Below are 54,795 nucleotides of genomic sequence, written 5' to 3' on the forward strand. Positions count from 1 at the left end.
GCGACCGCGATGCAGGAGAGCACCCTGCGCAACCTCGACTACGGCGACCGCGACTCGGTCGGCCTCTTCCAGCAGCGCCCGGTCTCCGGGTGGGGCCGCCGGCGGCGCACATGGTCTCCAGGCCGTAGCGGCCGCCGGTCTCCTGCAGACCGTGGAGAAGCGTGGTCGTGAGACGGGCGCCGGTGGAGCCGAAGGGGTGGCCGAGGGCGATCGCGCCGCCGTTGACGTTGACCCGCTCGGGGTCGAGGCCGATCTGGGCGATGCTGGGGAGGACCTGGGCGGCGAAGGCCTCGTTCATCTCCACCAGGTCGATGTCGTCGGCGGAGAGCCCGGCGCGGGCGAGCGCCTGGCGGGAGGCATCGACGGGCCCGAGACCCATGATCTCGGGCGAGAGCCCGGAGACTCCGGTCGAGAAGATCCGGGCCAGCGGCCTGATCCCGAGCGCCTCGGCGCGTACGTCGCTCATGATCACCAACGCGGCCGCACCGTCGTTCAGCGGGCAGCAGTTGCCGGCGGTGATGGTGCCGTTCTCGCGGAAGACCGGCTTGAGGCCGGCGACCTTCTCGAGAGTGACCCCGGCCCGCGGCCCGTCGTCGGTGGAGACGACCTCGCCGGACGGCAGCGTCACCGGTGTGATGTCCCGCTCCCAGAAGCCCCGGGCGGCAGCGGACTCGGCGCGGTTCTGGGAACGTACGCCCCACTCGTCCTGTGCCTCGCGCGTGATGCCGTACATCTCGGCGACGTTCTCGGCCGTCTCGCCCATCGCGAGGTGGTAGTCGGGCAGGTCGCTGGCCTCGCGAGGGTCGGTCCAGGCCTCGCCCGCGGCCACCCGGGCGGCACCGCGCTCGCCCGCCTTGAGGAACTCCTCGGCCTTGGTGTCCGGCATCCCGTCGGCCTTGCCGCGCTCGTAGCGGGACACACACTCCACCCCGGCGGAGACGAACGCGTCGCCCTCTCCTGCGCGGATCGCGTGGAAGGCCATCCGGGTGGTCTGCAGCGACGATGCGCAGTAGCGGTGGACCGTGGTGCCGGGCACGGCGTCCAGCCCCAGCCGTACGCCGACGACCCTCCCGATGTTGTAGCCCTGCTCCCCCGCGGGTTGGGCACAGCCCATCATCAGGTCGTCGATCCGCGTCGGGTCCAGCTCCGGAACCGACGCGAGGGCGCTGCGTACGATCTGCTCGGCCAGAACGTCGGGACGCAGGTCCTTCAGCGATCCCTTGAAGGCGCGGCCGATGGGCGAGCGGGCGGCCGAGACGATGACGGCTTCAGGCATAGGGGCTCCTCAGGAGTTGGGGGTGTGCTGGAGGAAGGCGGGCCACTCGCCGCCGCCGTCGACGGCGAGGACGGCGCCGGTGATGTGCGCGGCGAGCGGGGAGGCGAGCAGGAGGCAGGCGTCGCCGACCTCCTCGGGGGTCGCGAAGACGCCCCGCGGGATGGTCGCGGCCACCGCGGCCCGCTGCTCCGAGCTGCCGTAGTGGCCATCGGAACCCGGCGTGGCGACGAGCCCGCAGGAGATGGCGTTGACGCGTACGTCCGGAGCCCACTCGACCGCGATCGAACCGGTCAGGCTCTCGACGGCCGCCTTCGCGGCCCCGTAGACCGCGGTCCCGGGACTGGGCCGCCGTGCCGAGATCGAGCTGATGTTGACGATGGAGCCGCGCGAGGCCTTCAACGCCTCGTACGCCGCCTGGCTGACGTAGGCGGTGGCCAGGAAGTTGAGCGCTGAGATCTTCTCGTGGAAGCGCGGCGACGCGGTCGCGAAGTCGGCGTAGGGCGCGCCGCCGGCGTTGTTGACGACCACGTCGAGCCGTCCGAGCCGCGAGGTGATCGCGGCGATCCACGCCGCGACCTGCTCCGGATCCCGCACGTCCACCTGGGAGAACACGGGCTTGCGACCGTCCACGACGGGCAGCTCCTCGGGCGCCGAGCGGCCGCAGATCTCGACCTCCGCACCGGCCTCGAGGAACCGCGCGACGATCCCGGCGCCCACTCCGCGCGCGCCACCGGTCACCGCGACCACCTTGCCGCTGAAGTCGATCTCGACTGCCATGTGCGGCAGTCTAGAACGCCTACCAAGCAAATGCTAGGTTGATGATCGCGGTGACCGGATCAGAGGGTCAGACGCAGCGCCTCAGACGCAGTGCACGTCCACCCAGTAGGTGTGGTCTCCACTCATGTGCTTCTTGACCAGCACCGGGACGGTGACCGAGCCGTTCGCGTCGGGCAAGAAGGTCTGACCGGCGTAGTGCACGTCATCGATCTCGCAGCCGACCTGGTCGGTCACGGTGATCTTGTGCAGACCCGCCTCAGCGGCCTCGACATGCGCCTCGTGGAACGCGAGGACAGCCGGGTTGTACTCGGAGTACTTCACGTTGTGAGCACCCAGAGTGTCGGTCCACTCGGCAGCCAGACCATCGATGAACGGTCCACCGTGGCGTGAGAACCGGGTGTCGATCTCGACGATCGCCCGTGCCTTGACCTTGAAGTTGTCAGTCTTGCTGTCGGCCGGGACGAAGCCGTGCCGGCTGCCCGGAGCGGTCGGGTCGAGCGCGTCGTACGGCGTCAGCCACACCTTGTACTCGCCACCGTTGTTCGGGGTGTCGAGGTAGGGGAACAGCTGCACCGTGATGCCGCCGTCCTCCGCGTCGGTGCCGGTCGCGTGAGCGCAGGCACCGCTCGGCGCGACACTGACGAAGCGGCCGCTGTCGTCGACCTGGACCCGGCGGCATTCGACCGGATCGGTGGAGAGCAGCGTCTTGCCGGAGGGATCGGTCACCTGGAAGGCGTAGATCCCCGCAGGCAGGCCGGCCGCGTCATCGGGCGCGTTGATGCCGGGACCGCCGTTGAGATAGACGTCCTGCTTGGCGGCGTAGTGGTTGAGGTTGACGGGCGCGCCGGTTACGTCGGTGGTGAAGATCGCGCCGGAGAGCTGCAGCAATGGCGCAGACGAGGCCGGCATCGACCAGAGCGCCGCCGCGGCGACCCCCGCCGCGACCGCACAGACGAGCTTTCGGATCATGGGTTTCCCCCTCAGATAGATCGGACCTCGAGTCTTTGACTCGCCGTGGTAAAGACCGCTGTCCGACCCCCGGGTATCACCCGAACCGGGTAGGACCCCCGGACTGTGTGATCGGCCACCTTCGCACCGCCCCGGGGAATACCGGAGAGTCCCTCCGTCTTGCGTCAGGAGTGGATCGAGGCCACCGGCCTCGGCAGACCTGAGAGGAACTTCTTGTGACCACGACCGCCGTCGACACCTTCACGGACGTGATTCGCTCGCGCCGCTCCGCGCGAGCCTTCCTGCCCGACCCGGTGCCTGCCGACGACATCCGCGGTGTGCTCGAGGACGCCCAGCGCGCCCCGTCGCACAGCAACACCCAGCCGTGGGAGGTCCACGTCTTCTCCGGTGAGGCCCGCGAGCGCCTCAGCGAGGCGATGCTCAAGGCGTTCGAGGCCGGCCAGATGAGCCCCGACTTCACCACGACGTACGGTGACGACGACAGCGTCCACGTCCAGCGGTCCCAGCAGACCGGGGCGGTCCTCTACGGTGCCCTGGGCATCGCCCGCGAGGACGCCGAGGGGCGGACCAAGGCCGTCGCGGAGAACCTCCGCTTCTACGGTGCTCCCCACGTGGCCCTGCTCTTCGTGCCGGAGCTCGGTGATGTCGTACGCGCTGCCAACGACGTCGGCATGTACGCCCAGAACTTCCTGCTCTCCCTCACCGCCCGCGGCTACCACGGCGTACCCCAGGGCATGCACGGCCTCTTCGCCGACACCGTCCGCGCTCACCTCGGCCTGCCCGCCGACCTCAAGCTGCTCTACGGCATCTCGTTCGGCACCGCCGACCCCGACGCAGCGGTGAACCGCCTCGACGTCGGCCGCGCCCCGCTCGACGAGCACATCGTGCTGCACGACACCGCGCTCTGAGCCGCCGCGACGAGCTGTAACACGTCGTTCGTAGGACTGCTCGCCCTATTGCGGCGACCGGATAGTCCTACGAACGACGTGTTACTTGGGCGGCGACCCGGTCAGGCAGCAGCCGCTCCGCGGATCTCCGCCACAGACGTACGCTGCGCCCGACCCGCCGCGAAAAGGCTGACCGCCACCGCGAGCAGGAGCCAGAGGACCAGTCCCCCGACCGGCGCAGCGACCGCGGCACCGCTCTGCGCGACGGCGACCCCGCGGAGCGCCTCGGCGGCGAGCGGGACCGGCAGGATGCCCGCGAGCGCACCGAACGGCGCGGTGGCCGTGGCGACCGGCAGCAGCCCGCCGAGAGAGACAAGCTGCAGAGCGAGGAAGGCGAGCGAGATCAGCCAGCCACGGCGCTGGCCGGCGAGCGCGACGACGGCCTGGTGGACCGCGACGAACGCCGACGCGGCAAGCACCGCGACCCCGACCGTGGCGCCCGGTCGCGCGAGATCGGCGCCGAGAAGCGCAGCGGCGACCACGAGGAGCACCGCCTGCGCCAGCCCGACGAGAGCCGCCGGCCACAGGCCGGCGAAGGTGAGCCGCCGCGCCGTGAGCGCCTCCCGCAGCCGCCCGGCAGGGAAGGCCGGCCGGAGCAGGTAGATCGCGAGCGCACCGAGCCACAGCGCCAGCGCGATCACCGCCGGCGCCAGCCGGGTCGCCCCTGAGGTAGAGGGGCCGGAAGCGACCGAGACCTGCACCGGGTCGGCGACGACCTCGGCCTGCTTCTCACCAGGGACCGCGATCTGCGAGGCACCGTCGTCGAGACCCGAGGCCAGCGAGTCGGCGCCCTCGGTCAGCGAGGACGTACCGGAGGAGAGGTCGTCGGCCCCAGAGGCCAGAGAAGCCGAACCGCTCTCGAGCTGCTTGGTCCCGGAGGCGAGCTGATCGGCCCCGGAGGCAAGCGCGGTGGCGCCGTCGTTGGTCTTGCCGAGACCGGACTTGAGCTCCCGCGCGCCCTTAGCGAGGCGGGCGTTGGCGTCGGCGACCTGCGAGGCCCCGGAGGCGACCTTCCCGGCACCGTCCGCCGCCGACGAGATCCCTCCGCTCAGCTCAGGAGCCGCCTGCGACAGGGCCGAGGCCCCCGAGGCGACCTGCGCCGCGCCTGCGGCGAGCTGGTCGGCCTGCCCGCCACCGGAGCCGACCGCCGAGGCGGTGGCGCCGCACAGCTGCGGCTTGGAAGCCGCGAGCAACGGGTCGCTCGCGCACGCCTGCGCCCAGCCCTTCGCGAGCTGGGTGTAGCCGTCGACTCCCTCCGACACCTGCGAGGCGCCGGCCGCGAGCGACGAGGCCTGCGACGGGAGCCCCGCGGTCGACCTCTCGAGCTGGTCGAGCCCGCCGCTCAGCTCGTCCGCACCGGCGGCCAGCGAGGACGCGCCCTTGGACGCCTTGCCCGCTCCCCCGGCCAGCGATCCCGCACCCGACTGCAGCCGCGCGGTCCCGCCGGCGAGCGTGTCGAGCCCGCCCGCGACCTGCGAGGCGCCGTCGGCAGCTCCGGACGCGCCGGAGCTGAGCGACCGGGCGCCGTCGGCGACCTTCCCGGCCCCCGAGTCCGCGGCAGCGGTGCCGTCGGCGAGCTGGTCGGCACCGTCGGCGGCCGAGTCGAGGCTGGTCTTGAGCTTCCCGGTCTGATCCCGGACCCCGTCGAGGTAGGTCGTCGTGACCGTACGTCCCAGGGTCGAGGCCGACTGCCGCGCCACCTGCCGGGCGATCTCGGCGGTCACCTCGCTGGAGGCGTCGGATGCCTCCACGCTGACCCGACCGGCGCTCGGGTCGCTCCCCTGCACCCCCGACAGCGTCTTGGACAGGTCCTCGGGGATCGTGATCACGGCCGCGTACTTCCCGTCCGCATAACCCGAGCGCGCGTCCTCCTCGTCGGTGAGCTCCCAGCCCAGCGTCGGGCTGGACGAGCCGGAGCCCGAGGAGGAGACGAGGTCCGCGGCCAGCGCCCGGCCGGCGTAGACCGTCTGCTTGTCCTTCCCGCTCCCCGTCGTCACCGGCTCGTCGAGGTTGACCACCGCAGCGGGCACCTTGTCGAGGTTCTCGGTACGGTCGCTGAGCGCGACGAGCGCGAGCGCCGTCACGACGACCGGCAGCAGGATGGCGGCCGCCACCAGGCGGCGGCCCGACCACCATGATTTCGTACGTGTCATCGGACTTTCTCCAGGTCGGCGACCGAAGTCGCAGGGTCGGTGAGCTCGAGATCGGGTGAGGTGCGTGCGGGCGCGGCATGAGCGAGAGCGTCCGCGACCTGCGGTACCGCGGGCAACGACGGCATCCCGAGCAGCACCGTCGTGCCCCGCGAGGTCAGCGCGGACAGTGCCGCGAGCTGTCCGCTGTCGAGCGAGGTCGGACTGTCGATGGCGACCAGCGCCGGCACGCGCCGCGCACTCACGAGTCGGAGCGCCTCCGCGACGTCGCCGACGAGAGCGGCCCGGGCGCGTACCGCCCCCGCTTCCTCCGGCAGCAGCCGGTCGAGCACCACCAGCTGCCCGGCGAAGCCCAGCCGTCCGGTGAGCGCCGCGAGCGCAGCAGATCGCGCGACCGGGTCGGACCCGTGGACGATCCCGAGGCCTCCCGGCCGCAGGTGGAGATCGAGCGGCGCGAGCGCCCCCGACACCTCGACCTGCCGCGCGCGAACCGCGACCTCGCCGTTCGAGGCGACGTAGTCGGCGTGCTCGAGGTGGTGGATGAGCGCCTCACCCTCGATGTCGAGGACCGGCAGCCGCCGGTCCAGCCAGCCCGGCAGCCACCAGGCACCCCGCCCGAGCAGAGCGAGCACCGCCGGCACCAGCGTCATCCGCACGAGGAACGCATCCACGAGCACCCCCACGGTGAGGCCCAGCGCCATCGGCTTCACGATCGGGTCGCCGTTGGGAACGAAGGCCGCGAAGACGGCGACCATGATGATCGCCGCGGCGGTGACGACGCGGGCGCTGGCTGCGAAGCCGGTGTCCACGGAACGCCGGGCGTCGCCGGTGTGAACGAAGTCCTCGCGCATCCGGGAGACCAGGAACACCTCGTAGTCCATCGCGAGCCCGAAGAGCACGCCCATCAGGATGATCGGGAAGAACGCGATCACCGGGCCGACCTTGGCGACGTTGAACAGGTCGGCGCCCCAGCCCCACTCGAAGACCGCAGCGACCACCCCGAACGAGGCCGCCACCGACAGCACGTAGCCCAGCGTCGCCTTCAGCGGGACCGCGATCGAGCGGAACACGATCGTCAGCAGGATCAGCGACAGCCCGACGACGACGGCCCCGAACGGCAGGATCGCACCGGACAGACGCGCGCTGACGTCGATCGCGACCGCGGTCTGCCCGGTGACCATGACGTCCTCGATGCCGAACCGCTTCTCCAGGTCGGTCGAGTCCGCGCGGATCTCCTTCACCAGCGAGGCGGTCGCCGGGTCGCTCTTCTCGGTCGTCGGGTAGATCACCACGAGCCCGAGGTCGGCGGTCCGGTTCGGCGTGGCCAGCGCTACCTTCTGCACCCCGTCGTACGTCCCGAGCGCCTTGCCGAGATCGTCCATCACACCGATCGGATCGGTGGTGTCGATGATGTCCGCGGTCACGAACAGCGGCGCGTTGTAGCCCGGTCCGAAGTCGCGGCTGATCAGGTCGTACGTCTCCCGCTGGCTGGTTCCCGGCTCGGCGCTGCCGTTGTCGTTGAGCCCCAGCGCGAGGTCGCGCGCGGGGATCGCCAGGACAGCGATCACCAGCAGCGAGACCACGACGGTGAGGACCGGCATCTTGGTCACCAGCCGCACCCAGCGTGCCCCGAGAGTGGTGGCGTGAGGCCGCCCCTCCGCGACAGCCTCACGCCGGTGGGCCCGAGACCCAGGCTTGGGCCGAAGCCGCTCACCCGCGAGGGCGAGCAGCGCCGGCACAGCGGTGAGCGCGACCAGCACCGCGACCAGGACGGCCGAGGCTGCTGCGTACCCCATCACTGCCAGGAACGGGATGCCCGCGACCACGAGGCCGCACAGCGCGATGATGACCGTGACACCCGCGAAGATGACCGCGCTGCCGGCGGTGGCGACCGCCCGGGCGATCGACTCCTCCACCCCGAGACCGGTGGCGAGCTGGCTGCGGTGCCGGGCGATCACGAACAGCGCGTAGTCGATCCCGACCGCGAGCCCGATCATCAATGCGAGGGTCGGGGTGGTGGCCGAGATCGTGGTGACCGCGGCGACCGAGAAGATCCCCGCCATCGCGATCGCCACCCCGAGCAGCGCTGTCAGGATCGGCAGGCCGGCGGCCAGCAGCGACCCGAACGTGATCGCCAGGACCAGCAGGGCGATCAGGATCCCGATCCCCTCGGTCGCGCTGACGTGCACCCCGGTGACGGAGTACGCATCCCCACCGACATGGAGCTCCAGCGACGACCCCGACGGCAGCTCCGCAGCTTCTTCGAGATCCGAGGTGACGCCCTCGGGGAGCTCGTCGAGACCGAGGTCGAACTGCACCGTCGCCAGCGCGTCCCGGCCGTTGTCGCTGACCGTCCTGCTCTCCTTCGCGAGCGGGTCGGTGACCGTCGCGACATGGTCGACCTTCTCGACCGCGTCGAGCACCGCCCGGATCTCCTTGCCGTGGTCCTCGATCTTCTCCCCCTCGGGAGCGACGAAGACCAGCTGGGCCGAGGTCCCGGAGACCTCGGGGAAGCGCTGCGTGAGCGCGTCCAGACCCTGCTGGGACTCGGTGCCGGGGATCGTGAAGTCGTTCTGCAGCTTGCCGCCGAGCGAGACGGTCAGCGCACCCAGCAGCACCGCGAGCAGGAGCCAGAGCGCCAGCACGGTCTTGGCGTGACGCGCGACCTGTCGGCCGAGTCGGTAGAGGTAGGAGGACACGTTCAATACATTAACGCATTCAATACGAAAGTGTATCGTTGGCATATGTGAGGATTACTACATGACCGAGGTGAAGGCCCCCAGGCGACGTACGAACACCCGCGCCCGGCTGCTGTCCGCGGCCGTCGACGTCTTCGTCGAGCGCGGTGCGCGCCGGGTCACCGTCGACGACCTGGTCAGCGCGGCCGGTTACACGCGCGGAGCGTTCTACTCCAACTTCGGCAGCGTCGAAGAGGTGCTGCTCGAGGCCTTCAAGGAGGAGTCCGAGCGGCTGATCGAGGCCGTACGTACCGCCGTCGGCGAGCACACCGACGCCGACTCGAGCGGGTCACTGATCGGAGCGGCCTTCGACGCGATCCGCCCGCTGCAGGACCGCTGGTTCGTCCTGCAGAGCGAGGTGGTGCTGCAGAGCCTGCGCGACGCCGACGCGCGAGAGATCAGCTCGGCGACGTTCACGGCGCTCAGCGAGCAGCTCGTCGAGGTCGTCGCGCTCGCCCTGGACCGCCTCGACCGCACCTCCACGATGTCGACCGACCTCCTCGCCCAGACGATGATGGGCGTGTTCCTCCACAGCGTCACGATGCGTACGATCCGCCCCGAGGACCCCCGCGCCAACCGGCTTCTCGAAGACGCGCTCCCCCAGATCATCGATGGGCTGTCGATCCCCAGGACCTCCGCCTAGGCTGAGGCCGATCCCAGTCTCGGGTCGACTCTCAGGGGGTTTCTCACTATGGGCGCACCAACATGGGTGTGGCTGGTCACCGTCGTCGCGATCGTCGGCCTGCTCGGGTTCGACTACATCTTCCACGTACGCAAGGCCCACACGCCCACGCTGAAGGAGTCGGCCACGTGGTCGGCGATCTACGTCGCGATCGCGCTCCTGTTCGGCGTCGGCGTGCTGATCTTCGGCGGCGGAACGATGGGCGGGGAGTACTTCGCCGGCTACATCACCGAGAAGGCGCTCTCGGTCGACAACCTGTTCGTCTTCCTGATCATCATGACGAGCTTCCGGGTGCCCCGCGAGGACCAGCAGAAGGTGCTCCTCTTCGGGATCACGTTCTCGCTGATCGCCCGCACCGCGTTCATCTTCGTGGGCGCGGCGCTCATCAACACCTTCGCCTGGGTGTTCTACCTGTTCGGGCTGATCCTGCTGATGACGGCGGGCAACATGCTGAAGCCCGACAACGACTCCCACGGGGAGAACTTCGTTGTACGCCTGGCCCGGCGGCTGTTCCACGTCAGTGAGCACTACGACGGCGACAAGCTCTTCACGGTGGAGAACGGCAAGCGCATCCTGACCCCGATGCTGCTGGTCATGGTGGCCATCGGTGGCACCGACATCCTCTTCGCCCTCGACTCGATCCCGGCGATCTTCGGCCTCACCCAGAACGTCTACCTCGTCTTCACGGCGACCGCGTTCTCGCTGCTCGGTCTGCGCCAGCTCTACTTCCTGCTCGACGGCCTGCTCGACCGGCTCATCTTCCTGTCCTACGGGCTGGCCGCGATCCTCGCCTTCATCGGCGTGAAGCTCATCCTGCACGCGCTCCACGAGAACAACATCCCGTTCGTCAACGACGGCGATCCCGTGCACGTGGTCGAGATCAGCACCGGCCTCTCGCTGACCGTCATCCTCGGCGTACTCGTCGTCACCATCGTCGCCTCGCTCTTCAGCAAGCGCGGCCGTGCGAAGAACGCCATCGGCAACGCCCGCCGGCACGCCGCCGCCTACCTCGACTCCGAGTACACCGCCGACCCGGCCGAGCGCGAGCGCATCCACAACGCCCTCCTCGCCGAGCGCGACGTCATCGTCTCCCTCGGCCCGAAGTATCTGCAGATCGCCCGCGAAGAGACCCCGCTCATGGAGCTCCTCGAAAGCGCCCTCGCCAGCCACACCGCCGCCGTCGAACGCGGCGAGGCCACCCCAGTTGGCCCGCCCAAGATCCTTCGCGAGGAGTAGGGCGACCTACGCCGGGCTAGCAGCAGACGACCTGCTGCACCTTGAACAGCGTGTCTTCCTGGCGCTGCATGTTGACGTAGCCCTGATCCACCCAGACCACCCGGAAGAGCCCGTCCCCGAGGTCCTCGACCCGCCGCTCGCCGTCGGCGTCGAGGTCTTCGAGGATGTGGTAGTAGAAGCCGTCACCGCCGTTGGCGTCATCGGTGCAGTCCCATGCGGCCGGGTCGCCGAGGTCGGGGATGTAGAGGCCCGCGGCCTCGCAGTCACCTGCCTGGAGCGCGTCGACGAACCGGACGGCCGCGGTCTCCGCGCCGCTGACCGGCTGCCCCGCGGCGGTTTCCTCACCGCTGGCCGGCTTCTCGGCCGGACCGCGCGCCACGAACCAGGTCGCGGCGCCGCCCAGCACCAGGGCGGCCGCTACAGCGGCCGCGACGAGGACGGCGTTGCGCCGCCGGCGCTTGGGCGGCTGGGGCTGCGGCTGTGTTGGGGACGGCGAACGGAGCACGGTCTGCGCGTCCGAAGGAGGAGGTACGGCGACCGCCCGTCCCTCAGTCGCTGCGGTGAGTGCCGCAGCGAAGCTCCCCGCGTCCGGCCAGCGGTCCTCGGCCCGTGGCTCGAGGGCCCGCATGATCACTGCCGACACCGTTGCCGGCACCGGCGCGACCGTGCCGAGGTCCGGAACCCGGGACACGACCGTCAACGCCGGCGCGGGCGAGCGCCCCGCGAACATCGCCCACGCGACCGCGCCCAGGCTGCGTACGTCGGCACGGTGGTCGATCGGCAATGACTCGTCGAACTGCTCGGGGGCCATGTAGGCGGGCGTTCCGATCTGCCGGGTCACCTCCGTGTGCTGGTCGAGCGCACGCGCCACACCGAGGTCCGCGACCATCGCGCGCAGCCTGCCGTCGGACCCACCTGCGAGCAGGATGTTGGCTGGCTTCACGTCGCGGTGGATGACCGAGCGCACGTGCAGTGCGTCGAGTCCGGACGCGGCCTGTGCCACCAGGTCGGCCACCAGCTGCGGTGGCATGCCCTGAGGGTGCTGGGTGATCAGCTCCGCGACGCTTCCCGCGTCGGCGTACGCCATCACGAAGTAGGGCGCCCCCGTCGGGGTCTCGCCGATGTCGTGGACCGAGACGACGTGAGGCGAGTCGACCGACCGGAGGAAGCGCGCCTCCTGCAGGAACCGCTCCCGGATGTCAGCCGCCTGAGTCCACTGGGCACTGAGCACCTTCACAGCAACGGGCGAGTCGAGGTCCGGGTCGTGGTAGAGCCACACCTCGGCGAATCCGCCGGAACCGAGCGGCTTGACCTGGCGCAGGCGCCCGAGGGTCTGGGGAAGGGTCACCGGGACATTATGGGGCCCGGCTCCAGCCGGCACGCGCGACCCGCGGATCTCGCCGGCCCCACTCCTGCTGCACCGGACTGGAAGCAGGTCACGACTGGAGACTCCGGCGCCGTGGTCCTCCACGACCGCGTTCCTGGTCCCGGAACTTCGCGGGCGATGAGCCGACCACACGGCGGAACGCGGTGCTGAACGCGCTCTCGGACTGGTAGCCGGTGGCTCGTGCGAGCTCAGAGATCGACAGCGCGTCGCGGGCGAGGGCGTCGCGAGCGAGGCTCATGCGCCACTGAATGAGGTACTCCAGCGGCGGGACCCCGACGTGGCTCTTGAAGGCCTGGGCGAACGCGGAGCGCGACATGTGGCTGATCTCGGCGAGCTCGTTGAGGTTCCAGGAGTGGGCCACGTCCGCGTGCACTGCACGTAGAGCGGCGCCGATGCCGTCCTCGTTCAGGGCGCCCAGCCAGCCGGTGGGCCGGTCGGTCTGGCCGGCGTGAGCGCGCAGCATGTGAACCAGCAGGATCTGTGCGAGGTGGTTCTGCACCAGCGGGCCGCCGGCGGCGACGACCCCGACCTCGGTGGCCAGGAGATCGATCAGCTGACCGAGTCGGCTGCCATGAGGATCAGCAGCGCGGACGATCACGAGCGGTGGCAGTAGATCGGTCAGGAGGGCCGCGTTCTGGTCGTCGAACGCGATGTGCCCGACGCAGAGGTAGAGGTCGTCCTCGGACTCCGGGCCGATCCGGACGAACCCGTCCTCGGCGCCCGCCCACACCGCCTCCGCCGGGCGCGGGCTGGCGTCGGGCGTGCTGGCCAGCACGTACGGCGGCGGGTTGCCCAGCATGAAGGTGTCACCCTCGCGCAGGAGCACCGGTTCATGCCCTTCGAGGATCAGCCAGCATCTGCCGCGTACCAGACCACCGATCCGCACGTGCAGGAACGCCTCGAAGCTCAATGCCCATTCCCCCACAGCGCGGAGGCTGGGCCCGATCACCGTGCGGGGCTTGAGCAGGCCGATCGCGTCAGCCACCGGATCCTGGAAGCCGAGCACGACCACCTCCTGGACGATGCGTAAAGAATAGAGGACTCTGAATTATGGATCTTACTGCAATCGCGTCGCAGTATCGATGTCGCAGGTAGATCACCGGCACACGAAGGTCCGCGACGGCAAGAGAAATGATGGAGAGACTCACATGGGACATTTGGACGGCAAGACCGCGGTAGTCACCGGCGGAAGCAGCGGGATCGGCCTCGCCGCCGCCGTGCGACTGGCGGACGAGGGCGCGTATGTGTTCGTCACCGGGCGGCGTGAGGCCGAACTGGAGGCCGCCGTCAAGACCATCGGATCGGACCGAGCGACGGGCGTGACTGGCGATATCTCCAAGTTGGCCGACCTGGACCGGCTCTACGACGCGGTCCGGGCCGCCGGCAACGGGTTGGACGTGCTCGTGGCGAACGCGGCGGTTGGCACGTTCGTGACGTTGGAGCAGACCACCGAGGAGCACTTCGACCAGACCTTCGGGGTCAATACCCGAGGCACACTGTTCACCGTGCAGAAGGCGCTCCCGCTGCTCAACGACGGCGCCTCGGTCATCCTGACCGGGTCCACGGCGGCCGATCGTGGCATGGAGGCGTTCGGTGCGTACGCAGCGTCGAAGGCGGCGGTCCGGTCGTTCGCACGGACCTGGTCCACCGAGCTGAAGGGTCGCGGCATCCGCGTCAACGTGGTCTCGCCTGCATGGATCGAGACCCCTGGGGGCACCGCGGCTTTCGGGGACGAGGAGACCGCCCGGGCCATGAAGGAGCATGTCGCAGCGACCGTGGCCAAGGGCCGCATGGGTCAGCCCGAGGAGGCGGCCGCGGTCGTGGCGTTCCTGGCCTCGGAGCAGAGCAGCTACGTCGTCGGCTCGAACCTCTACGTCGACGGCGGAGAGAACCAGACCTGAGCCCAGACCTGAGAAGGTCGCGAGCCGTTCCACCGATGTGGCCATCGACGTCGTCGCCCGGTCGCTGCTCACAGCGCCCGGGCGACGGCTGGTCAGCGCTCTCCTGGAGGCGCCCGCGCCCACAGCGCCGCTGATCATCTGCGGAGGAACTCCTCGAGGGCAGCGTTGACCTCGTCCGCGTGGGTCCACAGGAGGCCATGAGGAGCACCCTCGACCTCGATGTAGTCGGCGTCAGGGACCGCCTTGCGGAAACGGCGTGCCGTAGCGTCGATGGGAAGGATGTTGTCCTTCGTTCCGTGCAGGATCAGCGTCGGCTTGCCGGCTGCGCGAACCGCGTCGACATCGCTGCGGAAGTCCTCGATCCAGGCCGGGACGACTGCGTACGCGGCCACCGGCGCACTGCCGATCGCGACGTTCCAGCTGCCGGTGACGGCCTCCTGGCTGATCCGAGAGCCGAGGTTCTCGTCCAGGTTGTAGAAGTCCTTGAAGAACTGGGTGTACCAGGCGTAGCGGTCGTCCTTGGCGGCCGCGGCGATGCCGTCGAACACGTCCTGCGGGACGCCCTCGGGATTGTCGTCGCGCTGAACGAGGAACGGCTCGAGGGACGCGAGGAACGCGAGCTTCGCGACGCGCTCATGCCCGTATCGGGCGACGTACCGCGCGAGTTCACCGGTGCCCATCGAGAAGCCCACGAGTACGACGTCGCTCAGCTCGAGGGTCTCGAGGACCGTGTTCAGGTCGGCGGCGAAGGTGTCGTAGTCGTAGCCGCTGCCGACCTTGGACGAGCGCCCGAAGCCGCGGCGATCGTAGGTGATCACCCGGTAGCCCGCCGCGAGCAGCCCGCGCGTCTGCTTCTCCCAGCTGTGGCCGTTCAGCGGATACCCGTGGATGAGCACCACGGGCTGTCCGGTTCCCTGATCCTCGTAGTACAGCTCGATCGGCGTGCTGTTCTCCTGCCCAACAGTGATAAAAGCCATCATCTTTCCCTTCTGTATGACCAGCACGACGCTGGCAGCTCATTCGTGGGTGTGCATGCAGGCGGCGAGACCGACGTAGGGGTCAGAGGTGTTCGGGTGGTGCCATGCGGTAGACGAACTCGCCGAGGCCGGACTGCGAGATCGCGAAGATCGTGCCGGCGAGACCCTCTTGAGTGGCGGCCATGCTCAAGTCGCCCAGGCGGACCGCGTCGAACCCAGCATCGTGGCTGAGCTGGCTGACGACGTCGTGGGCCTGATCGTCGCCGGACCACAGGTTGCTCGGTCGTACGCGAGCACCGGCGACCCGGCCGAAGAGCGAGGCGAAGTTGGTGTTGAACGCCTTGGCCGTGGTCCCGCCGGTCACCGACTTGACGTATTCGGCGTTGGAGGAGAACCCGGCCGGCGGCCGCGCGTCGCCGTAGAGGTTGGTGGCGTCGAGCACGGTCTTGCCCGCGAGCCCGGCGACCGATGACAGCGCTGCCTCTACCGCGGCTCCTGGGACGGCGAGCAGAACGGCTTCGGCGCCGCTGGCGTCACCACCGGCTCGCCCCAGCCTGCTCACCTGGTGGCCGGCGCGCTCCCACAGACCGGCCAGTCCGCCGCCGATGTTGCCGCGGCCGATCACTGTGATGTTCATGCCGACCACGACCCGTCAGGGTGCTCGACGACGCGAAGGGCGCCGGAGGGGCAGCGCCCGATCACCTCTCGCAGGGTCTGAGCGGTTCCCTCCGAACCGGCTTGCGTGGGATCGATCCACGGCCGCTCGGCAGGGTCGAAGACGGCGGGCATCCCACGTACGCACTCGGCCGCGTGCTGACACACATCACCGTCGAAGGAGACGTCGACGACAGGCCCGGTGTAGGTCTTGCGCGCCATGGTCAGTCCTTCGCCGTCGACGGGGGCACACGCTTCACGAGTGCGACGTACTCGCGGTGGTTACCGATCCAGCCCTTGATGAACGGGCACAGCGGCATCACCTTGCGCTGGCTGCCGTCGCGGACATCGTCGAGCGCGAACCTGGCGATGGCGGAGCCGACGCCCTTCCCCTCGTAGGCCGGGTCGACCTCGGTGTGGGTGAACACGATCAGGTCGGTGGCGAGGATGTATTCCGCGAACCCCACCACGGATCCGCCCACGCGTGCTTCGTAGCGCAGGCGCTCTGGCGCATGTGCGACCTCGATATCGATGTCTGTCATCTCTCGTCCTTACTCGGCGTCTGCGTATTTGTTTGTGCGCACAAGTATTCTACTCGCGCAGGCAAGTTGCTCCTTCGAGGGTTAGGACCACGCATCATGCAGTTCGGGATCTTCAGCGTCGGGGACGTCACCCAAGACCCGACCACCGGCTACACCCAGAGCGAAGCGGAGCGCATCCGCAACATCGTCCGCATCGCGCAGCGGGCCGACGAGGTGGGCCTGGACGTCTTCGCTATCGGGGAGCACCACAACCCGCCGTTCATCCCTTCGTCGCCCACGACCCTGCTAGGTCACATCGCGGCATTGACTGAGCGAATCATCCTCAGCACCTCGGTGACCCTGATGACGACCAACGACCCCGTCAAGGTCGCCGAGGACTACGCGATGCTCCAGCACGTCGCCGATGGCCGGCTCGACGTGATGCTCGGAAGGGGCAACACCGTTCCGGTCTACCCTTGGTTCGGGAAGGACATCCGCCAGGGCGTTGCCCTGGCGCTGGAGAACTACAACCTTCTCCACCGGCTGTGGCGGGAAGATGTCGTGGATTGGGAGGGCAAGTTCAGGACTCCATTGCAGGGCTTCACCTCGACGCCGCGACCACTGGACGATGTCGCGCCGTTCGTCTGGCACGGCTCGATCCGAACTCCTGAGATCGCCGAGCAGGCGGCGTACTACGGCAACGGCTTCTTCGCCAATCACATCCTGGCCCCGAACCTCGCGTTCAAGCCGCTCGTCGACCTCTATCGCAAGCGGTTCGAGCACTACGGCCACGGCACTGCGGAACAGGCGATCGTCGGCCTCGGCGGGCAGGCGTTCATCGCCCGCCGGTCGCAGGATGCGGTCGAAAGGTTCCGCCCGTACTTCGAGGCCTTCCCCGTCTTCCGCGGAGCGCGCCTTGAGGACTGGATGACAGGTACGCCGCTGACGGTCGGCAGCCCGCAGGAGGTCATCGACAAGACGCTGACGTTCCAGGAAGGCTTCGGGGACTATCAGCGCCAGCTCTTCTCGGTCGACAGCATGGGCCTGCCTGTCGAGGTCGCACTGGAGCAGGTCGAGATCCTCGGAACCGAGGTCGTCCCAGTTCTGCGCAAGGAGATGGAGTCGCGCCGCGCGCCAGGCGTTCCCGAGGCACCGACCCATGCCTCGTTGGTCGCAGCCAAGTACGGCGACGGCGAGCCTCGCCAGCCGCGGCCCAACCCGAATCGGGGCGACAACCTGTCCGGCCCCTCCCCCTACCAGGACAGCGACCCGACCGTCGCCGCCCAGTTCCCGGCGGCGCTGTGATGAACGACGTGACCATCGCAGTCCTCACCGCCGGCGTCAGCGACCCGTCCTCGAGCCGGCTCCTCGCCGACCGAGCGGCCCAACGCAGTGCCGACGCCCTGGGCGCGTCCGATCTGAGCGCGACGTTCCGCTCGATCGATCTGTCGACGATCGCGGTCGACATCGCCCAGGCGCTGGTCTCAGGCATGCCGAATCGAAAGGTCACCGCCGCCATCGACGCCCTCGCGGAGTCTGACGCGATCATCGCGAGCACCCCGGTCTACAAGGCCGGGATCAGCGGGCTGTTCAAGTCCTTCGCGGACCTTCTCGACAACGACCTGCTCATCGCCAAGCCCGTCATCCTGGCCGCCACCGGAGGCACGAGCCGGCACGCCATGGTCGTCGACGAGCAGCTCCGGCCACTGTTCGCGTTCCTGCGTGCGATCCCGATGCCGACATCCCTGTACGCCGCCCCCGAGGACTGGGGCTCACCGGACCTCGGCGACCGGATCTCCCGAGCGGCCGGCGAGCTGGCCATCTTCCTGCGGAACGGCACCGGCCCCCAGATCGCCCAACAGAACTGGGGCCGCCATCGACATCAGTTCGGCGGCAACGCCGCGGGCGCGCCACGATCGGTCGACGATGTCGACTTCTCGACCGACCTGATGCGTCTCGCGGCTGGCGGCGAAAGGAAGCAAGAAACGTGAAGGTATTCATTCTCGGCATCAGCGGGGCGATCGGCGCTCAGCTGGCCGACAAGCTGTCCGCGGGCGGGACCGAGGTCCACGGGTTGGTCAGAAAGCCGGCACAGCGAGCCGATCTCGCTGCCCGCGGCGTCGAGACCGCCCTCGGCGAACTGAGCACGATGTCAGCCTCGGACCTCGCCCGCGCCGCAGCTGGAGCGGATGCGATCGTCTACACCGCAGGCTCCAACGGCGGCGCCCGCGAAGTCACCAAGGCGATCGATGGCGACGGCGTCACCAAGGCTCTGGAGGCTGCACGCCTGGCGGGAGTCGGACGGTTCGTACTGGTCTCTGTCCTCCCCGAGTCGTGGCGCGAGCGGGACAACCCGGACGAGGTCGAGTACTACTTCGCCGTCAAGAAGCAGGCCGACATCGCCGTCACCCGCAGCGACCTCGACTGGGTGATCCTCCGCCCCTCGCTCCTTGTCGACGACCCCGCGCTCGGCACGATCTCACTCGGCCCCGCCGAGGCCCACGGCGAGATCGCCCGCGCCGACGTGGCCGATACCCTCACCGAACTGCTTCTCGAGCCACGCATCCGACGACAGATCCTCGAGCTCAACACCGGCACCACCCCGATCCGTGAGGCTGTCCGGGCCAACGTCTACTGATCAGCGGCCGCGGCGACGAACCGGCGGTCCGACCTCGGCCTGAGCGATCGCCGCGAGAGCATCGGCGAACGCGGCCAGATCGACGTTCTGGAGATGATCCATCACGTGGCGCCGGACGCTCTCCAGGTGGACCGGCCAAGCCTCCTTCAGACACTTCAATCCGGCCGGGGTCAAGCGTGCCAACTGGCCGCGACCGTCCGCCGTCGAACGGACCCGCTCGACCAATCCCGTCCGCTCCAACCGCTCCACGACGCGGGTCAGCCCGCTGACCGAGATCGCTACGTAGTTGGCGAGCTCGCTCATACGCAACGAACGCTCGGGAGCCTCGGACAGGTTCATCAGCACGGTGTACTCCGTGAGATTCAGGCCCTCCGATTGCATGAGATCGGCCTCGAGCACCCGCGGAATGACCACGACTGCCCGCCCCAACGCACGCCAGGCAGTCTCCTCCTCGGGCGACAGCGGGGCCACCTCCCCAGCTGCTGCACGCCGACCATCCATACCAACGAGGCTAGCGGGTAGTTGCTTGACGTAATAACGATCCCCGCGGGCTCCTTGCGGACAGGGCTTCAGGCCACATGGCGGCTCCGGAAGGAGGTCGGTGAGGTGCCGTGGTGGCGCTTGAAGGCGGCGCTGAGGGCGAACGGGTTGGCGTAGCCGACGCGGGCGGCGATCGCCGACAGGGTCAGGTCCGTGCCGATCAGCAGGTCCGCGGCCAGAGCGAGCCGCCACCTTGTCAGGTACGCCAGCGGTGGCTCGCCGACCTGCTCGGTGAAGCGCCGGGCCAGTGCGGCTCGGGAGAGACCGACCTGCTTACCGAGGCCGGCGACGGTCCAGGGCAGCTCGGGGTGCCGTTCCATCGCCCGCAGCACCGCGGCCACCGCCTCGTCAGCAGGAAGGGCCGGGGAGGCCGCGAGCACCTCACGCACGGCTTTGACCACGAGTACGTCCAGCAGCCGGTCGAGCAGGGCCGCCTGGCCGGCCTCCTCACGCACCAGCTCCGCCGACAGGAGGTCGAGGACGGCAGTGTCGAAACCGCGCAGCACCACGCTGGTCGGCAGCCGGGACAGCAGCAGCGAGCCCACCGAGGTCTCGCGCTCATAGGTCCCGATGAGCATCACGGTCGCCTCCGACGAGCGACTGTTCCCCCACGTGCGTACGCCCAAGGCCAGCTCCTCGGCCAGCAGCGCCCCGTTCGGGTCGACGCAGACCTGGCCGGGCAGGATCCGGATGTCGGCAGGGCGATCGGCCGAGTCGGCAATGACGTAGGTCGCCGGTCCGCGGCACACGATCACGTCACCTGCCGCCACCTCCTGCGGTCCCTCGCAGCCGGTGAAGACCGCCTGGCCGCGTGCGATCGCGATGACCGTGAGCGGCACCTCGTCCTCGGCGGTGATCGACCACTCCCCGGCGAACACGGCCTTCAGCAGGAAGGCGGCCTGGGCCCGTGGACCATCCATGAGCAGATCCAGTGACGACATGGTGAGACGATAACGCATGCTACCTGGCGCCGAACGTATTCCATCGTCGCTCCCCGCAGACCAGATTAGAGGCATGACAACTCTCATCACCGGCGCCACCGGCAAGACCGGCCAGCGCGCCGCCCGCCGCCTCCAGACCCTCGACCACGCCGTGCGGGCGGTCACCCGCCACTCGGCACCCCGGTTCGACTGGCACGACCGGACCACCTGGGCCGAGGCCATCGACGGTTGCGAGTCGGCCTACCTGACCTTCCAGCCCGACCTCGGCCTACCTGGCGCCGACGAGATCATCGGTGCGTTCGCCGCCCAGGCGGTCACCGCCGGCTGCAGCCGACTCGTACTGCTCTCCGGCCGCGGCGAGGAAGGTGCCCAGCGAGCCGAGCAGGCCATGATGGCCTCGGGTGCCGAGTGGACGATCCTGCGTTCGGCCTTCTTCCTGCAGAACTTCACCGAAGGTGCGTTCGCGGACGAGCTCGCGGCCGGGTCGCTCACCATGGTCGAGCACACCGTCGCCGAGCCGTTCGTCGACGCCGACGACATCGCCGACGTCGCCGTCGCAACCCTCCTCGACAAGGGGTACGTCGGCCGGGTCCTGGAGCTCACCGGGCCTCAGCTGCTCACCTTCGAGGAGGCCGCGCACGCCATCGGCGGGCCCGCGGTCAGGTACCGCTCGATGCCCACCGAGGACTACGTCGCGGTCCTGACCGCGGCCGGGTTGCCGGCGCCCGACGCGGCCGGGCTGGCGTACCTCTTCGAGGAGGTTCTCGATGGACGCAACGCATACGTGACCGGCGACGTCGAGACGGTCCTGGGCCGCGCTGCTCGAAGCATCGACGACCTGGACCGGGGTGAGCAGTCATGAGCGAAGTCGTACTCACGGGCGCGAGACTGCTCAACGGCGTCACCGCCGGCATCTACATCGCCTTCCTGGTCGCCTTCATGCCGGCGCTGCACGGCCAGCCGGACGAGGTCTACGCACGGGTCATGAACCGGCTCAACGTGGTCATCGTCAACCCGGTGTTCCTGGCCTTCTTCCTGGGCGCCCCGCTCCTGGCCCTGATCCTCCTCGGATGGCACCGGAGCCCGCTCTCCATCACCGCCGCCTGCCTGGCCGTCGCCGCCGTCGTCATCACCTTTGCGGCGAACCTGCCGCTGAACGACGCCCTGGCGAATGGCGGAGCTGTGTCCTCGTTCGAGAAGCCGTGGCTGATCTTCCACACCCTGCGAACCCTCACCGCAACCGGTGCGTTCGTCCTTCTCAGCCTGCCCGGGACGATCGCGGATCGAGCCTAGACGCCCGAGCATGCGCCTCCTGACCTACTCGAGACCGGAAGGTGCATCGCTCGCAGGGATCAGGCGTACGACGGGGCGCTGCGGGACAGAGTCAGCGAGGAACCATCGGAAGGCAAGGCTCCCGCGGGGCTGGTCGAGGGTCGAGATCGCGTTGGGGTGGTCCAGCTGCGTACGTGCGATGACGACGGTCACGGTGCCGTCGGCGTTGGGTCGGGCGGTGCTCATGTTGACCGACGTACGCCCGTCGATGGCGGTGTGGCCGGCCATGAACTGGTTCCAGATGTTGATGTTCCAGAATCGGCAGCGCGGCGGTCGGTGGGTCACCACGAGCGCCTCGTCCGGCGCCAGGTCGTAGCTACCGAACGAGTAGCAGGCGTCGGTGGCCGACCAGCCGAAGTTGAAGTCCGGCACCTGGTAGGGCTCTGCGAACGCATTGGCGGCTTCGGAGACGTTGTGGCCGAGCTCCAGACGGTCGGCCTCGACCCGCTCCCCGAGCCGGGTCGGGACGACGGCCGTCATCGTGCGCAGCCAGGTGAGCACCGACCGGAGCGCCGCCGCAGTTGCTGCATCGCTCCTGACGATGGGCTCGGGCGGGTCGACCGCGTCGATCCGCCAGGTCACCGGCCGCCCGTGCAGCGGGTCGGACTGGTAGTCGCGAGTGAACGCGACCGCTGCGTCGTCGGCCAGGACGATGCATGGGCCGTCCCAGTCCGCCGGCCGCTCCGGCGCCAGCAGCAGGCGGAAGTTCCCGTCGTCGTCGAAGTCGAGGTCGGAGTCGTTGAGCACCCCGATCACACGGTCTGACCAGGCACCCGGCGACGGCTCGTTGTAGACGGTGAGGGAGAAGTAGACGCTGTCGCCACGGTTGCCCGAGACGACGTACGTCCGCCGGGGGTCGATCGGCGCGTAGGAGTACCATGCGTCGGTGTTGTCGCCGCCCCAGCGCCGGTCCCGTCGGAACGGCGTCACGGTCTGGATGAAGACCGGCCGGCTCCGCTCCGCGTAGAGATACGTGTCGAGGCCGACACCGAGGGTGGTCGTGAGCATCCGGTAACCGTCGACGACAGCGGACTCACCGTCGACGGCTCGCTCTCCGGCGAGAAACGTCTCCTCGAGCTCGCCCAGCCCTGCCAGCAGCTCATGCCAGGCCTCGGTGGACTGCCAGCGGGTCGGGTTCATGGGGTGATTCCTTCCAGGACGAGCGTCGTGATGGCATTCACCCAGGCGTCGTCGAGCTCCTGCCCGTTCGGCGTGAGTACGCCGAGAAGGGCGCTCCCGCCGATGACGCCGAGGACGTGCTCGGCCCGGACCGCAGCGCGGGCCACCTCGGATCCCGCCGCAGCGTCCAGCTGTTGCTGCAGCTGGTCGATGTGGGCCGTCCACAACCGCGCCATCAGCTCTTGGTGAAGCACGGGATGCGGGTGCAGATCACCGACGAGGCCCGGCAGCGCAGCCCGAACGACAGGGTCCGAGAAGAGCGCCGCCGTAGCCCGCACGATGGCCTGGATGTCGGACCGAAGGTCGCCCGTGGCGGGTTCTCCCTGCGCGAGCTCAGCAGGAAACGCAGCCTCGTGCACCAGGTGCACCTTGGTCGGCCACCGCCGATAGATCGCGGGGGTGCTGGTGCCTGCCCGGGTAGCGACTGCGGCGAGGGACAGACCTGCGTACCCCTCCGACAGCAGAAGCTCACGCGTCGCCGCGAGGACGGCCTCGTCGATCCGGCGGTCGCGCGGCCGTCCCGCGTTCTTTGTCTCAGAAGTCGTTGCATTCATTACGTTATGAACCGTAACGTAATAGGCATGCCACAGCAACAGGCTCGAGTCGACGACCTGTCCTCCCCCCACTTCCCACCCGAGGTCACGGAGATCCACGGCCTCATCGGGTCGATGGCCGCAGACCTCCCTCTGACCTCCGAGAGCCTGCACGCCGCAGCAACGGTGCAGACCGGCCTGGACGACTTCGGTCCGCAGGACTACCGGGAGCGGCTCGACGTGCTCCTCGGCGCACTGAACGACATTCCGGACACCACGGACTGGGGCCGGGTGATCGTGCACGCGCAGCTGGTGCAGCTGCTCAAGAACCGGGCCCTGCTCCAGCGACTGCTGCGCGATCATCCAGAGATCCACGAGGTCGAGATCGCACCGCCGGTGGTCATCGCCGGCCTCCCCCGGACCGGCACCACCCACCTGCACAACCTGCTGGCCGCGAGCGGCCTGTTCCGTACGCTTCCCTACTGGGAGAGCCTCGAGCCGTTCCCCGTCCCGTCCGAGGCAGGGCTCACGCCCGACCCCAGGCGGGCGCGGTGCGACCAGGGCATCGACTTCCTGCACCAGGCGCTGCCGCTGTTCCCCCTCATGCACGAGATGACGACCGATCACGTGCACGAGGAGATCCAGCTGCTCGCCAACGACTTCTCCTCGATGCTCTTCGAAACGCTCGCGGACGTGCCGGCCTGGCGGGACTACTACCTCGAGCGCGACCAGGCGCCGCACTATCGATATCTGCGGCTTCAGCTGCAGGCGCTGCAGTTCCTCGACGGCGGCAAGCGGTGGCTGCTCAAGAGCCCTCAGCACCTCGAGCAGCTCCCGGCACTGGCCGAGGTGTTTCCCGGCGCCACCATCGCGCTCACGCACCGAGACCCCGCCAGAGTCGCCGTGTCGATGGCCACCATGGTCGCCTACAGCCGGCGCATGAGCACCGACCCCGTCGACGCGGTCGGGACCGGCCGCTACTGGAGCGATCGCCTCGACACCATGCTCACCACCCTGGTCCATGACCGCGACCGCGTGCGCGATCTCACCTGCACCGACGTCCGGTTCGACGACTTCATGGCCGACGAGCTCGATACGGCGGCGCAGGTGATCCGGCTCGCCGGCGACGTCGTGAGCGACCGCGCTCGCGACAACATGGCCGACTACCTCGAGGCCCACGTCCGAGGCCGTCTCGGGACCATCGACTACCGCGCTGAGGACCTCGGTCTCGACCTCGACCAGCTGCGGACTCGGTTCGAGCCCTACTCTGAAAGGTTCCTGGCGTGACGCCGCTCGCCCGACTCGAGGTCGACCTCCGGCTCGATGCTCCCCCCGAGCAGGTCGCCGCCCGCGCACAGGAGCTGGCCGCGACAGGTGTCGCCGGGCTGTTCACCTTCGAGGGCGCCCACGACCCCTTCCTCTCTCTCGCCGTCGCCGCGACGAACTGCGGTCCGATCGACCTGATGACCAACGTCGCGATCGCACTACCCCGCAGCCCCGTCCACCTCGCGCACGCGGCGTACGACCTGCAGGTTCTCTCCCAGGGCAGGTTCCGCCTGGGGCTCGGGTCCCAGGTCAAGGCGCACATCGAACGCCGTCACGGCAGCACCTGGGACCGGCCCGCTGCCCAGATGCGAGATCGGGTGCAGGCGGTCAAGGCGGTGCTGGACTCATGGCAGTACGGCACGCCGCTGGCCTTCGCCGGCAGCTACACGCGTATCGACCTGATGCCGCGGACATTCGACCCCGGACCCAACCCGTTCGGCACCCCTCCCGTACTGCTGGGAGCGCTGGGGCCGGTGATGACCCGCACCGCTGCCGAGGTCGCTGACGGCCTGCTGGTGATGCCGTTCAACACGCCTCGGCACTTCAGCGAGCGCACGCTGCCCGCGATCGAGGAGGGTCTCCGCCGCCGCGAAGGCCCCGGCGACTTCTCGATCCATCCGCAGGCGATTCTCGCCATGGCCGACGACCCCGACGAGCTGTCGCAGGCGATCGAGGGAGTACGACGCCTGCTCGCCTTCTATGCCTCCACCCCGGCGTACCGGCCCGTCCTCGAGGTGGAGGGCCGACCCGAGCTCCAACTCGAGCTCGGCAACGCGGTTCGGACCGGGGACCTGGCTGCGAAGACTCACCTCATCGACGATGGCCTCCTCAGCGAGCTGGCGATCGTCGGCACCCCGGAGGACTGCGCGCGGCAGCTGATCGCGCGGTTCGGCTCCTACGCGCAGCGGGTCTGCTGCTACTTCCCCGGCCACGACCCGTCGCCCGCACTCATCGCCGAGCTGGTAGCGGCGCTCGCGCCGCCGAGCGGAGCCGCCCGGTGAGCACCGAGGCGACGCTGACCGTCGACGACGACGGCGTCGCACTGATCACCCTGGACGGCACCGAGCGGCTCAACACGTTCTCGCGCGTCACCGCGCGCTCCCTGAGCGCGGCACTGCGCACCTGCGATGCCGACGACGGGATTCGTGCGGTCGTCATCACCGGCGCCGGGACGGCCTTCTGCGGGGGCGCCGACCTCAGCTCCGGCTCCTCCGCCTTCGCCGAGCCGGACGTCGAGTTCTCGGCCTCTCCGGTGCAACCGCCGTCCTGGCAGGTCGACAAGCTCGTCATCGCCGCCGTCAACGGCCACGCGATCGGCATCGGGCTGACCCTGGCGCTGCAGTGCGACCTGCGCCTGGTCGCAGAGGACGCCAAGCTCGCCATCCCGCAGGTACGCCGCGGCATGATCGGCGACGCCCAGAGCCACTACACCCTCCGGCGGCTCGCGGGCACCGCGGTCGCCGCTGACATGCTGCTCACCGGTCGTACGATTCGAGGCGCGGAGGCGGTCGCGCGGGGGCTGGCCAACCAAGCCCTGGCGGCCGACGATGTACTGCCTGCAGCCTTGGCCGTGGCGCGCGATGTCGCCCTCAACGTGAGCCCGGCAGCCCTCGCGCTGAGCAAACGCCTGCTCTGGTCCGCCCTGCCCGCCGAGCAGGTCGAGCACGAGGAGACCCGCGCACATCGGCTGCTGATAGGTCATCCGGACGCCGTCGAGGGACCGGCCGCCTGGCGCGAACGGCGTACTCCGAGGTGGTCCTACCAGGTCTCGGACCTCACGGCCGACCTCGGGCAGTAGTGGGTCGGGCACAGACCGGGCGGGACGGCTGTCCCGGCCCGGCCTGTGCCTACAGTCAGATCAGGAGCAGGGATAGCTGCGCATTGACTGGGCCGGACCCGAGTGCGCGAGTGCGTCCAGCGCCATGGCGATCGCCGTCGGGTTGCTGGGGATGCCGATGTGCTCGACGAAGGTGGTTGGGCAGTAATCCTGGATCTTCAGGTTGGAAACCTGGTCAGGGAAACCCCACAGATAACCCGAGGTGGACGGGACCACGATCTCGTCGTACTGGGTGATGACGTTGGTGTAGCTCACGTCACCGGGCGTCTCGTCACCCCAGTTGAGATCGGTGATGAATGGCGAACCGTTGCCCTGCTGCGCGCAGGCAGGGCAGACGACACCGGCGATCCCGAGCAGCAGCCAGTGATAGGTGCCGTGGTTGGACGGCGCCACCCCGACCAGATCGTCCACCTTGCCCTGACCGCCGAGGTACTTCAGGTCGTAGCGCGGCATCATGCCGCCCTGGCTGTGCCCGACGAAGCTCACCTTCTGGGCGTGGGTCGCAGCGAGCACGCGGTCCACGAAGACGGAGAGCTCCGCGGCCGAATCGGCGATCGGACCGGTTCCCCGGTTGCCGTAGTCGAGCGCGAAGACGCAGTAGCCCTCTCCGAGCAACGCGGCGTGGAGGTTCTCCAGGAGGCTGACGCTGTCGCCCATCGTGCCGTGCACGACGATGACGGGCGTCTTGTGATCGGGACTGGGCTTGCAGTCCCAGTTGTTCAAGGTGGGGGCGGGCGTCTCTGCCACTGCCGGCGTTGCCGTGGTCGCGGCCATGAGGGCGGCCGCGCAGCTGAACGCCAGCGCCGTAGCCAACCGGGACACGCATTTCGGTGTTGCGCGCAAGATGTTCTCCTCATCTCATCCGTCGGTCGCCCTGTGTCGTCCCGACGCATGGCACCACCGACTGGCAGGCCGAAGTGGCCTGCGTCACACAGCTAACTTACTTACGCTTAAGTCAGATGGCAAGGGCAGACGTCTCCAGCGTTCCGCCGGTGCCGCTCAGGCACCGAGGAACGTCACAAGCGTCGCGGGCAGCGCTCGGGTCAGGCGGGAACGGCGACGTACTCCCGCAGCAGGTTCGCGAAGCAGACGAAGCCGCCCACCAGGTCGACCGAGGAGTCGACCAACCACTGGTTCTCGAGGCCCTCCGACGCCGCGATCAGCATCGCCGTCACCTGCCCCGCGTCGACGTCGGCTCTGGCGGTCCCGACCTGGATACTGCGCTCGATCGAGCCGATGCAGAGCTCACGGAACTTGACCATCCGGCCGAGAACCCAGTCATGGGCCGGATGGTCCGCGCCGGTTGCCTCCGCTGCGATGAGGTGGGAGAACTGGACGAGGTTCCGCTGCCTCGCGTTGTGGCGAACCACGCCTTCGAAGGCGGTGAGGAGCTCGTCGAACTCCATCTCGCTCAGGGCTTCAGGCGTCAGGTCGGTCGAGTCCAGGTCGTGCTCGTCGCGGGCCTTCAGGACCGCCTCGAGCAGGATCTCCTTGCTGGGGAAGTGGTGCAGAAGGCCGGGGTGGGACATCCCGGCCTCCGCCGCGATCTTCGTCATCGACGTCCCGCGGTACCCGTTCGCCGCGAAGTGCTCGAAGGCGATCTCGATGATGCGCGCACGGGACGCCCTCCCTGTGCGTTCGGCCGACTGCGTGGTTGCCATGAGGACGAGCCTATGACGGCGGTCGGCGGCCGAGCGGGGCACCTCACTCGACCACCTCCCGCAACTCAACTCCGGGTCGAAGGCAGGCAAGGCGCCGGGGACTACGCGGCACCCTCGATGTCGACGGTGCCGGCGAGCACGAGGGCTGCCGCGCTGGTCCCGACATGGATCCCGAACCTCCCTGGTTCGTGCCACCAGCCGTCATGGTGCCATGTGGCGAGCGCGCGCTCCTCGATCCGGATCCGGACCCGGGAGCGCTCGCCGGCGCCGAGCCGGACAACGGCGTACCCGGCCAGCCATCGCGCCGGGCGATCAGCCTCGCTCTGCTCACGGCTGAGGTACACCTGGACGACCTGCTTCCCGGCCCGGTCACCGGTGTTCTCGACCGTGACCTCGAGGTCGAGACCTTCCCCTGCCGGGGAGGTGGACGGGTGATCGAGCTCCGAGAGTGCCCACGTCGTGTAGCCGAGCCCGTGGCCGAACCAGTACGCGGGCTCGGCCCGGGTCCGCAGCCAGCCCCGGTGGCCGATGTGGACCCCTTCGGCGTAGTCGACGAGCCCCTCGACGGGCCGGTCGGGCCCAATCGGAACCGTGCGCTCGTCGGCCGGCCAGGTCGTCGGCAGCCGACCCCCGGGTTCGCGGTCCCCGGCGATGACCTCGGCCATCGCCGCGCCCATCTCCTGCCCGCCGAACCACCCGACAAGCACCGCCCCCACCCCGTCGCGCCACGGCATCAGCACCGGACTGCCGGAGTTCACCACGACCACGGTGCGGGGGTTCGCTGCGGCCACTGCCTCGACCAGGCGGTCCTGGTCACCGGGCAGCGCCAACGTCGTACGGTCGAATCCCTCGCTCTCCGTGCGCGAGCTCGTACCGACGACGACGATCGCGACATCGGCTCGGGACGCGGCTTGGACTGCCTCGAGAAGCATCTCCTCCGCCGCACCGCTGCGAGGAGCCACACCGACGGTGATCGCATGCACCATCGGCAACGGCGCGGTCGTGAGGTCGCACGTCACTGTGAGCTCGACCGGACGACCTGCGACGAGCTCGACCGGAACCGTGCTCACCGGCGGAGCGAAGAGCAGCTCGGCGACGTCGGGCATGATCACCTCGGAATCGGGGGCACCCGCCTGCGACTCGAGGGGTGCCGACGTCCGGCTGCTCCTGCCCTCGCCGGTGTCCAGGGCCAGTGCGCCGTCGACCTCGACGCGGACAGCAGCAGCGCAGGCGATGCCGACGTCGCACCGTTCTGTCCGCATCGGCGTGTATCGGGTCTGCAGCACCAGGCTGGCCGCGTCCTCGGGCAGCGTCCCGAGCCAGGTCAGCTCCGCGCTCTGCCGCGCCTCGTCGACCAGGACGCGGCCATCAGCGCCGTACAGGGTGGCGTGGATGCCCGCCGTTTCGTCGATCGGGTCGTACATCTGCTCGCTCGCCAGCGCGAAGATCCCGCTCGGCGCCTCGATCCCCATCGCGAACGTGACCTCGGCGTTCGGGAACCGCGTGCTCAGGCCCTCCAGCGGTGAGACCACGTGCTCGGGATTCACCGTCGCGCTTCCGCCGCCCTGCGTGCGGATCGCCCAGGCGTTGGGACCGATCAGCGCCACCGAGGACGGCGACGTCGCCAGCGGCAGAGTGCCGTCGTTCGCGAGCAGGACCATGCCCTCGGCACCGAGACCGGTCAGCAGGTCGCGCACCTGGGGCGCCGGCAGGACCGAGGGCTCCGTACGCTCATCATGGCCGTCCAGCGCACCGACACGGGTGGCCAGCAGGAGCAGGCGCAGCACCTTGTCGTCGATGGTCTCCTCGGAGACCCGCCCCTCGCGTACCGCGGCGACGAGGGCGTCGCCCCAGGGACTGAACATGTCCGGCATCACCATGTCCTGAGCCGAGTTCGCCGAGGCCTCGGTCGAGCTCACGGCGACCCAGTCCGAGACCACGACGCCGTCGAAGCCCCACTCCGACTTCAACGGGTCCCGCAACAAGGGGTGCTCGCTCATCGTGGTGCCGTTGACTCGGTTGTACGCCGACATCACCATCCACGCGCGGGCGTCGACCACCGCACGTTCGAATGCGGCCAGATACACCTCGCGCAGCGCCTGGTCCGAGACCTCCGAGCTGGCCGTGTTGCGCTCGATCTCGTAGTCGTTGGCAACGAAGTGCTTCAGGCAGGCGGCGACTCCGTGGGCCTGCATCCCTTCCACGTACGAGGCGGCCAGCCGCGCGGTCAACAGAGGGTCCTCGGACATCGCCTCGAAGTGCCGGCCGCCGTACGGCGACCGGTGGAGGTTGATCGTGGGGCCGAGCACCACGTCGACCCCCTTCGCCCGGGCCTCACGACCCAGCAGGTCGCCGTACGCCCGGGCGAGCGACTCGTCCCAGGTGGCCGCCAGGGCGCTGCCCGACGGCAGGTTCAGGGACGGCTCCCGCTCATCCCAGACGACCCCGCGCACTCCGGCCGGGCCGTCGGACACGACGATCGACCTCAACCCGATGTCCTCGACCTCGTGGAGGGTCCAGAAGCCCGAGCCGGTCAGCAGCCGCACCTTGGCAGGCAGGTCGAGACGCCGGAGCAGGTCCCGCAGCTCCTGTGCCACGTCTTCGTCCGGCGAGTGGACGGCGTTCTCGGCAGCGGCGTTCACGGACATAGGGGCCTCCTGATGCATCGGCGATGGCGCGTAGCGCCCTACTAACTTAAGCCTAAGTAAGTTAGTCTACCGGGATCGCCGTTCGAGGAACATCGAGTGGGACGTACCGAGGAGTCGCAGATGTCGTCGAGCAACGCCCTGCCCCGCACCGATCCCGAGGTTGACACCAGCGCGGGCCGGGTGCAGGGCTCGTGGCGCATCGACCGGGATGGCCATCGGTCGGCCGCCTTCCTGGGCATCCCGTTCGCCGAGCCACCGGTGGGCGACCTGCGCTTCGCGGCTCCTGTCCCCCATCGGCCTTGGCCCGGGGTGCACCCAGCGACCGATTTCGGCGCCACCGCGCAGCGTGGGAACGCGGGACCGACACTGATCCCCGAGCCCTCCATCCCTGGAGAGTCGACCCTCAACGTGAATGTCTTCACGCCCACCCCGACGACCGGCGCCGACCTGCCGGTCCTCGTCTACATCCACGGGGGCGGCTTCTTCGCAGGCTCGCCCGCCAGTCCCTGGTACGACGGCGCGCAGTTCAACCGAGACGGGGTCATCACGGTGTCGATCTCCTACCGCCTCGGCTTCGACGGCTTCGGCTGGATCGCCGACGCCCCGCACAACCGCGGCGTCCTCGACTGGCTGTTGGCGCTGGAGTGGGTGCAGGAGAACATCGCAGCCTTCGGCGGCGATCCCGGCCGGGTGACCCTCGTCGGACAGTCCGCCGGAGGCGGCGCCGTGCTCACCCTGCTCGGCATGCCGCGAGCCCAGGGGCTCTTCCATGCCGCCTTCAGCATCTCCGGTACCACCGCCGACCTGTCCCTCGCGCGCGCCGAGGGGTACGGCCGGTCCCTGGTGTCGGCCGCTGGCGTCGAGCCGACGCGTGCCGCGCTGGCCTCCCTCACCGAGGCCGAGATCCTCGAGCTGCAGATGAAGGCGATGCGGACCGCGATGCGGGGCAATCCACTGAGCCTGCTTAAGAAGTTCCTGGACGACGGACTCCCTCTCGCGCCGGTCGTCGATGGCGACCTCGTGCCCCGTCCGGCCCTCGAGGCGATCCGCGCCGGCATCGGCGCCGACAAGCCGTTGGTCCTGGGCGCCACCGATGACGAGTTCACGATGCTCCTCCACCGGATCAAGGCCCAACTGCGGTTCGTGCCCGCCCGTCTCCTCCTCGGCCTCGCGGGCCTCAAGGGCCACCAGCGCACCGCCTATCTCGCCGCGAACGATGACGTCATCCGGCGGGGCAATGCCGCCATCCTCGGTCGCTACATCACCGACCGTACCTTCCGGGCACTTGCGCTCTCCATCGCCGAGTCCCGTGCGGAGGCGCCGATGTGGCTCTACCGCTTCTCTTGGCCGTCACCGAAGTACGACAGTGCCGTGCACTGCCTCGACGTGCCCTTCTTCTTCGACTGCCTCGACGCCCCCGGCGTCGAAGCAGTCACCGGCAACGCCCCACCCCAAGCGCTCGCCGACGACCTACACGCCCGCGCCGTCTCCTTCGTGCAGCACGGCGACCCGGGCTGGCCTCGGTTCACATCCGCCGAGCCGAGCACGCACATCTTCGACACCAGCAGCCGAACCGATCCCGACGGCTACGCCGGCGTACGTCCACTGCTCAGCATCTGACCAACGAGCGTCAGGCCGAGCACCGAGGGCGCGGGCATGAAGAAGGCCCCTCACCCGGCTTATCGCCTAGTCAGGGGCCTTTCGTGTTCTGCGCGCCTGTAGGGATTCGAACCCCAAACCTTCTGATCCGTAGGCACTTGAGCCCTGTCCGCCGCGATCCGCTCAACGCTCAGCGCCACTCCTCGGCGGGCTCGATTCTCCGGAATCGTCCGGGATCGTCCGGGGACCCTGTTAGCAGAAGCGTTAGCAACCTCCCCCACACACTGGGAGTCCGTATCGCGGGGGCGTAGCGTCACCCATTCCGGCATCTGGCCCCCTTGGCGGGGGGCTTGCCCCCACGCTGCCCAACTCCACCATGCCTCGAGGTGTCGCGGGGTGTGTCCTCGCCGGTAGCAACCCGTCCTCCTCCCTCGTCATCAGCCAACAACCCGAAATTGCGAGCAGCCCGACGTCGCCCTCCTCTACCGTTCAGGGCATGAGTCGCGTGAAGAACCCGCAGGAGAAGAAGCGGCTGAGCCTGGATCGCGACCGCCGTTCGAACTACGGCAACAACGACAAGGCCGCTCGGAAGGCGGTTCCGCGCAGGAAGGCTCAGGTGAACCGTGCAAATCGACGTGCCGATGCTGTGGCGCTGGTAGACGCGATGGGCGCTCCGGACGAGGTGGTCGAGGCTGAGGTCGAGGATGCGGTCTTGGGCCGGCGCCGGAAGGTCTGGCGGAAATTTCCGGATCTGCGGCTGAGGACGAAGGTCGCGGCGAAGCTGGGCGATGAGGAGTACGTGGATCCGGAGTTCGGTGAGCGAGGTCCACGCGGGCGGTGATCGGTTCGGCTTGGGGAGTGAGCGCTTGGTCTACGGACTGGGCGCTCTTCCTTATTTGCGCGGCACGTAGGGGGACCGGCCGCCAGGCCGCACGCCCCCGGAGGCCGCGCTCGCGGCCGGAGGCCGCCTTGAGTCAGTAGAGAAAGTTCTCACGAGACGACTAGACCGCGTCCTGGTCACCCTGCTGGATCGGCGCGATCACCTGCCGATGCCAGCGGAGCGCGATGCCGTCGAGCAGGAGATGCGCGCTGTGGTGCGGGACCACATCGCTGCTACGTAACTCGACCTACCGCTGATCGGCAGGTCCATGCGCGATCAGCGGCATAGGTCACGCTGTCATCCGGTCACGAAGTCCCTCGAACGCCTCCGAGAGGCTCACGAAGATCTCTCCAGGGCCACGGAGTTCAAGGGGCAGGTTCTGCGCGTGCAGAAGCAGATTGCTCAGCGCAAGCACCTCGGTCCGAGACAACTCGATCGTGGCGCTGGCTTCGGAGACTGACGAAAGGTGCATGATCGGAAGTGTGCACCGTCTGTCCGCACATCGGCAGATCCGTGCACCCGGCGTCGAACGTCATCCGACAGAGGTACGTTGCACATCACCCGAGGGAGAACAGACGGCAAGCGTCTTGTCATCGTGCCGTTTCGCTCGCGGGAGTCGCTGGCCTCGCTCGTCGGTCGCCTCCCACTCCTGACAGCGCTGAAGAAGTCCGGCGAGGTCATCCGACGTTGCCGTCGCGACGGTCGGCCAGTCATCTAGGCCGAGGTACTCCATCGGCTTGTAGGCTCCATCCGTCGCGAGCACGCACCATGGGACCTCGTGGGGCGACAGATGGCGGGTGAGGGCTTGCTCTGCGGCGGCCGGGTCGGCCTCGGCGATCCAGTATCCGCCGGGCTTGTTTCGGCGTCGGAGTTGTTCGGCCTGGAGCGCTGCGAGGAGCTGCCGGTGCTCGTCGTCGTATCCGTGCCCGCTCGCGAGGCGCTCCCGGTAGGCGGTGCGCTGCTCAGTCGCGAGCGGTCCGAGTCGATCGTCTCGAAGGATCTTCCCGGGAATCACAACCTGGCTGTCCCCCAACACCAGTACGTCAACCGAGGCATCTTCTCGCCTGCGGACAACGGCAAGCGTGCTCGACGGCGCTCGACCTCCGGGGGTCAGGCCAAGGTCGGCCGCCGTCGTCTTGATCGCCTCAGCCAGGAGCACGGTAAGCGCCTCATCGGTGCCGTCGACGAGCGCGGCCATGGTTGAACCCAGATGTTGTGCGTAAGTCGACGCGGGCACGTCCCGCGCTGCGAAGGCCGACGCTCCGTCGAGGACGATCACGGCGTTCGGTGTCATGAAGGCGCGGTCATCCCCGGCCGGTGGTTCGGGGTGTTGGGCAAGCGTGACGTACATAGCCCCGGCCTACCAGAGGAAGGGCCCGGCGGCCAGGCTGCTGCCGGTCACCTCGAGCCCTTCGTACTCGGCTCGAATGACACAAGAGAACTCCTGCCCTTGGTCTGGGCGTAAAGGTCTCCGAGGTGCTTGGCGAGGTAGTCGACGGCGCCGAGGGACCCCATGGTGTGAATCCCAGCGATGTGGACCACGGTGCTGTTGCCGATCCTGTGCCGGCCGAGGTAGCCCAGATCAACACTCTCGGGGTTGACCTTGTCGCTGGGCGAGTCGTGGCGTACGCCCGATCCGGCCTCCTGGAGTGACCAACGTCCATCGGCTTCGACGAACCCCAAGCGAGGGTCAGCGGCGAGAAGCGCCGAGGCGGCCGGGGCGGACTTCGGCCCACAGATGACAACGGCGTCACCTTCGGGCAGTTCGTCGGTCTCGGGTCCGAGCTGGAAGCGCGTCACGGTGAATCCGAGGTCCGTCAGCACTTGGTCGGTGAGGTCGCCGGACTTCGCGTCTTCGGCGGCGATGAGCGGGCGCTCTCGATCGGTCGTCTGGTAGCGCCAGGGCACGCCCACGGCGACCGGGGAGTGCACCGAGCGCCGAGCGCGGGTTCTTCGGGGTCGGCCCGACACCGACCTGCGAGTGACCAACGGCTACGCGCGACCCCACGATGACGCGCTGACACTGGCTGCCGCTGCCCTTCGCACCTACTCTGGGCGGCTCTCGTGATCACGGCAGGCGGGGAGAGCGGCGGGGAGCGCCTCGGCCTCACCCAAATGCAGAACCGCCTCTCAATCAGCGTTCAGGCTGGTCAAGAGGCGGTTTCGACGTGCTGCGCGCCTGTAGGGATTCGAACCCCAAACCTTCTGATCCGTAGTCAGATGCTCTATCCGTTGAGCTACAGGCGCAGTGTTACCGAAGCAACGTGTAGAAGATTAGCGGAAGATGGTCCGTGACCAGAAATCGCCACGTGTGAGAAGATCTGGCGCTAGCCACAGCATCGGGGAGGTGGAGCGTGAGCAAGCGTCAACCCACGCCGTCCGGCGAGGAGAAGAACGTGACCGACGAGGGACGCACGCCCGGTACGCGTGCACTGCTCGAGGCGAAGGGCATCGAGCTCTTCGAGCTCATCGCGGAGCGGGGCGGGATCCCCACTGCAGATCCACGGATCAATGAAGGCGGGGAATTCGCGGCTGCACTGAAAGCACTTGAGGAACTGAGCCTCGTACGCAACCCTGACGAGGCTCCGGAAACATGGGTGACCGTCGATCCCGCGACAGTGCAGGCTCGGATTGTCGCACCCATGACCCAAGAGGGCATCCGCCTCCTCCAGGAGTCGGCGGAGTGGGCCAATGACTTCACCGCACTGCGCAGCGCTTGGCGCCGATCGGCGCCGGCTGAACAACACGGCCCGTTCGCTTACGTTCACAGCCCGGCGATTCAGCCGTTCATCGACTCGCTCGTTGCCGAGTGCGAAGACGAGATGCTCACGGCGCAGCCCCAAACACGACGAGACACCGGCAGCAAGCTCACTGCGGCGATCCAGAAGGACACGGCACTTCTTGAACGCGGCGTACGGGTGTGCACCTTGTACCAGCACGCCGCTCGCCGCAACAGCGCGACCCGCGAGTACGTCGCAGCCGTCGCAGGGGCGGGCGGCGAGGTGCGCACCCTGGACGAGTTCTTCAACCGAATGATGATCTTCGACCGTCGTATTGCAGTGATCCCCAGTCCGGACGGGGTCGACACTGCCGTAGCCATTCGCGAACCCTCAGTCGTCGCGTACTTGGTCGATGTCTACGAACGGGCATGGGAACGAGCACGACCGTTCTCCAGTTCAGACTCCACGACCTTGCGAGACATCGCGGACGAACAGCGGGCAATGACGTTGCGGATGCTCATTGAAGGGCACTCCGATCCAGCGGCATCCAAGCGTCTGGGAGTTAGCCCCCGCACGTACGCGGGTTATGTGTCAGATCTCAAGGAAGAGTTCGACGTCGACACACGATTCCAGTTGGGCTATGAGATCGGCCGAAGCGGGAACGACCAGCCGATGGCCGACGGGCGCCCCGCTCGGAACTTCAAGAAATAGAACCTCGTCCCGGCGTCAGCGGCGGGTTACCCCCAGCTTGAGTCCTCGACAGCCGTGATGCCCCAACTCGAGTCGGCAGAAGCCGTCGTTGCGCTTCCAAGAGCACCCATGGCGACAACGGCTGCTGCCGAGGCCAGCGCGAGCGCCACCGCCTTGCGTACGTGCTTCATGTCGTTCCTTCCTGGTCTCAGGCCGACCGGTGCCGAGAGGCCTACGGATTGATTATTGTGCACGTCACGGTGTTACGGATAGTTCACGTTCCGTCGTACGGTCTCTTGCAGTGCATGAAGTTGCAGGTCAGAACGGAGTTTGGCCCCCTCATGAAGGGGGCCAAACACATTGAAACTGGCGGAGGCGGAGGGATTTGAACCCTCGATGGGGTTTAAGCCCCAAACTCGATTAGCAGTCGAGCGCCATAGACCGGACTAGGCGACGCCTCCATACCGCTCGAACAGGCTACAAGACCCGCCCTCCTGGGACCAATCAGGGTGCGTCGGACGATCCCGAGGTCGTGTCGAGAGGCTTGATGGTGGCCTTCAGATAGACCTGGAGATCGCGTACGAACTGCTCTCGGTCGATGCTGAGGATGGTCACCGGGATCGTGGTGGCGCCACCCTTCTTGAGCCGCAGCTCCAGGCACGGCGTGCCGCCAGGCATGGTGGTCACCGCCTCCTGGATGTCGACCCAGCGGGCTTCGCGCACACCAGCACCTCGCACGAATGCGATCCGGTAGCCCTGGGCGCTGGCGCGCAGGACGTACGCCTTGTTGCGCAGCCACCAGCCGAAGCCGACCACCGCGGCGACGCCGACGACGAGCGGGATGAAGAGCCATGCGAAGTCGATCCGGGCCGCGATCACGACGGCCGTGCCGGCGAAGACCAGGAGCGCCAGGCCGACCATGGCAGCACCGACGAGGCGGGCCTGCACGGTGGGAGCGAGGCGGTAGTAGGTGAGCTCAGCAGATGACACGCTCTCCATTGTGGCCGACACGGGAGCCGAGAGCCGCATCGGCTTGCTCCTTTACGTGACCTAGGTCACAATCTGCTCATGACAGGTGTGCTTCCCAATATGTCGGATGCTCTTCGGGCCCTGGATACCGCTATCGCCGCTCCCCGTCCGGGGGCCAACGTCGGTCTCTGGCGCTGGTCGGTGCGACAGCGCCTCGGGGGCGTGCGTGAGGCGTTGCTGGTCCTCGACACGGGTCAGGAGTGGCACGCCCTCACCGATGTCAGCGCGCTCCGCGACCGCGGCACGCTGCTGAGCAGGCTCGCCGTCCTCGCCGACGACGTACTCGACCGCACCGACCTCGAGGATCTCCTCCTCGAACTGAGGCGGCTGATGATCGACGTGGATCGCCACCTACAGGAAGTCTGAGCAGAGGGGGCGGGATTCGAACCCGCGGTAGGTCTCCCTACGACCGCTTTCAAGGCGGTTCCGATCGGCCACTCCGGCACCCCTCCATGCGCTTGTGGGCGCGTGGGCGAGTCTAATGCGCCTGACGCTCAGGCGCTCAACTCGACGAGAACGTCGCCCTCCTGGACGACGTCGCCGGAGGCGACCTTGACCGCCACCACGGTGCCCGGGGCCTCGGCGAGGACCGGGATCTCCATCTTCATGGACTCCAGGAGCATCACGGTGTCCCCGGCGGCAACCTTGTCCCCGGGCTGCACTCCGACGCTCATGACGTTCGCGACCATCTCGGCAGCGATCGTGGTGGGGGCTCTGCGGTTCATACCCAGAACCTATGGGTTACCGCGTGGTAGCCCTAGCTAGAGAGCGCCTCAGAGCAGCGCGTGGGTGCGGCCGGGCTCGGGGCGGACAGCGCTGGCCTCGTCGGCCTCACGCGCCGCTCGGCGGCCACTGCCGGCGGCGGTCGAGCCGGTGAGCGCGAGGTCGATGCGGATGATGACGAACGCGATCACCAGGCCGATGAGGATGCTGTAGACGACCGAGAGAGCAGCCTCGGCGAGCCCGACATCGGGATTGAGGAAGGTGCTGGCGACCGGCGCGGTGAGCGCGACACCGAAGAGGCAGACCCACCAGCCCTGGCGGCGCCGGGAGCGCATGTGGGTGCCCCAGACCAGCGCCGGGACGCCGAAGAGCGCCTGGATCGGGTGCGGGTAGCCGCCGATGTGGATGCGGCACCAGCGCTGCATGTCATCGACCGAGTCCAACAGGCCGGTGCTGCCGTAGCGGCGCAGCATCTCGGCGTAGATCAGGGTGAGCGCCAGCATCAGGCCGCCGATGCCGACGATGATCGCGCCGCGTCGGCCGAGACCGTGCAGGCCGGCACCGAGGCGGTAGACCGCGAAGAAGGCGATCGCGAGCGAGCAGGCCAGCGTTGCGTACTCGAATCGGGAGACCATCACCACCGGCTCGAATCCGAGCGCGGCGAAGCTTCCGAGAGCGGCGATGCCGACAGCGATAAACGTCTCCCGGATCGTCTTCGGGAAGCGGCGCGACGGCACGGTGGCCATCACCGCGAGGACCGCCGCCACCGATGCGACCAGAACCGCCGCCCCCGTACGCAGCGCCTCGTTGTCCACGAGCACCACGACGAGCCCGGCGACCCCTGCCAGGGAGCCGAAGATCAGCGGGCGGCCACCGGTGCGGTGAGCCAGCGCGAAGGTGTAGGCGGTGCCGACCACGACGGCGCCGAGGCCGCCGAAGATCTCCGGCCCCAGGTCGAAGGCGCTGACCGCGAGGCCGAGCACGCCGACGGCGAGCGCGACCAGCCAGATCGCCCGGATGGTGCCGGCGGTCAGGCTCTCGATGATGCCGAGGCCCGCGCGGGCGGCGCCCGCTCCGGGGACCCGCGGCTGAGCGAGGAACGAGGTCACCTTGGCGGCGGTGGTGGGCCGACCGGAAGCCTCGGTGTCGTAGGGCCCGACGGGATCGTGGACCGGCTCGAGATGGCCGGACTGGTAAGGGTCGGGCTGATAGGCAGGCTGCTGGATGTGGGGCGGCGTCTGCGGCGCCTGCGCCAGACCTGTCGTCCCGAGGTAGGGAACCGGGGTTGAGTAGGCCGGCGCCTGCCATGCACTCGGCGGCGGCGCGGTCGGCCCGCTCAGGGCCGGCTCGGGCTCGGGCCGGAACTCCGGCGCCGGGTAGCCGCCGTAGGAAGGCTCCTCCGGTGCCGTACGCGCAGCACGCTTGCCCGTGTAGCCGTTCGGCTCTTCGAACTGCTCCGGCTCGGCACGCCCGGCGATCCGGCGCCCGCCGCCCGTGGGAGGAGGTTCCTGAGGCGCCTGACGCTCGTCGTACCACGTCTCGTCGGCCCAGCCGTTCTCGCTCCAGCCCTGGCTGTTGCTCTGCCCGCCGAAGGTCTGGCCGGGGTCCTGGCTGGTGTCTTGATAGCCGGTCCAGTCGTCCTCCGCCCACTGGTCATAGGCCAGCGCCTCGCTCGAGGTCGGCTCCACGTAGGCGGGTGTGGGTTCGCTGCGACCGGCTGCACGACGGCCACGCTTGCTCTTGTCAGCGCGACGGCGGGGGGCTCGGTCCATAACAGGCGAGGATACCGGGGAAGGGGTGAACCTAACGAGTCATCGATATCCGTTTACCGCTGTGACGGGGAGTTGTTGACGAGGGTCACATTCTGCGGTTGACCAGGGAGGGGTTGGTGCGACGCGCCTCCTCGAGCACGGCTCGGTCGATCGTCGCGGAGACGATCTCGTCGCCCTCGCCGGCCTCGGCCAGCACGTCGCCGAGAGGGTCGACGACCATCGAGTGACCGCAGTAACGAGGGGCCGACTGGGCCGCCGCCGCGATGAAGACGGTGTTCTCGATCGCGCGTGCTCGCACGAGGGTGCGCCAGTGGTCGACCTTGCGCGGACCGGCCACCCACGCGGCCGGCAGCACGATCAGCTCGGCACCCTCGTCGACCAGCCGCCGCGCGAGCTCGGGGAAGCGCAGGTCGTAGCAGGTCATCAGCCCCGTCGGCACCCCGTCGATGTCGACCACGACCGGCTCGACCTCACCCGCGACCAGAGCGTCGGACTCCTTGTAGCCGAAGGAGTCGTAGAGATGGATCTTCCGGTACGCCGCCTCCGCCCTGCCCCGTACGAGCAGGGTGTTGAACGGCCGGCCCTCGGGGTCGCCGCTGTCCTCGAGCATCCCGGCCACCACCGTGGTCCCACGCTCTCCGGCAACCCGGGACAGCTCGGTCCCGAACGGCCCGTCCTGACTCTCGGCGAAGGAGCTCAGGTCGGATCCCGGCTTGCCGAAGTCCCTGGCGAAGACCTCGGGGAAGACGACCAGGTCGCTGTCGGCGGGCGTCAGCTCGGCCAGGAGAGACCGATTGGCGTCGGGCTCGAGCCCCGAGGCCTGCTGCACGAGACTGATCCGGAGGCTGTTCCAGGTGGTCACGGTTCCAGACTAGGGTCTGCCGTGTGACTGCCTGGGACGAATGGGAGCCGTACGCAGCCGTGCTGCTCGCCGGAGGACGCAGCTCCCGCCTCGACGGGATCGACAAGTCCGGCATCGAGCTCGGCGGTCGCACCATGCTGACCTGGGCGCTGGACGCTGTGGTCGACGCGATGGAGGTCGTCGTCGTGGGCGACCCGGTGCACACCGAGCGCCCGGTGACCTTCGTCCGTGAGGACCCCCGCTTCGGCGGCCCGGTCGCTGCCCTGCTGACCGGCGTCGACGCGTTGCTGACCCCGCGGGAGTACGTCGGGGTGATCGCCGTCGACATGCCCTTCCTGCGCCCGCGGACGCTGTCGCGGCTCCGAGAGGCGGCGTTCGGTCGCGACGGTGCCATGCTCGTCGGGCCCGACGAGCGCCGCCAGCTGGCCCTGGTCCTCTCCGCCGCACGGCTCGCCGAGGTCCGCCCGGACCACGAGGGGCAGCACGGGATGCCAATGCGCAAGCTGCTGGCCGACCTCGATCTCGTCGAGGTCCCCTCGGAGGGCGACGAGCACCGCGACATCGACACCTGGACGGACCTGAAGTCGCTCTAGCCTCCTAGTGTTGAGGCATGCGAGCCGTCGTAGCCGAGCAGCCCGGAGGGCCCGAGGTCCTCACCGTCACCGACCGTCCCGACCCGGAGCCGGCAGCTGGTGAGGTCGTGATCGACGTCGCCGCTGCGGGCCTCAACCGGGCCGACCTGCTGCAGCGGCAGGGCTTCTACCCGCCGCCGAAGGGCGCCAGCGACATCATCGGGATGGAGTGCAGCGGCGTGATCTCCGCGGTCGGCGAGGGCGTCGAGGAGTGGCAGGTGGGCGACGAGGTGTGCGCGCTCCTGGCCGGCGGAGGCTACGCGACGAAGGTCGCCGTCCCGTCCGGGCAGGTGATGCCGGTGCCCGAGGGCGTCGACCTGGTCACCGCCGCGGCGCTCCCCGAGGTCACCACCACCGTGTGGTCCAACGTGTTCATGGTCGGCGGCCTGACGCCCGACGAGACGTTCCTGGTCCATGGCGGCGCCGGCGGGATCGGCACCATGGCGATCCAGCTCGCCAGCCAGATCGGCGCACGGGTGATCACCACGGTCGGCTCGGCCGAGAAGGCCGAGCTCGCCAAGTCGCTCGGTGCCGAGGCGGTCATCAACTACAAGGAACAGGACTTCGTCGAGGTCGCCAAGGTCTACGGCGGCGCAGACGTCATCCTCGACAACATGGGCGCGAAGTACCTCGCCCGCAACATCGAAGCCCTCAACCCCGAGGGCCGCCTGGTCATCATCGGCATGCAGGGCGGCACCAAGGCCGAGCTCGACATCAACGCCCTGCTCCGCAAGCGGGCCGCGGTGATCGCCACGAACCTCCGCGGCCGCCCGGTCGAGCAGAAGGCGACCATCTGCGCCGAGGTCGTCGAGCGCATCTGGCCGATGGTCGAGGCCGGCGACGTGAAGGCGGTCGTGCAGGACGTACTTCCGCTGGCGGAGGCCGCCGAGGCGCACCGGCTCATGGAGTCCGGCACGCACACCGGCAAGATCCTTCTGACCACCGGACGCTAGGTAGGGTTGAGCGCATGACGCAGGAGCAGACCGGGGAAGTCGTGGTCATCGGACCCGACGGGCAGCCGATCGCGGTGCCCGCCGACGTACTCAAGGACGCCACCGCGCCGGAGTCCGACGGGGACGAAGAGCGCGATGTGACCGACCTCGTGGAGCAGCCCGCGAAGGTGATGCGGATCGGTTCGATGATCCGCCAGCTGCTCGAGGAGGTGAAGGCCGCCCCGCTCGACGAGGCCTCCCGCAACCGGCTCCGTGAGATCCACCAGGCCTCGATAAAGGAACTCGAGTCCGGGCTCGCACCCGAGCTGGTCGAGGAGCTGGAGCGGCTCTCGCTGCCGTTCGCCGAGCAGCAGACCCCGTCCGAGGGCGAGCTCCGGATCGCGCAGGCTCAGCTGGTCGGCTGGCTCGAGGGCCTCTTCCACGGCATCCAGACGGCCATCTACGCCCAGCAGGTCGCCGCGCGCGCCCAGTTCGAGCAGATCCGCAAGGGTCTGCCGCCGGGCGTGAGCCTCTCCCCCGAGGGTCAGCCGGCCCCCGGTCAGGGCGGGCCGCAGCAGGACGGCCAGCACGACCACGGCGACTCCTCCGGCGGGCTCTACCTCTAGGCACGGACGAACACCACCGGTGCCGATACGGCATCGACCATCTCGCGGGTGCCGCGGACGACGGCGCAGGCGAAGCCGACCCGGCGTCGCGGCTGGGGCATGGTGACGGGCGCGACCTAGCGGTCCGGGAGGGCATCACGCAGCTCGCGACGCGACGTGATCCCGAGCTTGCCGAAGACCTTGCGCAGGTGCCACTCGACCGTGCGGGCACTGATGTAGAGCTCGCTGCCGATCTGCTGGTTGGTGCGGCCGTCGCGCGCCATGTGGGCGATCTGGCTCTCCTGCGCCGTGAGGTCGTTGAGGGTGTCCGCGGTCCGTTTGCGGACCTTCTCACCGGTGGCGAGCAGCTCGTGTCGGGTGCGTTCGGCGAAGCCGTCGGCTCCCATCGCCGCGAAGTCCTCGAAGGCGGCCTTGAGGTGGACGCGTGCATCACCGCGCCGTCGTTCACGGCGCAGCCATTCGCCGAACAGCAGCCGCGTGCGGGCCAGCTCGAAGCGCAGACAGGTGCGCTCGAGGCGCTCGACCGCCTCGACGTAGGACCGCTCCGCCACGTCGCCCTCCGCGACCAGGGCCCGCGAGCGCGCGAGCAGCCCGGCCGCCCAATCCGAGTCGGGGACCTCGGCGTAGGCCCCCAGCCGCTCCAGCGCTGTCGTCGCAGCGTCCATCGAGCCGCTGCGTACGGCCGCCTCGACCAGGTCGGGCAGGGCCTGGGCCGTGAAGGGCCCGAGATTGCCGGCGCCGGCACGCGCTGCCGCCTCGTACGCCCTCTCATAGTGGCCGAGGCCGAGGTGGAGCAGCGCCGTGGCGCGCTCGGTGATCTGCAGACCGAGGCCTTCGCCACGGGCAGTCGCCTCGACGGCGGCTGATGCGATGACCGGCGCCGCCTGGATGACGTCGCCCTGGTAGGCCAGCAGGAACAGCTCGCCGTACGACGCCCGTTGGGTCCCGGTGACCTCTTTGACCCGTTGCTCCTCGAGGCCGAGGTCGCGGGCCTGGTCGACGTCGCCACGCCAGAGCGCGACGACGCGGTGGGCGTTGAGTGCGTTGGCCAACGGCGCGAGCGCACCGGCCGCGCGGGCCAGCTCGACGTGTCGGCTGGTCGCGGTGTCCCAGGCCTCGAAGTCCCACAGCGACAGGGCGGCGTTGGCGACCAGTACGCCGCGGTGCAGGAAGACGTCGGCGGGGACGTCTCCACCGAGGTAGGACGTCACCGCCTCGCGAAGCAGGGGTGCCGCCGCTGCCGTCCCGTCCGAGACCAGGGTGGCCAGGCCGGGGCCGAGCGCATCTCGCGGGGTGGTCGTGCTCGGGGAAGGTGCGGAGCAGGCGGCCCGCGAGACCACGGCCAGGTCACCGTCCGGGTCGGCCAGGGCACCGGCGACCAGGGCTGCTCCCCATGCATCCAGGTAGGTCTCGCGCGCCAGGTGCGGGTCGAGGGGTTCGAGTCGTCGGGCGGCCCTGGCAAGCGCCGCGGGAGCGTCGCTGCCGGACTTGGCTGCCCGGCCGGTGAGCGCGCGCACGAGGTCGGCGCGGGCACGCTGGAGGTCGTCGACGGCGTCGGCCTCCGCCTCGGCGGAGAGCGCGAGCGCCGCTTCGTACCTGCCTGCGTCGAGGTTGGCCTGTGCCGCGGCGAGGGTCCGCTCGGCTCGTTGCCGAGGATCGGCGGTGAGGGATGCGGCGCGCTGCAGGAAGGACGCTGCTGCCGCCACTCCCCCGCGGGCGCGGGCGCGGCCGGCGGCCTCGTGGAGGGCGTCCGCGATCCTGTCGTCCGTCCCGGTGGTCGCCGCCGCGAGGTGCCAGATCCTGCGTTCCGGCTCGGTCCCGGCGTCGAGGGCCGCGGCCAGGGCGGCGTTGACCTCACGTCGTTGCTCGGGCGTCCCCGCGGCGTAGGCCGCGCTGCGCATCAGTGGGTGGCCGAAGCGGGCCCGCCCTCCGACCTCGAAGAGCCGCTCCTCATCGGCCGGCTCCGAGTCGGCGGGGGTGAGTCCCATCGAATGCGCTGCCCGCCACAGCACGGTGGCGTCGCCCGTGGGTTCGGCCGCGGCGAGGAGAAGGAGCCGGCGGGTCGGGTCGGGGAGGGCGCGGATGCGCCGGACGTAGTGGTCGTGCAGATTGCCGGGATGTATCGCGGGGAACGCGAACCCGCCCATCAGCTCGGAAGTGCCTCGCTGCGCCAGCTCCAGCAGGGCCAACGGGTTGCCGCGGGTCTCGGCGACGATCCGGTCTCGGACCCGGCTGTCGAGATGGCCGGGGAGTGCGGACGCCAGCAGGTCGATCGCCTCGTCGTGCCCGAGCCCGGAGAGGTGGAGAGCGGGGATGCCGGCGAGCAACTGCTCCGCCGCGGGCTCGCGGACGGCGAACACCAGCAGCGCCGACTCGGCGGCCAGCCGCCTGGCCACGAAGCCGAGGACCTGGATCGACGGCTCGTCGATCCACTGGGCGTCATCCACCACGCAGAGGACGGGCTGCCCGGCCGCCGCCTCCGACAGGAGACCGAGGACCGCCAGTCCGACGACGAACTTGTCCGGAGCAGGTCCCACGACGTGCCCGAACGCCACCTGCAGGGCCTGCTCCTGGGGATCAGGGAGCTTGGGGAGCAGGTCGAACATCGGGGCGCAGAGCTGGTGCAGGGCGGCGAACGGCAGCTCCAGCTCGGACTCCGTCCCGGTCACTACCGCGACCCGGCACGCGCTCGCGCGGTCGGAGACATAGTCCAGCAGGGTCGTCTTGCCGATGCCGGCCTCACCTCTCAGCACGAGGGCACCGCCCTCGCCGTTGCGAAGGCGGTGCAGCGCGTCGTCAAGCCGGTCCCGCTCCTTCGTACGACCGCGAAAGGCGGTGATCCGTACGCCCATTGCGCCACCATAAGGCTTGAGGACCACCGCCGTCGCGGGTATCGCACTCCTCCTGCTACCCGGCCTGATCGGCGAGGAGCTGCGAGCTCACGGGCGGGATCATCAGGTCGCTGTCGTCGTTGGCGACGAGGGTCGGCTGGGTGAGGCCGTCCTCGCGGGTCACTCGGGCAGCGGCTCGCCGCGAAACTCGGCGAACATGTAGGCCGCGTACCACTCGGGCCAGGCCTCGTCGTACTCACCGCCGTTGCGGGCCTCGTGCTCGCCGTGGGCGGTCGCCGCCCGCTTGAGGGCCTCCGCCAGGTCGCTCGCCGTGGCGTACGACGTCGCGGTGGCGTCGATCCGCCCGGGGAGTCGAGTGGTGACCTCCTGGAGCAGGAAGGTGTTGCCGTCCGGGTCCGCGAAGGACGCGAACGACCCGTAGCTCGCGCGGTCGTCGGCCGCGCCGGCCAGGCGTCCGTCACCGGAGAGCGGCCGGAACTGGGCGCCGGGGACGTCGGGGTGGAAGACGTCGCTGACGTCGACGCCCTGGGCTTCGAGAGCGTCGCGCGCCTTCTGGACATCGGAGACGACCAGGTAGAGCCCCTCGGCCGTGCCCGGCTCCGCGGTGGTGATGTTGGTGCCGAACTGGATCGACGCGGGCGAGCCCGGGGGCGTGAACTGCACGACCCGGAAGCCGTTGTCGAACTCGAAGTCGGCGTCTTGGCGCCAGCCCAGACCGTCGTAGAACTTCTTCGACCGGTCCACGTCGGCGACCGGGATGACGACTGCCTCGAGCTTCAGCGCCGTGGCTGCAGTGGTGGTGTTCATTGCTTGGCACTCCTTCTTCTGGTCGGCGGGATTGCCGACATCTCCGAGAGTGCGCTCTCGCCGGGGCGGTCGAACCAGGGGTGATCCCTGGTCGACCCCCCGGTGTGGTCAGGCCGTTCGTCCTGGGTCAGTCGAGCAGGGCGCGAAGCACGGTCTGCAGTCCGCGGTGGGCGGTCGGGTAGGCGAAGTGCATGTCCGCCAGGGTCGCGATCGGGACCTCGGCGTGGACTGCGGTGGCCACCATGGCGAGGATCTCGCCCCCTGCCGCCCCGATGACGGTGCCGCCGACGAGGACGCCTCGGTCGGCGTCGGCGACGAGCTTGATCGGTCCCGGGTCCTCGGCGATCCAGCCGCGGGTGCCGAGGTCACCGGTCGCCGTACGCACCGTGATGCCTCGCTCGCGCGCGCCGGCCTCGGAGAGGCCGACAGAGCCGACCTCGGGGGCGGTGAAGGTGACCCGCCCGACCGCCCGGTAGTCCGCCAACGGCCCGTCGACGCCGGTGAGGTCACGGATCACGACGTCGGCCTGGTACATCGACACGTGGGTGAAGGCGCCCCTGCCGGTGATGTCGCCGACGGCCCACACACCATCGGCGACCCGCATCCGCTCGTCCGGATCGAGGACCCTGGCCTGCGGGTCGAGGCCGACGTGCTCCAGGCCCAGATCACCCAGGTTCGCACGGCGTCCGGCGGCGACCAGCAGCCGCTCGGCGGTGACCGCACCCTCGCCGAGGTCGAGCGTGAACTCGGCGCCGTCATAGGAGGCCTGCTGGGCGCGGGCCTCCGTGAGCACGGTGATCCCGGCGTCCTCGAACGCCCGCTGGATCGCAGCCGAGGCCTCGGGCTCCTCGGGCGGGAGAAGCCGGTCGGATGCCTCGAGGACCGTCACCCGGACACCGAAGGTGGCAAACACCTGGGCGAGCTCGCAGCCGATCGCCCCACCACCCAGGACCGCGAGCGATGCCGGGAGCTCGGTCAGCCGGACGGCGTCGCGGTTGGTCCAGTAGGGCGTGTCGGCGAGCCCGGGAACCGGCGGCGCGGCCGGCGACGTGCCGGTGTTGAGCACGATGCCCCGCGTCGCGACGTACGACGTCTCCGTGCCGTCGTCGGCGGTGACCGTGACCGTGCGCGGCCCGGTGATCCGCCCACGTCCCCGGGCGAAGGCGCCGCCCGCGGCGACCAGCCGGTCGACGGCGACCTGGTCGTTCCAGTCGTCGGTCGCCTCGTCGCGGATCCGGTCGGCGACCGGCTTCCAGTCCGCGGTGACGGTGGCGGAGCCCGCACGCCCCTCGACCAGACGTGCGTCACGGAGCTTCTGCGCGGCGTGCACCATCATCTTGGTCGGGATGCAGCCGAAGTAGGGGCACTCGCCACCGACCAGCCGCTCGTCCACACCGACGACGCGTAGGCCCGCCCGGGCCAGGCTCCCGGCGACGTGCTCGCCGCCCGGTCCGAGGCCGATCACCACGACGTCGCACTCGATCGCTTCGCTCATGACCGAACTCCATCAGACCGGCCGCCCGTTGTCACCCATCTTCCTCGACGAGAGTCCGACCCGGGTGCCGACCCGGGGGTGACCCTGGTGTGAGGCCCGTGGGTGGGCCGCAGTCTGAAGGAGAACCAACCCCTCACCTTCCACCCTTCAGGAGACCACCATGTCCACCTCACCCATCAACCCGCGCCACCTCACCGTCGACGGTGTCCGGATCCGCTACGCGGAGAGCGAACCGAACGGCGAGCACGGTCTGCTGCTCAGCCCCTGGCCCGAGAGCATGTACGCCTTCGAGCCGATCTGGTCGCGGCTGGCGCGCGAGCACCACCTGGTCGCCGTCGACCTCCCCGGCTTCGGCGGGTCCGAGTCGCGTCCGGACCTGTTCACGCCGAGTGCGATGGGCGACTTCCTCGTCGGGGTGCTCGACACGCTGGGCCTCGACCGCGTGCACGTCGTCGGCCCCGACATCGGCACCAGCGCGGCGCTGTTCGCGGCGGCCGCTGCCCCCGAGCGGTTCCAGAGCATCGTCATCGGCAGCGGCGGGTCGTCGGTCCCGCTCGAGCTGGGCGAGCCCCTCACGACGTGGGTCGCCGCGACCGACCTGACGCCCTACCAGGACGGGAGGTCGATCATCGAGTTCGTCCTCGAGAACATCTTCCCCGCCTCGCCGCTGCCGGAGCACGTGCGCGAGGACTACCTCGCCTCGTACGACGGCACCCGGTTCGCGGAGTCGATGGCTTACGTACGGTCCTACCCGACCGAGCTGGTCACGCTGCGCGACCGGCTGCCCGACATCCACACCCCGGTGCGGCTGATCGCCGGTCGTGACGACACCTCGATCCCGCCGTCCAACGCCGAGTTCCTCGCCGACCGGCTGCCGAATGCCAAGCTGGACATCGTCGACGCGGGCCACTTCGTGTGGGAGCAGAACCCGGCGGCGTACGTCACCCACGTCCTTGACTGGTGGGCCGAGCACCGCAGCGAGCGTCAGGACGGGTGAGCTGGCCGACGTTGCCCCGGACAACCAGTTCACGGCAACGGCCCGCCGGCGAGAGCAACGACGACGCCAACCCCTGCCGCGAGCAGCAGCGTGAGGACCACCCCACGCTTGAACAGCAGCAGGAGTACGCCGGCGGCAGCCAGCACCACCCACTGCCACCACTCGCTCGTGGCCAGCGCCAGCGGGACCGCGGAGCCGAGGATGGCACCGATCGCGGCCGGGCCGGCGCCGTCGAGGAAAGCGCGGGCCAGCGGCGAGGAGCGCAACGCCTCGAAGTGACGCCCGCCGGCGATGATCATCACGAACGACGGCCCGAACGCGATCACGGCAGCACCGAGCGCCCCGAGGAGTCCGGCGGCCGCGAAGCCGACGACCGCGACGGTGTGGACGACCGGGCCCGGGGTGATCTGCCCGAGCGCGACCGCGTTGAGGAACTCGGCGTCGCTCATCCAGCCGTAGCGCTCGACGGCGTCGGACTGCATCAGCGGGATGATCACGAACCCGCCGCCGTACGACAGCGCGCCGACCTTGAAGGCCGTCCACGCCAGCGGCGCCCCCACCGCGGCGGTGAGCGCTCCTTGGGCCAACAAGGGCAGGGTGAGGACGGACTGGAAGGAGTTCGTACGCCACGGCCTCCGCAGCGCCACCTCGACGAGCCCGGCGCCCACGAGCACGAGGACCACCCAGGCCCCGGTGGTCGCGGCGGCGACGGTGCCGACGACGCCGTAGAGGATCCATCGCGGACGCGACGGGGTCCGCTCGTAGGAAGACGGCACCAGCGCCCACCCGGCCGCGACCGCGACCGCGGCGACAGCCGCACCGGCACCAGCGCCCGCGCCCAGCACCCACGCGGGCGGGTCGCCCAGGAACAGCGCGGCCAGGGCGAGGATCAGCACCAGCCCCGGCAGGATGAACGCGAGCCCTCCGACCAGCGCGCCGAGCGCTCCACGGACCCGCCAGGCAGTGAAGATCGCGAGCTGTGTCGAGGAGGGTCCGGGGAGCAGGTTGCAGGTCGCGATCGCGTCCTCGAACTCCTCCGGCTCCACCCAGCCCCGGCGCTCGACCACGGTCTCGCGCAGCAGGCGGATGTGGGCGGGCGGACCGCCGAACCCGATGACGCCGATCCGGCCCCACTCCCGAGCGATCTCCACCAGCGTGGTCATGACGCGCAGCGTACGGGCTGAGCGCAATGTTCCTCAGATGTGGATCTTTCGTAACTCCAAAGTGGCGAAAAGCCGCGTCATGACCTGCTCATGACCCCGTTTCTCTCACGTGAAGGCCGCCGGACAACGGACGGCCAGCGCCGTCCGAGAAGAGGAACACCATGGCTACCACCACGATCACCGCACGTCACCGCAGTGACCTGACCGCCGTCGAGTCGCTCCGCAACAACGTCCTCGACGCCGTCCGCAGCCTCCGCAAGCCCGACCCGTCCGAGCACAAGCACCGCGGCGGGATGCCGCCCGCGGTCGGCACCACGATGTTCGGCATCGCCGCCGTGGCAGCTACCGGCATCGTCGCACTCGGCGCATTCCGCTGATCATGCGCCTACATCTTCGGTCCGTCGTACACAGCCTGATGCTGTGGGTGGACGCCCTGGGCCTACTGAGGGGGAGGGCCAGGGCGCGGTCGGGGGGCCGCACCACGGACTGAGTGTCGTCGCACGAGCGGATCGGGGGATTCACGCTCGGGCAGACGGCACGTGCGAGGGATCTCGTCGTATCGAGGGATAGCGACCAGATCTCGCAAGACCGCAGCCGACCATCCGAGGGGGATGGTCGGCTGCGGCGCGTCTAGAGCCAGGGCGTCAGGCCGGGACCGTCGACTCCTCCACCCATCCGCCGTCGGCAGGATCGGAGGCGGGCGCGTCGCGGCGTACGTCGGCGTCCTTCCACAGGTCGAGGAGCACCGCCGGCCAGATCTCCTCATCGGTCACCGCGAGCTCCGCACGCGTCCACCAGCGGTGCTCGGCCATGGTGAGCAGCTCCTCCTCCGTGTGGCCGGCGGTGGAGACCTCGAAGGCCGGCACCCAGCACGCGTAGAAGACGTCCTCCTGGTCGATGACCACGTCGCTGTAGCCGTGCACGACGGTGCGCCGCATCGTCGGGCCGACCAGCTCGGCCTCGGTGACGCGGAGGCCGGTCTCCTCCTCGACCTCGCGCACTGCGGCGATTCGCTCGCTCTCGCCCGGATCGATGCCGCCGCCGGGGGTGATCCACCAGCGCGCTCCGGGGATGCCCGGGTCGGAGTCGGCGAAGAGCAGGATCCGGTCGCGGTCGTCGATCAGGAGCACGCGAGCAGTGCTACGGGTGCGGCGTGGCCGCTCCGCCGGCGGGACCGGGACGAAGGTGCGGGGTGAGTCTTCCTCGGATGCCATGGCGCCATCCTCACCCACGTGGCGCGTACATGATCACGCCCATCCCGGCCAGGCACAGGGCCGCGCCGGCGATGTCCCAGCGGTCGGGCCGGTAGCCGTCCATCGCCATCCCCCAGGCGATCGAGCCGACGACGAAGACACCGCCGTACGCAGCCAGGATCCGCCCGAAGTGGGCATCGGGCTGCAGCGTGGCGACGACGCCGTAGAGGCCGAGCGCGATGAACCCGGCGCCCACCCAGAGCCAGCCGCGATGCTCCCGCAGCCCCTGCCAGACCAACCAGGCGCCACCGATCTCGGCGACCGCGGCCAGCGCGAAGAGCAGGAGCGAGCGGAGGATCAAAAGCCGTCGCCGATCAGGTGCGCACCGCCCAGCGGGTCGTTGTTCCACGAGATCGTCGTCCAGCCCTCCTCCAGGCTGCCCTCGACGACCGCGAGGCCGGTGTTGCGGATGCGGTTGTCATCGCCGAAGGCGGGCGACTGCGTGGTGCGCAGCCCGGTCCACATCCGGATCGCGGCGCCGTGGGAGACGATCGCGACGGTGTCATCGGGCTCGTGCTGCTTGACCACCGCCTGCACGGCGGCGTCGTAGCGCGCCAGGAACTCATGGCCCGCCTCGCCGCCCGGGACCGGGGTCTCGAGCGTGCCGCGGATCCAGTCTGCGAGCGCCTCGAGATAGGCCGTCACGGACTCCTTGTCGGTGGCCATCTCCAGGTGGCCGGCGCTGATCTCCTCGAACCCCTCCTGCACGACGACCGGCATCCCGAGCCGGTTGGCGAGCGGCTCGGCGGTCAGCTGCGTACGCAGCAGCCGGGAGGCGTACAGACCCGCGATCCGCTCCCCCGCCAGCGCATCCGGCACCGCCGCGGCCTGGGAGAGTCCGAGCTCGGTCAACCCCGCTCCTGGGAAGGCAGTATCAAGCGCCCCCGAGACGTTGCTCGGGGTCTGGCCGTGTCTGATCAGCAGAAGTCTCATATGCCGGTAAGGGTACGGGACCCACCGCGCCCGAAGTCACGGACTAATGTGAATCCGGACGAACGACTTCCGGGAGCCGCCACGATGGGACATGACGAGAGCCCGACCGCTCGGGCACTGCTCACCCTCGAGCTGCTGCAGTCCTCCCCCGGCATCACCGCGGAGCGGCTGGGCGAGAGGCTGGGGGTCACCGAACGAGCTGCCCGGCGCTATGTCGCGATCCTGCGGGAGGCGGGGATCCCGGTCGAGTCAGAGCGCGGTCCCTACGGTGGCTATCGGCTCGGCCGCGGGATGCGTACGCCGCTGATCTTCACCACCGCGGAGGCGCTCGGCCTGGTGATGGCCCTGCTCGACGGCCACCACGACATCGCCGACGCCACCGGCCCGGTCGGGAGCGCGGTCGGCAAGATCGGTCGGGTACTGCCCGAGTCGCTGTCGCAGACCGTGGCCGCGGTGCGGCGTACGATCTCGGCCGTCCCCGACCAGAGCGCCGTCTCGCCCGACCCGGACATCACCACCAGCCTGGTCCAGGCCTGCGACTCCCGGCGGCGCACCACCATCGCCTACACGACCGAGAACGGCAACGAGCGCAAGATGGTCGTCGACCCGTGGGCGGTCGTCGTACGCCACGCCCGCTGGTATCTCCTCTGCTGGTCGCACACCGCCGACGCGCGGCGGGTGCTCAGGGCCGACCGGATAGGCGCCGTCGACATCGAGGAGACGAGCTTCGTACGTCCCGAGATCGACCCCGTCACCGAGGTCGAGGAGCACCTCGGCGAGGGCTGGGCCTACGCGGTCGAGGTCGTCTTCGACGCCCCGTTCGCGCAGGTCGACCGCTATCTTCCGCGCGTCCTGGGCCGCCTCGAGCCCATCGACGACGGCCACTGCCGTCTCATCGGGAGCACCAACAGCCCGGAGTGGTACGCCCAGGAGCTCGCCCGTCGCGCCGTTCCCTTCCGGGTGGTCGAAGGCGACGAGGTACGCCGCTGCGTAGCCATCCTCGGCCAGCGACTCCTCGACGCCGTCGAGCGCTGACCAACGGCGTCAACTGAGGCGCGCGGGGAGGTGCGAGTAGCCGCGGAGGATGCGGGTGGGGTGGCGCTCGCGGTCGCCGACGAGCTCGAGGCCGGGGAAGCGCTCGAAGAGGAGCCGGAGGCCGATCTCGCCCTCCATCCGGGCCAGGGCGGCACCGAGGCAGAAGTGGCGGCCGCTGGAGAAGGAGAGGTGGTCGCGGGCGTTCTCGCGCGTGACGTCGAAGGTGTGCGGGTCGGTGAAGACGGCCGGGTCGCGGTTGGCGGCAGCCAGCACGGTGTTGATGATCGTGCCGCGCGGGATCGCCTGGCCGGCGATGGTGGAGTTGCGCCGGGCGACCCGGCCGGTGAGCAGCACCGGTGGGTCTAGCCGCAGGATCTCGTCGGAGGCGTTCGACCACAGGTCGGGCTGCGCCTTGAGCACCTCGAGCTGATCGGGGTTGTCGTGGAGCAGCGCGATGCCGTTGCCGATCAGGTTCACCGTGGTCTCGAAGCCGGCCGCGAAGACGAGCCCGGCGATGGCCCGCAGCTCCCGTTCGCTGAGCCGGTCGCCGTCGTCACGAAGAGCGACGAGCTGGCTGAGCAGGTCGTCACCGGGATGCTCGGCGAGATACTCGAGGTGGCCGCGTAGCCAGGTGTCGAACTCCTCCAGCGAGGCCTCCATGTCCCGGAAGGTGCGCCAGCCCAGCCCGATGTCGAGGCTCAGGGCCGCGCCCTTGCCGAGCTCGAGCATGCGCTCGCGCAGTTCGACGGGGACGCCGAGCACCTCGGAGATCACCGTGATCGGCAGCAGCCCGCAGTAGCGGGTGACCAGATCGACGTCGGCCCCTGACGCGGCCTCCTTCTCCAGGTCATCGAGCAGCTCTCGGGCGATCTCCTCGGTGCGAGCGCGCAGCTTCTCCACCGCACGCACCGTGAAGACTCGGGTGACCAGCTTGCGGTAGCGGGT

Annotated in this window: 54 protein-coding genes and 3 tRNA genes (1 of these 57 only partly in view); 22 read left to right on the plus strand and 35 right to left on the minus strand. The window is 69.4% G+C overall.

Annotated elements, in window-relative coordinates; translation table 11 throughout:
• The 3 genes from AB0F44_RS22560 to AB0F44_RS22570 all read right to left on the minus strand — a co-directional run.
• Positions 1-1,276 (minus strand): acetyl-CoA C-acetyltransferase (locus AB0F44_RS22560; protein ID WP_357358911.1); only part of this gene is annotated, 1,276 nt, incomplete at its 3' end.
• 9 nt (positions 1,277-1,285) lie between these two features.
• A complete protein-coding gene (locus tag AB0F44_RS22565) occupies positions 1,286-2,053 on the minus strand; it encodes an SDR family oxidoreductase (protein ID WP_357358912.1) in 768 nt (255 codons plus the stop codon).
• Positions 2,054-2,134: 81 nt separating this feature from the next.
• A complete protein-coding gene (locus AB0F44_RS22570; protein WP_357358913.1) occupies positions 2,135-3,022 on the minus strand; it encodes a hypothetical protein in 888 nt (295 codons plus the stop codon).
• Positions 3,023-3,237: 215 nt separating this feature from the next.
• On the opposite strand from AB0F44_RS22570, the gene AB0F44_RS22575 reads away from it, so the two are divergent.
• Positions 3,238-3,930 (plus strand): nitroreductase, encoded by a 693-nt coding sequence (locus AB0F44_RS22575; RefSeq protein ID WP_357358914.1) that lies wholly within the window; start codon positions 3,238-3,240, stop codon positions 3,928-3,930.
• A 101-nt stretch (positions 3,931-4,031) separates the two neighbouring features.
• On the opposite strand, the gene AB0F44_RS22580 is transcribed toward AB0F44_RS22575, so the two are convergent.
• Both AB0F44_RS22580 and AB0F44_RS22585 read right to left on the minus strand, forming a co-directional pair.
• The gene (locus AB0F44_RS22580; protein WP_357358915.1) at positions 4,032-6,122 is read right to left on the minus strand and encodes a YhgE/Pip family protein; all 2,091 of its coding nucleotides are present in this window, start codon (positions 6,120-6,122) and stop codon (positions 4,032-4,034) included.
• Positions 6,119-8,818 (minus strand): MMPL family transporter, encoded by a 2,700-nt coding sequence (locus tag AB0F44_RS22585; protein ID WP_357358916.1) that lies wholly within the window; start codon positions 8,816-8,818, stop codon positions 6,119-6,121. Before AB0F44_RS22585 ends, AB0F44_RS22580 begins: the two co-directional genes overlap by 4 nt.
• A gap of 61 nt (positions 8,819-8,879) precedes the next feature.
• Between AB0F44_RS22585 and AB0F44_RS22590 the strand changes: the two genes are divergently transcribed.
• The gene (locus tag AB0F44_RS22590; protein WP_357358917.1) at positions 8,880-9,500 is read left to right on the plus strand and encodes a TetR/AcrR family transcriptional regulator; all 621 of its coding nucleotides are present in this window, start codon (positions 8,880-8,882) and stop codon (positions 9,498-9,500) included.
• A gap of 48 nt (positions 9,501-9,548) precedes the next feature.
• Positions 9,549-10,775: a TerC family protein gene (locus AB0F44_RS22595; RefSeq protein ID WP_357358918.1), complete on the plus strand. Its 1,227-nt coding sequence runs from the start codon at positions 9,549-9,551 to the stop codon at positions 10,773-10,775.
• A 16-nt stretch (positions 10,776-10,791) separates the two neighbouring features.
• On the opposite strand, the gene AB0F44_RS22600 is transcribed toward AB0F44_RS22595, so the two are convergent.
• Together AB0F44_RS22600 and AB0F44_RS22605 are read right to left on the minus strand one after the other, a co-directional pair.
• Complete coding sequence (locus AB0F44_RS22600) at positions 10,792-12,123, minus strand: serine/threonine-protein kinase (RefSeq protein WP_357358919.1); 1,332 nt, start codon at positions 12,121-12,123, stop codon at positions 10,792-10,794.
• An 88-nt stretch (positions 12,124-12,211) separates the two neighbouring features.
• Positions 12,212-13,168, minus strand: coding sequence for an AraC family transcriptional regulator (locus AB0F44_RS22605; RefSeq protein WP_357358920.1), 957 nt, complete (start codon positions 13,166-13,168; stop codon positions 12,212-12,214).
• 142 nt (positions 13,169-13,310) lie between these two features.
• Here AB0F44_RS22605 and AB0F44_RS22610 point away from each other — a divergent pair, with 142 nt between their 5' ends.
• Positions 13,311-14,063 (plus strand): SDR family oxidoreductase, encoded by a 753-nt coding sequence (locus tag AB0F44_RS22610; RefSeq protein ID WP_357358921.1) that lies wholly within the window; start codon positions 13,311-13,313, stop codon positions 14,061-14,063.
• 134 nt (positions 14,064-14,197) lie between these two features.
• Here AB0F44_RS22610 and AB0F44_RS22615 read toward each other — a convergent pair whose 3' ends face one another.
• From AB0F44_RS22615 to AB0F44_RS22630, 4 genes are all read right to left on the minus strand, one after another.
• The gene (locus AB0F44_RS22615) at positions 14,198-15,040 is read right to left on the minus strand and encodes an alpha/beta hydrolase (RefSeq protein WP_357358922.1); all 843 of its coding nucleotides are present in this window, start codon (positions 15,038-15,040) and stop codon (positions 14,198-14,200) included.
• 82 nt (positions 15,041-15,122) lie between these two features.
• Positions 15,123-15,677, minus strand: coding sequence for a hypothetical protein (locus AB0F44_RS22620; RefSeq protein ID WP_357358923.1), 555 nt, complete (start codon positions 15,675-15,677; stop codon positions 15,123-15,125).
• Positions 15,674-15,916, minus strand: a complete 243-nt coding sequence (locus AB0F44_RS22625) for a (4Fe-4S)-binding protein (RefSeq protein ID WP_357358924.1) — start codon at positions 15,914-15,916, stop codon at positions 15,674-15,676. Before AB0F44_RS22625 ends, AB0F44_RS22620 begins: the two co-directional genes overlap by 4 nt.
• A gap of 2 nt (positions 15,917-15,918) precedes the next feature.
• Positions 15,919-16,236 carry a GNAT family N-acetyltransferase gene (locus AB0F44_RS22630; RefSeq protein ID WP_357358925.1) on the minus strand — a complete coding sequence of 106 codons (318 nt, stop codon included), beginning with the start codon at positions 16,234-16,236 and terminating at the stop codon, positions 15,919-15,921.
• Positions 16,237-16,332: 96 nt separating this feature from the next.
• Here AB0F44_RS22630 and AB0F44_RS22635 point away from each other — a divergent pair, with 96 nt between their 5' ends.
• The 3 genes from AB0F44_RS22635 to AB0F44_RS22645 are packed head-to-tail and all read left to right on the plus strand — an operon-like array spanning position 16,333 to position 18,853.
• Complete coding sequence (locus tag AB0F44_RS22635; protein WP_357358926.1) at positions 16,333-17,520, plus strand: CE1758 family FMN-dependent luciferase-like monooxygenase; 1,188 nt, start codon at positions 16,333-16,335, stop codon at positions 17,518-17,520.
• Positions 17,520-18,206: a CE1759 family FMN reductase gene (locus AB0F44_RS22640; RefSeq protein ID WP_357358927.1), complete on the plus strand. Its 687-nt coding sequence runs from the start codon at positions 17,520-17,522 to the stop codon at positions 18,204-18,206. Before AB0F44_RS22635 ends, AB0F44_RS22640 begins: the two co-directional genes overlap by 1 nt.
• The gene (locus AB0F44_RS22645; protein ID WP_357358928.1) at positions 18,203-18,853 is read left to right on the plus strand and encodes an NAD(P)H-binding protein; all 651 of its coding nucleotides are present in this window, start codon (positions 18,203-18,205) and stop codon (positions 18,851-18,853) included. Before AB0F44_RS22640 ends, AB0F44_RS22645 begins: the two co-directional genes overlap by 4 nt.
• Here AB0F44_RS22645 and AB0F44_RS22650 read toward each other — a convergent pair whose 3' ends face one another.
• Together AB0F44_RS22650 and AB0F44_RS22655 are read right to left on the minus strand one after the other, a co-directional pair.
• Positions 18,854-19,324: a MarR family transcriptional regulator gene (locus AB0F44_RS22650; protein WP_357358929.1), complete on the minus strand. Its 471-nt coding sequence runs from the start codon at positions 19,322-19,324 to the stop codon at positions 18,854-18,856.
• Positions 19,325-19,422: 98 nt separating this feature from the next.
• On the minus strand, positions 19,423-20,334 hold the full coding sequence (locus AB0F44_RS22655; protein WP_357358930.1) for an AraC family transcriptional regulator: 912 nt from the start codon (positions 20,332-20,334) through the stop codon (positions 19,423-19,425).
• 73 nt (positions 20,335-20,407) lie between these two features.
• On the opposite strand from AB0F44_RS22655, the gene AB0F44_RS22660 reads away from it, so the two are divergent.
• Together AB0F44_RS22660 and AB0F44_RS22665 are read left to right on the plus strand one after the other, a co-directional pair.
• Positions 20,408-21,196 carry an NmrA family transcriptional regulator gene (locus tag AB0F44_RS22660; protein WP_357358931.1) on the plus strand — a complete coding sequence of 263 codons (789 nt, stop codon included), beginning with the start codon at positions 20,408-20,410 and terminating at the stop codon, positions 21,194-21,196.
• Complete coding sequence (locus AB0F44_RS22665) at positions 21,193-21,627, plus strand: anthrone oxygenase family protein (RefSeq protein ID WP_357358932.1); 435 nt, start codon at positions 21,193-21,195, stop codon at positions 21,625-21,627. The genes AB0F44_RS22660 and AB0F44_RS22665 overlap by 4 nt, the downstream gene beginning before the upstream one ends.
• Positions 21,628-21,651: 24 nt before the next feature.
• On the opposite strand, the gene AB0F44_RS22670 is transcribed toward AB0F44_RS22665, so the two are convergent.
• Both AB0F44_RS22670 and AB0F44_RS22675 read right to left on the minus strand, forming a co-directional pair.
• On the minus strand, positions 21,652-22,806 hold the full coding sequence (locus AB0F44_RS22670; protein ID WP_357358933.1) for a DUF1214 domain-containing protein: 1,155 nt from the start codon (positions 22,804-22,806) through the stop codon (positions 21,652-21,654).
• The gene (locus tag AB0F44_RS22675) at positions 22,803-23,399 is read right to left on the minus strand and encodes a TetR/AcrR family transcriptional regulator (protein WP_357358934.1); all 597 of its coding nucleotides are present in this window, start codon (positions 23,397-23,399) and stop codon (positions 22,803-22,805) included. Before AB0F44_RS22675 ends, AB0F44_RS22670 begins: the two co-directional genes overlap by 4 nt.
• A 27-nt stretch (positions 23,400-23,426) precedes the next feature.
• Here AB0F44_RS22675 and AB0F44_RS22680 point away from each other — a divergent pair, with 27 nt between their 5' ends.
• The 3 genes from AB0F44_RS22680 to AB0F44_RS22690 are packed head-to-tail and all read left to right on the plus strand — an operon-like array spanning position 23,427 to position 26,502.
• The gene (locus AB0F44_RS22680; RefSeq protein ID WP_357358935.1) at positions 23,427-24,665 is read left to right on the plus strand and encodes a sulfotransferase; all 1,239 of its coding nucleotides are present in this window, start codon (positions 23,427-23,429) and stop codon (positions 24,663-24,665) included.
• Positions 24,662-25,705, plus strand: coding sequence for a TIGR03617 family F420-dependent LLM class oxidoreductase (locus tag AB0F44_RS22685; protein WP_357358936.1), 1,044 nt, complete (start codon positions 24,662-24,664; stop codon positions 25,703-25,705). Before AB0F44_RS22680 ends, AB0F44_RS22685 begins: the two co-directional genes overlap by 4 nt.
• Positions 25,702-26,502: an enoyl-CoA hydratase-related protein gene (locus AB0F44_RS22690; RefSeq protein ID WP_357358937.1), complete on the plus strand. Its 801-nt coding sequence runs from the start codon at positions 25,702-25,704 to the stop codon at positions 26,500-26,502. Before AB0F44_RS22685 ends, AB0F44_RS22690 begins: the two co-directional genes overlap by 4 nt.
• 60 nt (positions 26,503-26,562) lie before the next feature.
• Here the strand turns inward: AB0F44_RS22690 and AB0F44_RS22695 are convergent, their stop codons facing one another.
• From AB0F44_RS22695 to AB0F44_RS22705, 3 genes are all read right to left on the minus strand, one after another.
• Positions 26,563-27,363 carry an alpha/beta fold hydrolase gene (locus AB0F44_RS22695; protein ID WP_357358938.1) on the minus strand — a complete coding sequence of 267 codons (801 nt, stop codon included), beginning with the start codon at positions 27,361-27,363 and terminating at the stop codon, positions 26,563-26,565.
• A gap of 221 nt (positions 27,364-27,584) precedes the next feature.
• Positions 27,585-28,202, minus strand: coding sequence for a TetR/AcrR family transcriptional regulator (locus AB0F44_RS22700; RefSeq protein WP_357358939.1), 618 nt, complete (start codon positions 28,200-28,202; stop codon positions 27,585-27,587).
• 101 nt (positions 28,203-28,303) lie between these two features.
• Positions 28,304-30,850, minus strand: a complete 2,547-nt coding sequence (locus AB0F44_RS22705; RefSeq protein ID WP_357358940.1) for a glycoside hydrolase family 3 C-terminal domain-containing protein — start codon at positions 30,848-30,850, stop codon at positions 28,304-28,306.
• A gap of 120 nt (positions 30,851-30,970) precedes the next feature.
• On the opposite strand from AB0F44_RS22705, the gene AB0F44_RS22710 reads away from it, so the two are divergent.
• Both AB0F44_RS22710 and AB0F44_RS22715 read left to right on the plus strand, forming a co-directional pair.
• Positions 30,971-32,470 carry a carboxylesterase family protein gene (locus AB0F44_RS22710; RefSeq protein ID WP_357358941.1) on the plus strand — a complete coding sequence of 500 codons (1,500 nt, stop codon included), beginning with the start codon at positions 30,971-30,973 and terminating at the stop codon, positions 32,468-32,470.
• Positions 32,471-32,945: 475 nt separating this feature from the next.
• The gene (locus AB0F44_RS22715) at positions 32,946-33,290 is read left to right on the plus strand and encodes a hypothetical protein (protein WP_357358942.1); all 345 of its coding nucleotides are present in this window, start codon (positions 32,946-32,948) and stop codon (positions 33,288-33,290) included.
• A 571-nt stretch (positions 33,291-33,861) separates the two neighbouring features.
• On the opposite strand, the gene AB0F44_RS22720 is transcribed toward AB0F44_RS22715, so the two are convergent.
• From AB0F44_RS22720 to AB0F44_RS22730, 3 genes are all read right to left on the minus strand, one after another.
• On the minus strand, positions 33,862-34,680 hold the full coding sequence (locus AB0F44_RS22720) for a hypothetical protein (protein WP_357358943.1): 819 nt from the start codon (positions 34,678-34,680) through the stop codon (positions 33,862-33,864).
• 47 nt (positions 34,681-34,727) lie between these two features.
• Positions 34,728-35,261, minus strand: a complete 534-nt coding sequence (locus tag AB0F44_RS22725) for a hypothetical protein (protein WP_357358944.1) — start codon at positions 35,259-35,261, stop codon at positions 34,728-34,730.
• A 242-nt stretch (positions 35,262-35,503) separates the two neighbouring features.
• Positions 35,504-35,576 (minus strand) — tRNA-Arg (locus AB0F44_RS22730).
• A gap of 107 nt (positions 35,577-35,683) precedes the next feature.
• Here AB0F44_RS22730 and AB0F44_RS22735 point away from each other — a divergent pair.
• Entirely contained in the window at positions 35,684-36,760 is a 1,077-nt protein-coding gene (locus AB0F44_RS22735; RefSeq protein WP_357358945.1) for a LuxR family transcriptional regulator, read from the plus strand.
• Between the two features lie 346 nt (positions 36,761-37,106).
• Here AB0F44_RS22735 and AB0F44_RS22740 read toward each other — a convergent pair.
• Together AB0F44_RS22740 and AB0F44_RS22745 are read right to left on the minus strand one after the other, a co-directional pair.
• A tRNA-Ser gene (locus tag AB0F44_RS22740) sits at positions 37,107-37,200 on the minus strand.
• A gap of 43 nt (positions 37,201-37,243) precedes the next feature.
• Positions 37,244-37,738, minus strand: a complete 495-nt coding sequence (locus AB0F44_RS22745) for a hypothetical protein (protein ID WP_357358978.1) — start codon at positions 37,736-37,738, stop codon at positions 37,244-37,246.
• Positions 37,739-37,807: 69 nt separating this feature from the next.
• On the opposite strand from AB0F44_RS22745, the gene AB0F44_RS22750 reads away from it, so the two are divergent.
• Positions 37,808-38,134, plus strand: coding sequence for a hypothetical protein (locus AB0F44_RS22750; RefSeq protein ID WP_350660380.1), 327 nt, complete (start codon positions 37,808-37,810; stop codon positions 38,132-38,134).
• Between the two features lies 1 nt (position 38,135).
• Here the strand turns inward: AB0F44_RS22750 and AB0F44_RS22755 are convergent.
• From AB0F44_RS22755 to AB0F44_RS22770, 4 genes are all read right to left on the minus strand, one after another.
• Positions 38,136-38,220, minus strand: a tRNA-Ser gene (locus AB0F44_RS22755).
• 42 nt (positions 38,221-38,262) lie between these two features.
• The gene (locus AB0F44_RS22760; RefSeq protein WP_350660382.1) at positions 38,263-38,493 is read right to left on the minus strand and encodes a biotin/lipoyl-binding carrier protein; all 231 of its coding nucleotides are present in this window, start codon (positions 38,491-38,493) and stop codon (positions 38,263-38,265) included.
• A gap of 48 nt (positions 38,494-38,541) precedes the next feature.
• Positions 38,542-40,263 (minus strand): hypothetical protein, encoded by a 1,722-nt coding sequence (locus AB0F44_RS22765; protein WP_357358946.1) that lies wholly within the window; start codon positions 40,261-40,263, stop codon positions 38,542-38,544.
• Positions 40,264-40,348: 85 nt separating this feature from the next.
• Complete coding sequence (locus AB0F44_RS22770) at positions 40,349-41,125, minus strand: carbon-nitrogen hydrolase family protein (RefSeq protein WP_357358947.1); 777 nt, start codon at positions 41,123-41,125, stop codon at positions 40,349-40,351.
• Positions 41,126-41,148: 23 nt separating this feature from the next.
• Between AB0F44_RS22770 and AB0F44_RS22775 the strand changes: the two genes are divergently transcribed.
• Genes AB0F44_RS22775 through AB0F44_RS22785 form a run of 3 tightly spaced genes read left to right on the plus strand, consistent with a single transcriptional unit; the run spans position 41,149 to position 43,315 of the window.
• On the plus strand, positions 41,149-41,718 hold the full coding sequence (locus AB0F44_RS22775) for an NTP transferase domain-containing protein (protein ID WP_357358948.1): 570 nt from the start codon (positions 41,149-41,151) through the stop codon (positions 41,716-41,718).
• 17 nt (positions 41,719-41,735) lie between these two features.
• Positions 41,736-42,710 (plus strand): NAD(P)H-quinone oxidoreductase, encoded by a 975-nt coding sequence (locus tag AB0F44_RS22780; RefSeq protein ID WP_357358949.1) that lies wholly within the window; start codon positions 41,736-41,738, stop codon positions 42,708-42,710.
• Positions 42,711-42,724: 14 nt separating this feature from the next.
• The gene (locus AB0F44_RS22785) at positions 42,725-43,315 is read left to right on the plus strand and encodes a bacterial proteasome activator family protein (RefSeq protein ID WP_357358950.1); all 591 of its coding nucleotides are present in this window, start codon (positions 42,725-42,727) and stop codon (positions 43,313-43,315) included.
• A 116-nt stretch (positions 43,316-43,431) separates the two neighbouring features.
• On the opposite strand, the gene AB0F44_RS22790 is transcribed toward AB0F44_RS22785, so the two are convergent.
• The 3 genes from AB0F44_RS22790 to AB0F44_RS22800 all read right to left on the minus strand — a co-directional run bounded on the left by AB0F44_RS22790 (position 43,432) and on the right by AB0F44_RS22800 (position 48,469).
• On the minus strand, positions 43,432-46,167 hold the full coding sequence (locus AB0F44_RS22790) for an AAA family ATPase (RefSeq protein WP_357358951.1): 2,736 nt from the start codon (positions 46,165-46,167) through the stop codon (positions 43,432-43,434).
• A 159-nt stretch (positions 46,168-46,326) separates the two neighbouring features.
• Positions 46,327-46,974, minus strand: a complete 648-nt coding sequence (locus AB0F44_RS22795; protein ID WP_357358952.1) for a VOC family protein — start codon at positions 46,972-46,974, stop codon at positions 46,327-46,329.
• Between the two features lie 127 nt (positions 46,975-47,101).
• Positions 47,102-48,469 carry an NAD(P)/FAD-dependent oxidoreductase gene (locus AB0F44_RS22800; RefSeq protein ID WP_357358953.1) on the minus strand — a complete coding sequence of 456 codons (1,368 nt, stop codon included), beginning with the start codon at positions 48,467-48,469 and terminating at the stop codon, positions 47,102-47,104.
• 160 nt (positions 48,470-48,629) lie between these two features.
• On the opposite strand from AB0F44_RS22800, the gene AB0F44_RS22805 reads away from it, so the two are divergent.
• A complete protein-coding gene (locus AB0F44_RS22805; protein WP_357358954.1) occupies positions 48,630-49,466 on the plus strand; it encodes an alpha/beta hydrolase in 837 nt (278 codons plus the stop codon).
• Between the two features lie 29 nt (positions 49,467-49,495).
• Here the strand turns inward: AB0F44_RS22805 and chrA are convergent, their stop codons facing one another.
• Positions 49,496-50,629: a chromate efflux transporter gene (gene chrA, locus AB0F44_RS22810; protein ID WP_357358955.1), complete on the minus strand. Its 1,134-nt coding sequence runs from the start codon at positions 50,627-50,629 to the stop codon at positions 49,496-49,498.
• Between the two features lie 161 nt (positions 50,630-50,790).
• On the opposite strand from chrA, the gene AB0F44_RS22815 reads away from it, so the two are divergent.
• Positions 50,791-51,006, plus strand: a complete 216-nt coding sequence (locus AB0F44_RS22815; RefSeq protein WP_357358956.1) for a hypothetical protein — start codon at positions 50,791-50,793, stop codon at positions 51,004-51,006.
• Positions 51,007-51,273: 267 nt separating this feature from the next.
• Here AB0F44_RS22815 and AB0F44_RS22820 read toward each other — a convergent pair whose 3' ends face one another.
• Genes AB0F44_RS22820 through AB0F44_RS22830 form a run of 3 tightly spaced genes read right to left on the minus strand, consistent with a single transcriptional unit; the run spans position 51,274 to position 52,815 of the window.
• Positions 51,274-51,843, minus strand: coding sequence for an NUDIX domain-containing protein (locus AB0F44_RS22820; RefSeq protein WP_357358957.1), 570 nt, complete (start codon positions 51,841-51,843; stop codon positions 51,274-51,276).
• Positions 51,844-51,853: 10 nt separating this feature from the next.
• Positions 51,854-52,183: a YnfA family protein gene (locus AB0F44_RS22825; RefSeq protein WP_165109609.1), complete on the minus strand. Its 330-nt coding sequence runs from the start codon at positions 52,181-52,183 to the stop codon at positions 51,854-51,856.
• Positions 52,180-52,815, minus strand: coding sequence for a histidine phosphatase family protein (locus AB0F44_RS22830; protein ID WP_350660396.1), 636 nt, complete (start codon positions 52,813-52,815; stop codon positions 52,180-52,182). The genes AB0F44_RS22825 and AB0F44_RS22830 overlap by 4 nt, the downstream gene beginning before the upstream one ends.
• Positions 52,816-52,899: 84 nt before the next feature.
• Between AB0F44_RS22830 and AB0F44_RS22835 the strand changes: the two genes are divergently transcribed.
• A complete protein-coding gene (locus AB0F44_RS22835; protein WP_357358958.1) occupies positions 52,900-53,850 on the plus strand; it encodes a WYL domain-containing protein in 951 nt (316 codons plus the stop codon).
• Between the two features lie 9 nt (positions 53,851-53,859).
• On the opposite strand, the gene AB0F44_RS22840 is transcribed toward AB0F44_RS22835, so the two are convergent.
• Positions 53,860-54,795, minus strand: partial view of a cytochrome P450 gene (locus AB0F44_RS22840; protein WP_357358959.1) — the 3' portion only. The gene runs 456 nt beyond the window's last position; only the last 936 of its 1,392 coding nucleotides appear in the window; its start codon lies off the right edge, out of view; the stop codon is at positions 53,860-53,862.

The sequence above is a fragment of the Nocardioides sp. NPDC023903 genome, from assembly GCF_040639295.1.
Classification (GTDB): Bacteria; Actinomycetota; Actinomycetes; order Propionibacteriales; family Nocardioidaceae; genus Nocardioides.

What these genes read in the sequence shown, in the direction of transcription:
- AB0F44_RS22820 (WP_357358957.1), bottom strand. Translation starts at nt 51,843, where the DNA reads ATGGCATCCGAGGAAGACTCACCCCGCACCTTCGTCCCGGTCCCGCCG.
- AB0F44_RS22745 (WP_357358978.1), bottom strand. Translation starts at nt 37,738, where the DNA reads ATGGAGAGCGTGTCATCTGCTGAGCTCACCTACTACCGCCTCGCTCCC.
- AB0F44_RS22705 (WP_357358940.1), bottom strand. Translation starts at nt 30,850, where the DNA reads ATGTCCGTGAACGCCGCTGCCGAGAACGCCGTCCACTCGCCGGACGAA.
- AB0F44_RS22765 (WP_357358946.1), bottom strand. Translation starts at nt 40,263, where the DNA reads ATGGACCGAGCCCCCCGCCGTCGCGCTGACAAGAGCAAGCGTGGCCGT.
- AB0F44_RS22620 (WP_357358923.1), bottom strand. Translation starts at nt 15,677, where the DNA reads ATGAACATCACAGTGATCGGCCGCGGCAACATCGGCGGCGGACTGGCC.
- AB0F44_RS22680 (WP_357358935.1), top strand. Translation starts at nt 23,427, where the DNA reads ATGCCACAGCAACAGGCTCGAGTCGACGACCTGTCCTCCCCCCACTTC.
- AB0F44_RS22580 (WP_357358915.1), bottom strand. Translation starts at nt 6,122, where the DNA reads ATGACACGTACGAAATCATGGTGGTCGGGCCGCCGCCTGGTGGCGGCC.
- chrA (WP_357358955.1), bottom strand. Translation starts at nt 50,629, where the DNA reads ATGACCACGCTGGTGGAGATCGCTCGGGAGTGGGGCCGGATCGGCGTC.
- AB0F44_RS22785 (WP_357358950.1), top strand. Translation starts at nt 42,725, where the DNA reads ATGACGCAGGAGCAGACCGGGGAAGTCGTGGTCATCGGACCCGACGGG.
- AB0F44_RS22830 (WP_350660396.1), bottom strand. Translation starts at nt 52,815, where the DNA reads ATGAGACTTCTGCTGATCAGACACGGCCAGACCCCGAGCAACGTCTCG.
- AB0F44_RS22660 (WP_357358931.1), top strand. Translation starts at nt 20,408, where the DNA reads ATGACAACTCTCATCACCGGCGCCACCGGCAAGACCGGCCAGCGCGCC.
- AB0F44_RS22675 (WP_357358934.1), bottom strand. Translation starts at nt 23,399, where the DNA reads ATGAATGCAACGACTTCTGAGACAAAGAACGCGGGACGGCCGCGCGAC.
- AB0F44_RS22700 (WP_357358939.1), bottom strand. Translation starts at nt 28,202, where the DNA reads ATGGCAACCACGCAGTCGGCCGAACGCACAGGGAGGGCGTCCCGTGCG.
- AB0F44_RS22630 (WP_357358925.1), bottom strand. Translation starts at nt 16,236, where the DNA reads ATGACAGACATCGATATCGAGGTCGCACATGCGCCAGAGCGCCTGCGC.
- AB0F44_RS22710 (WP_357358941.1), top strand. Translation starts at nt 30,971, where the DNA reads ATGTCGTCGAGCAACGCCCTGCCCCGCACCGATCCCGAGGTTGACACC.
- AB0F44_RS22635 (WP_357358926.1), top strand. Translation starts at nt 16,333, where the DNA reads ATGCAGTTCGGGATCTTCAGCGTCGGGGACGTCACCCAAGACCCGACC.
- AB0F44_RS22835 (WP_357358958.1), top strand. Translation starts at nt 52,900, where the DNA reads ATGGGACATGACGAGAGCCCGACCGCTCGGGCACTGCTCACCCTCGAG.
- AB0F44_RS22665 (WP_357358932.1), top strand. Translation starts at nt 21,193, where the DNA reads ATGAGCGAAGTCGTACTCACGGGCGCGAGACTGCTCAACGGCGTCACC.
- AB0F44_RS22720 (WP_357358943.1), bottom strand. Translation starts at nt 34,680, where the DNA reads ATGTACGTCACGCTTGCCCAACACCCCGAACCACCGGCCGGGGATGAC.
- AB0F44_RS22570 (WP_357358913.1), bottom strand. Translation starts at nt 3,022, where the DNA reads ATGATCCGAAAGCTCGTCTGTGCGGTCGCGGCGGGGGTCGCCGCGGCG.
- AB0F44_RS22800 (WP_357358953.1), bottom strand. Translation starts at nt 48,469, where the DNA reads ATGAGCGAAGCGATCGAGTGCGACGTCGTGGTGATCGGCCTCGGACCG.
- AB0F44_RS22655 (WP_357358930.1), bottom strand. Translation starts at nt 20,334, where the DNA reads ATGTCGTCACTGGATCTGCTCATGGATGGTCCACGGGCCCAGGCCGCC.
- AB0F44_RS22815 (WP_357358956.1), top strand. Translation starts at nt 50,791, where the DNA reads ATGGCTACCACCACGATCACCGCACGTCACCGCAGTGACCTGACCGCC.
- AB0F44_RS22615 (WP_357358922.1), bottom strand. Translation starts at nt 15,040, where the DNA reads ATGGCTTTTATCACTGTTGGGCAGGAGAACAGCACGCCGATCGAGCTG.
- AB0F44_RS22670 (WP_357358933.1), bottom strand. Translation starts at nt 22,806, where the DNA reads ATGAACCCGACCCGCTGGCAGTCCACCGAGGCCTGGCATGAGCTGCTG.
- AB0F44_RS22565 (WP_357358912.1), bottom strand. Translation starts at nt 2,053, where the DNA reads ATGGCAGTCGAGATCGACTTCAGCGGCAAGGTGGTCGCGGTGACCGGT.
- AB0F44_RS22750 (WP_350660380.1), top strand. Translation starts at nt 37,808, where the DNA reads ATGACAGGTGTGCTTCCCAATATGTCGGATGCTCTTCGGGCCCTGGAT.
- AB0F44_RS22625 (WP_357358924.1), bottom strand. Translation starts at nt 15,916, where the DNA reads ATGGCGCGCAAGACCTACACCGGGCCTGTCGTCGACGTCTCCTTCGAC.
- AB0F44_RS22595 (WP_357358918.1), top strand. Translation starts at nt 9,549, where the DNA reads ATGGGCGCACCAACATGGGTGTGGCTGGTCACCGTCGTCGCGATCGTC.
- AB0F44_RS22760 (WP_350660382.1), bottom strand. Translation starts at nt 38,493, where the DNA reads ATGAACCGCAGAGCCCCCACCACGATCGCTGCCGAGATGGTCGCGAAC.
- AB0F44_RS22780 (WP_357358949.1), top strand. Translation starts at nt 41,736, where the DNA reads ATGCGAGCCGTCGTAGCCGAGCAGCCCGGAGGGCCCGAGGTCCTCACC.
- AB0F44_RS22795 (WP_357358952.1), bottom strand. Translation starts at nt 46,974, where the DNA reads ATGAACACCACCACTGCAGCCACGGCGCTGAAGCTCGAGGCAGTCGTC.
- AB0F44_RS22790 (WP_357358951.1), bottom strand. Translation starts at nt 46,167, where the DNA reads ATGGGCGTACGGATCACCGCCTTTCGCGGTCGTACGAAGGAGCGGGAC.
- AB0F44_RS22610 (WP_357358921.1), top strand. Translation starts at nt 13,311, where the DNA reads ATGGGACATTTGGACGGCAAGACCGCGGTAGTCACCGGCGGAAGCAGC.
- AB0F44_RS22640 (WP_357358927.1), top strand. Translation starts at nt 17,520, where the DNA reads ATGAACGACGTGACCATCGCAGTCCTCACCGCCGGCGTCAGCGACCCG.
- AB0F44_RS22805 (WP_357358954.1), top strand. Translation starts at nt 48,630, where the DNA reads ATGTCCACCTCACCCATCAACCCGCGCCACCTCACCGTCGACGGTGTC.
- AB0F44_RS22715 (WP_357358942.1), top strand. Translation starts at nt 32,946, where the DNA reads ATGAGTCGCGTGAAGAACCCGCAGGAGAAGAAGCGGCTGAGCCTGGAT.
- AB0F44_RS22590 (WP_357358917.1), top strand. Translation starts at nt 8,880, where the DNA reads ATGACCGAGGTGAAGGCCCCCAGGCGACGTACGAACACCCGCGCCCGG.